Source organism: Chryseobacterium sp. T16E-39 (genome assembly GCF_002216065.1).
In the GTDB taxonomy this organism is placed as follows: domain Bacteria; phylum Bacteroidota; class Bacteroidia; order Flavobacteriales; family Weeksellaceae; genus Chryseobacterium.
On sequence record NZ_CP022282.1, the window covers coordinates 4,670,574 to 4,728,244 of the forward strand.

A 57,671-nucleotide genomic window follows, 5' to 3' on the forward strand; every position below is an offset into this window, starting at 1 on the left:
AATTTAGCAGGAACTGGTAATGGTTATGTTACGGCTGGTTCTTTTATAACTTTAGCCAATTGTACAAGTACAGTTACAGGTCTTACTTCCTCTGCATTAACACCGGATACAGGAACTATTAACTGGACGGCTTCCACAACTCCTCCGACTAATGGATATGAATACTATTATAGTACATCGTCTACAGCTCCTACAAATGCTACAACGCCATCAGGTGTAACTGCTGCAGCTGTTGTAACAGCAAACTTATCGGGATTACTTCCTGGTACACAGTATTACTATTGGGTAAGAGCAAATTGTAATGGAACAGATAAAGGGGTGTGGTCCAGCTCTGCAAACTTTACAACATTAAGCCTTTGTCCTACAGTTACATCTCCGGGAACAGCTGAAGGTGGTGTAAGTACTACTCCTACAATAACCTGGACTGCTGTAAACGGTGCAACGGGTTATACGTTAAAAGTGGGAACTACTTCAGGTGCCAGCGATGTTGCTAATGTGACGCTGGGAGGTGCAGTAACTAGCTATACGCTTACTACAACATTAGCAAATTCTACGACATATTATTATTCTTTATCTGCAAATACTTCTACAACTGCTGGTCCGGTTACACCTTGTTCAGAAAGAACATTCACAACGGCATGTCCGGCAACCAATGTACCTTATGTTTTAGATTTTGAAAATGTGCCGGCTTCTTCATTGCCTGGTTGTTCCAGCGCAATTAATGTGGGAACAGGAAATATCTGGACAACAGAGGCAGGATATGCTCCTTTTAATAGTTCCGGAAAAGTATTGAGATATAAATGGAATTCTTCTTCTGCTGCGAATACCTGGTTTTTCACTCAGGGGATTAATTTAACAGCTGGTTCTTCTTATACAATCAGTTATAAATATGCCAATAGCGGTACCACTTACGCTGAGAAATTAAAAGTTGCTTACGGAACTTCTTCCAATGTAGCTGGAATGACCAACGTACTTGCGGATTATCCTAATATTAATGATGGAGTAATACATTCAGAATCTCTTACTTTTACACCTACTACTACCGGAGTTTATTATTTTGGATTCCAGGCGTATTCAATAGCTGACAGATTCTATTTAATGGTTGATGATATTAATATTGATCTTACATCAAATTTAGCAACAAGTGAGGTGAAGGATATTAAAAACAATATTAAAGTATATCCAAATCCTTTCAGTAGCGATCTTAATATTTCTGATATTTCTAAAGTGAAATCTGTTTCCGTTTCTGATGTGGCAGGAAGATTGGTGAAAACAATCACTAATCCTACTTCAGTTCTTCAGTTAGGAGAATTAAAATCAGGAATGTATATGGTTACACTTGAGATGAAAGATGGTTCTAAACAAACGATAAAAACGATCAAAAAATAGATCTTGATTTAATTTATAAATAATGATGGCAGCTAAGTTTTTAGCTGTCATTTTTTTACTTTATATGTGATATTATTAGTAAATTAGTATTCTAAACACTATACACTTTAATTTATGACAAAATTTTTACTATCGTGCTTATTGATAATAAGCGTGGCTTTGCATGCCCAGATTAACTTGGGTACAGGAAGCACCGACGTAGGAGTTGCTCCTATCAGTACCTATTATGGATATTCCTATGTGCAGCAGATTTATCCAAAGCAGGAAATCAACGCCAATGCTGCAGGAAACATTACCGGCATGAAATTTTATTTAGACCCGGCAATGTCTTTAGCTAATTCATCTGATTGGGTGGTTTATCTGGGACATACGACAAAATCTAATTTTACCTCTGATACAGACTGGATACCATCTACCCAACTGACACAGGTATATGCAGGAACCGTTACCAACGCAAATGGTGTCGTGGAAATCACTTTTGCAACACCGTTTCCTTATAACAATACAGATAATTTAGTGGTAGCAGCTGAAGAAAATTCTGCAGGTTATGATAACAATGATGAGGTCATGTATGTATATCCCGGAGGTTCAAATTCAACTCTTTATTTTAGAAGTGATGGAACGAATCCTGATCCTGCTTCTCCACCAGGAGGGGATTTGGCGGATTATAAATCAGTGGTTACCTTTCTGGGGCTTACAGAAAATCCAATTCCTGCCTGCCCGTTTGTAACGAGTCCGATGAATAATGCAACTTTTGTTTCCTTGTCTCCAACCATTAGCTGGAATGCCATTTCCGGAGCAACGAGTTATAAAGTATCTATAGGAACTACTTCTGGAGGGACTGATATTGCCAATCAATTGTCTGTAACAACTAACAGCTTTACACCTTCTGCGGCATTGACTGCAAATACCACATATTATTTGAAGGTAATTTCTGTATCAGGTACCGGCGAGTCGACAGGATGTTCAGAAACCATATTTAAAACAGTTCCACCATTGCCTCCAAATGATGACTGTGCAGGAGCGATCAGCTTAACTGTAAACCCTGATCTTAACTGTGGTGTAGTAACTGCAGGTTATACCTTAGGGGCAACAGATTCGGGATTGATTCCAGATCCTTGTGATGGTGATCCTGATGATGATGTATGGTTTAAGTTTGTTGCTACAAATACCACACACAAAGTATCTCTCTTAAATGTAGCTTCTGTAGGTACAGTTAATGATGATGACACTTATTTCCAGGTATTTAGCGGTGCATGTGGGACATTGTCAAGTATCCTGTGCTCAGATGCTACTTCTTCAGTAGTTTCAGGGCTTACTGTTGGGGAAACTTATTATGTAAGGGTATATAGTTATTCTGATACAGGTTCTAATCAAAGTTTTGACATTTGCGTGGGAAGCATTCCACCACCACCTGCAAATGATGAATGTTCAGGAGCCCTTGTAGCATCGGCTTTCCCTTATACTTATTTTCAGGCTGACGGAGGTGGAGCTACCAATAATGGTGGATTTGTTACAGCTTGTTCTAACAGTATGAATGATGGCACCTGGTTTACATTTGTAGGAGATGGAGGAGTATTTGATATTACGGTTACAATGCCTGCTGGCAGTGATTTTGATTCACAGATAGGTGTTTACAGTGGTACCTGCGGAAGTTTGCAGTGTGAAGATACTGTAGATGATACCGGTTCTGGGGAATCAGAAACAATTTCTATCCCTACATTATCAGGAAATACTTACTATGTAAATATTGGAGATTTTAGTGGATTTACAGATAATATGGAAGGAGCCTTTACAATTACGATCAGTAAAAATAACCTGGGAACTTCTGAAGTGGCAGGAAATAAAAAAGAAATCACGATCTATCCTAATCCATTTACCGATTCGATCAATATTTCAGATATTGATAAAGTTAAATCTATTTCTGTTTCTGATATGTCAGGAAGACTGGTTAAGACGATAGATAATCCTGGTTCAGTGATTTATTTAACTGGTATTCAGGGAGGTCTGTATTTGGTAACTTTACATATGAAAGATGGTTCCAAACAAACCATTAAAGCAATCAAAAAGTAAAATCAATTTTTATTTATAAATAATGATGACAGCTAAGTTTTTTAGCTGTCATTTTTTTAAGATATACGTTTTTTATTGGTAAATTAGTGACTCGATACCAAACTTATAATTATGAAAAAAATTCTACTTTCATGCTTGTTGACTCTAAGCATGGCTTTAAATGCTCAGATTAATCTGGGAACAGGAAGTACTGATGTTGGAGCAGCTCCGATAAGTACGTACTATGGATACTCATATGTACAGCAGATTTTCTCAAAACAGGAAATTAACACGAATGCAGCAGGAGACATAACAGGGCTCACGTTTTACAGTAATCCTACATTGTCTATGACTCATTCTTCGGACTGGGTAGTGTATTTGGGACTTACAACAAAATCGAATTTTTCTTCTGAGTCAGATTGGATACCTGTTGCTGACTTAACACAGGTATATGCCGGAACAGTGGCTAATGTCGGTGGGGTAGTGAACGTTACTTTTGCGACACCGTTTCCTTATAATAACATAGATAATTTGGTAGTAGCTGTTGACGAAAACTCTCCGGACTACGATGATAATGGTGATGAAATAATGTATGTGTATCCTTCAACGTCTAATTCAACACTTTATTTTAGAAATGATGGGACCAATCCGAATCCTTCTTTTCCTCCGGTTGGGCATTTGGAGTCATATAAATCGGTGATAACTATAAACGGACTTATTAAAAAGCCGATTCCGGTTTGTCCATTGATAACATATCCAACAAATAATGCAGCTTATATTCCATTATTGCCTACGATTCTCTGGAATCCGGTAACCGGAGCTACAAGCTATAAAATATCCATAGGCACAACACCGGGTGGAACTGATATTGTTAATCAGCAGTCAGTAACTGTAGGTAATTTTGTTTTGCCTTCTTTGTTAAGTGCGAATACCACGTATTATGCCCGCGTAGTTTCTGTATCAGCCGCCGGTGAATCATCAGGTTGCTCTGAAACTGCGTTTAAAACAGCGCCGCCTTTACCTTTAAATGATCAATGTCTTGGAGCTGTTGCTTTAACAGTAAATCCTGATCTGAATTGTGGTACTGTAACTTCCGGGTACACATTGGGGGCTACAGGTTCCGGATTGGCTGCGGCTCCATGTCATGGTGATCCTGATGATGATGTATGGTTTAAATTCGTTGCTACGAAAACAACTCAGAAAATTTCCCTTTTAAATGTTACCTCTATTGGAACAGTTGATGATGATGATATCTATTTTCAGGTATTTAGTGGGTCTTGTGGTATCTTATCAAGTATCCTGTGTTCTGATGCCACTTCGTCTTTAGTTTCAGGACTTACAGTGGGACAAACTTATTATATCAGAGTATACAGTTATTATGGAGCCGGAAGCAACCAAAGTTTTGATATTTGTGTGGGTAGTATTCCGCCTCCACCGGTAAATGATGAATGCTCCGGAGCTTTGTTGGCATCTTCTTTCCCTTACACGTATGTACAGGCCGATGGAGGGGGTGCAACGAATAACGGAGGATTTATTACAGCTTGTGATAATGGAATGAATGATGGAACATGGTTTACATTTGTCGGAGATGGTGAAACGGTTAATATTACAGTTAGCATGCCGGCAGGAAGTGATTTTGATCCTCAGATTGGTGTCTATAGTGGTACTTGCAATAGTTTATCATGTGAAAATACGGTAGATGCTATGGGGGATGGAGAGACAGAAACAATAGCCGTCCCAACAGTATTGGGAACGGTTTATTATGTGAATGTCGGACATTACAGTCAGTATACGGATGAAATGGAAGGACCTTTTACGATCAATATGTTCAAAGAAAGTTCTGACAGAAATGCTTTAGGGGTTTCTAATGCTATAGCAGGTAAAAAGAGCACTGGGGTGTATCCAAATCCGTTTACAGATGTTTTAAATATTTCAGATAGTGCAAATGTGAGATCTGTCTCAGTTTCTGATCTTTCCGGAAGATCCGTGAAAGTGATCACTCATCCTGATTCTACGATTCATTTAGGTGGTCTGAATTCAGGCATATATCTGATTACTCTTGAAATGAAGGATGGTTCTAAAAAGACCTCAAAAATAATTAAAAAGTAAAATAACTTAAATACAAAGAAAAAGGTGGCTGATTGCCACCTTTTTTATTTATTGGGAACAGGTTGTATATCTCCAGTACTCATATGTTCAAAAACAGTAGGGAAAAACATGACGAGTATAAAATAAACAATGATCATTAACGCAATTAAGGCGAAAAGAATAATTATAAAACTGCTGGGTTTGTTTTTCTTTTGTGGTTCCATGATTTTGTGGTATTGGGTTAATAGATTAATTTGATATACAATATTAAGCTAATTTCTTGCCACACTGTTTACAGTACCGTGCATCGTCGTCAATATCTTCATTTCCGCACCTTTCACAGACCATCTCCAGGTTTTGTCTTTTGTTTCGCATTTCTGCGGTTACAATTCCGGTTGGGACTGCGATAATAGAATATCCGGCAAGCATCAGGATCACTGCAAAAAACTTTCCCATCGGGGTAATAGGGGAAACATCCCCATAACCAACTGTAGTTACCGTAACTACAGCCCAGTAAATGGATTGCGGAATGGTCTCGAATCCTGTTCTTCCCCCTTCTACCATAAACATCAATGAGCCGACAATCACTGAAAAGATAATGAGAAACAGAAGGAATATATAGATTTTTCTAGAGCTGTTTTTTAGTGCACGTACAATAAGATACCCGTCATTCATAAAATCCAATAGGTTGAAGATCCTGAAAACCCTCAACATTCTAAGCATTCTGAATATCAAAAAATACTTTGTGACCGGAAAGAAAAAGCTTAAGTAAAATGGAACAAGAGCGAGGAAATCTATAATTCCAAAGAAACTGAAAATATAGTTTTTTTTATTCTTTACCACGATTATACGTGTCACATATTCAACAGAGAAAAACAAAGAGATGATCCATTCAAGAATGATAAATGTTAAATGGAACCTTCTGTCTAACTGAGGTACACTTTCCATCATGATGATCAATGTACTGACAAGGATTAAAGCGAGTAATATAATATCAAAAAGCTTGCCCAGCTTTGTGTCAGCGCGATATATAACACGATAAAGAAATTTTTTCCATAATGTATCCTCTGGGACAAGATTGTGTTCTTTTTCCATAATTTGAGTTTTTCTAATTTAAGAAATTATCCCTATTTTCGTAGCAAACATACATAATAAATGACAATAAGTGAAGTAATCTCGGAAATAGAGAAGCGTATTCCGCTACAGCAGGCAGAGGATTTTGATAATGTAGGTTTGTTGTGTGGGGTTTCTGATCGTGAGGTGAGTGGAATCCTGGTGTGCCACGATGCTTTGGAAAATGTTGTTGAAGAAGCTATTCAGAAAGGACTAAATTTTATTGTGTGTTTTCATCCTATTATTTTTTCGGGGCTAAAATCTTTAACCGGAAAGAACTATGTGGAAAGAGCGGTTCTAAAAGCGGTTGAAAATAAAATTGCCATCTATGCAATCCATACAGCCTTTGATAATGATTTCTTTGGAGTAAATGCAGGAATATGTGATCATTTGGGCTTAAAGAATGTGAAAATCCTTCAACCTAAGAAAAATAATTTGAAGCAGCTTACCGTATATGTTCCGAAAGACTATTCAGAGCAGGTGAAGGAATCTCTTTTTTCTGCGGGAGCAGGAAATATAGGTTTTTATGATGAATGTAGCTTCAGTATCAATGGCGCTGGAACGTTCAGACCTGTTGAAGGTTCTAATCCATTTTCAGGACAGAAAGACATCAGAGAAAACACGGATGAAAATATGATCTCTGTGATTTTTGAAGGCTATAAACAATCGCAGATTATTTCTGCTATGAAATCTTCACATCCCTATGAAGAAGTTGCTTATCAGATTTACAGTTTGGATAATGAAAATCAATATTCAGGATTGGGAATGTATGGTGAGTTGGAAGAGGAAGTGAGTGAAGAGTATTTTTTACGATTTGTTAAAGAAAAGTTCAATCTTGAAGTGATCAGGCATTCAGGATTGAATCATAAGAAAATCAAGAGAGTAGGTGTTTTAGGAGGTTCCGGAGCTAGTGGAATAAAATCAGCATTATCCAAAAAATGTGATGCCTACCTGACAGGAGACATTAAATATCACGACTTTTTTTTAGCGGAATCTAAAATGTTAATTTGTGATATAGGGCATTATGAATCAGAACAATGGGTTGTAAAACAATTATTTGAAATTTTGTCACAAAAATTTAGTACATTTGCAATCTCAAAATCCAACGAAAAAACAAACCCAGTAAATTATTTCCTTTAGATATGGCAAAAACCAACGATATTTCAGTTGAAGAGAAATTAAGAGCTTTATACGATTTACAAATCATAGATTCAAGATTGGATGAAATCCGAAATACAAGAGGAGAATTGCCAATTGAGGTTGAAGATCTGGAAATCGAAATTGAAGGGCTTGAAAAAAGAGCTGAAAAATTTCATGCAGAGATCAAAGATCAGGACGATCAGATCAAAACAAAGCATGAAGTAATTAACCATGCAAAAACTCTAATTGAGAAATACAAATCTCAACAAGATAACGTAAGAAACAATAAAGAGTTTGAAGCTTTAGGTAAGGAGATTGAATTCCAAGATCTTGAAATCCAACTTGCGGAAAAAAGAATTAAAGAATTTGGTATCAAAATCACACATAAAAATGAAACCGTAGAAGAGTTGAATGCGAAAATCAACGATCTTAAAAATCACTTAAAATTCAAAAAAGAAGAATTGGAAGGATTGGTTTCTGAAACACAGAAAGAAGAAGATTATTTGCTAGAGCAATCAAAAGAATTTGCAGGTAAAATTGACGAAAGATTACTTGCTTCTTACAACAGAATCAGAACCAACTCAATCAATGGTTTAGCGGTTGTAGGATTAGAAAGAGGAGCTCCAAAAGGATCATTCTTTACCATCCCACCACAAAAGCAGATGGAAATTGCTCAAAGAAAGAAAATTATTATCGATGAGCATTCTGGAAAAATCTTAGTGGATGACGAATTGGTAATGGAAGAAAATGAAAGAATGAAATCTGTGATTAAATTTTAATTACCGTTTTTTTTAAATATAAAAGCTGTTTCAGAAATGAAACAGCTTTTTTGTTTTATATATCTACATCTTGTTTTGCTCAGGGGAATCTCTATAAGCTATATAAAGGCAGGAATTTGGATTTCTACGGAATGACGGGTGCCATGATTATCATTGAAATCAGATCTGCAAAATCTGCGAGAAGATATTTTTAGCCAAAAAAAAGCCGCTCCATAAAGCGGCTTATATTTTTTATTCATGATGCTCATACATTTTATTGTATAAGTCAATGAACTTTTCCTTAATAGCTTTTCTCTTTAGTTTTAGAGTAGGAGTCAGAAGACCTGCATCTATGCTCCAAACTTCCGGAGTAAGTTCAATTCTTTTAATTTTTTCCCAATTTCCTAGGTGTTCATTAATCCCATCAAATTCTTTTTCTATTCTTTCCTTTAATTCTTGGCTTTTAGCTATCTCCTGTGGAGTAGAACCAATATTTAAATTATTTCGCATCGCCCAGCTCTTAGCAAATTCAAAATCAGGCTGTACAAGAGCACATGGCATTTTTTCGCCATCACCCACAACCATCACCTGCTCAATGAACTTAGAAGCTTTAGCAAGGTTCTCTATAATCTGTGGCGCAATATATTTTCCACCAGAGGTTTTAAACATTTCCTTCTTACGGTCAGTGATCTGCAAGAATCCATCTGCATCTATATTTCCAATATCTCCTGTCTTGAAGTATCCATCATCTGTGAAGACCTCTTTTGTCATTTCTTCATTCTTAAAATAACCGATAAAGATAGAGGGACCTTTTACTGTTATTTCGCCATCCTCCTGTATTTTTACATGCAAATTATCTAACGGTAAACCTACTGTTCCGATTTTCATTTTGTCAAAACTGTTTACAGAGATCACGGGAGAAGTTTCTGTCAGTCCATATCCCTCCAGGATAGGAATTCCTGCATTTTGGAACATCAGATTCAATCTTGTAGAAAGAGCGGCAGAGCCGGAAACTAATGTGATGATCTCACCTCCTAAACCTTCTCTCCACTTAGAAAATACAAGCTTATCAGCAATAAGTTCTAAAAGACCCGATGGTTTTGAAACCTCTTTCTTTTTTGAGATTAAATTCAATGCCCAAAAGAATATTTTTGATTTTAATCCACCTGCAGAAGATCCTGTATTGTAGATCTTGTCATATACTTTCTCTACTAATCGGGGAACAACACTCATATAATGAGGTTTAACTTCTTTTACGTTTTCTCCCATTTTATCAATGCTTTCTGCAAAATAAACGGAGAAACCATTGTACTGAAACAGATAGAAAAGCATTCGCTCAAAAATATGACAGATAGGTAAGAAGCTTAAAACCCGTGTATCTTTATAGTCGAGGCTTTTTTTCTTAGGAATTCTGGGAATGGATCCCAAAACATTAGAAACAATATTATGATGCGTCAGCATAACCCCTTTAGGCTTTCCTGTAGTTCCTGACGTGTAAATAATGGTAGCCAGATCCTCAGAATTGATTGCATTGGATAGATCTTCCACTTCAATTTGGGTAGAATCATCCTCCCCCAGATCCAATATTTCACGCCAATTGGGAGCACCACTTATTACATCAAATGTGAAAACACCCTGTAAAGAAGGAATGTTATGTTTTACTTTCATTACTTTGTCAAGTAATTCCTTATCAGAAACAAAGCAATATTGTATTTCAGCATTACTGAAAATGAATTCATAGTCTTCATGAGATATACTGGGATAAACAGGCACTGAAACCACACCTATTTGTGAGAGTCCCAGATCCATTATAGCCCATTCTGTACGGGTATTCGTTGTAATAAGGGCAATTTTATCACCCGGTTTTATTCCCAGTTTTAAAAGTCCTCTGGATATTTTATTCCCCTGATTGATAAATTCTTGTGTGGAAGTTTTTTTCCATTCACCCTGATGCTTTGTAACGAACATATCCGTTTTAGGATATTTCTCCAAAGCATAGTGAGGTATATCGAATAATCTTTTGATCGTCATAATTTTTTATGTAATTTTTAAGGAATTTTAAATATAAGCATTTTTGTGAAAATAGCGTTAATCAACCTGTAATTTTCAAATGCCAAATATTTTTTCAGGTTTGCTTAAAAAGTGTAAATTTACGACCATCTAATTATTAATTTTTATGGACTTTAATTTATCCGAAGAACAGCTGATGATTCAGCAGGCAGCAAGAGATTTTGCACAAAACGAACTATTACCAGAAGTTATTGAAAGAGATCGCGATCAGAAATTCCCAACAGAACAAGTAAAGAAGATGGGGGAAATGGGGCTTTTAGGAATGATGGTAGATCCTCAGTATGGTGGAGCAGGTATGGATAGTGTTTCTTATGTTTTGGCAATGGAGGAGATTGCAAAGGTAGATGCTTCTGCAGCGGTTGTAATGTCTGTAAACAATTCATTAGTTTGTGCTGGTCTTGAAAAATTTGCTTCAGAGGAGCAAAAACACAAATATCTTACACCTTTAGCAAGTGGCCAGGTAATTGGAGCATTTGCATTATCTGAACCTGAAGCAGGATCAGATGCTACATCGCAAAAAACCACTGCTGAAGATAAAGGAGATTACTACCTTTTAAACGGAATCAAGAACTGGATTACCAACGGAGGTACAGCTTCTTATTATATTGTAATTGCACAGACTGATCCAGAGAAAAAACACAAAGGAATCAATGCATTTATTGTAGAGAGAGGTTGGGAAGGTTTTGAAATCGGACCAAAAGAAGACAAATTAGGAATCAGAGGAAGTGATACCCACTCTTTGATCTTTAATAATGTGAAAGTACCGAAAGAAAACAGAATCGGAGAAGATGGTTTTGGATTCAATTTTGCAATGGCAGTATTAAATGGGGGAAGAATTGGAATTGCTTCCCAGGCTTTAGGTATTGCTTCAGGAGCTTATGAATTGGCACTTAAATACGCTAAAACAAGAAAAGCTTTTAAAACTGAAATTATCAACCACCAGGCTATAGCTTTCAAATTGGCAGATATGGCGACTCAGATTACGGCAGCAAGAATGCTTTGCTTTAAGGCAGCAACTGAAAAAGATGCTGGAAAAGATATTTCTGAAAGTGGAGCGATGGCTAAATTGTATGCATCTCAGGTGGCAATGGATACTTCTATTGAAGCTGTTCAGATTCATGGTGGATATGGATATGTAAAAGAATACCATGTAGAAAGATTTATGCGTGATGCTAAAATCACTCAGATCTATGAAGGAACTTCTGAAATCCAGAAAATTGTGATTTCCAGAAGTATTTCAAAATAAAAAATAAAACAAACACAACTACTTATGAAAAAAGGCTGGTGGATCTCTCTAGGTATAGTTTTACTTCTTTTAGGAGTATTCGTATGGTATAAATACTTCTTTGTATTTGGTGAAGGGGTAAAATCAGGTTATCTGAATTATGCGATCAAAAAAGGGTATGTTTTCAAAACGTATGAAGGTAAACTGATTCAGGAAGGCTTCGGCCGTGGAAAAGCCGGAGGTATTACCAGCTATGAATTTGAGTTTTCAGTCAGTGATCCGGATGTATTCAAACAACTGGAGGCGAATAGTGGTAAAAGCTTTGATCTCCATTATAAAGAATATAAAGGAACATTGCCATGGAGGGGAAACACAAGATATGTAGTAGATAAAGTAGTAAATATGAAATAGTAAAAGGCTCTCAGTTTGAGAGCCTTTCACATACACGCACCACAAAATATTAAGATATAATATTATTTTATTGTTTATAATTTTCTTTTTTAAGCAAGCCGTTTAAAAAAGATTGACCGCTTATTTAATGATCAGCTGGCCCGATTTTGGAAACTTATCGATGATATCATCACCCACCCCAAAATTACCTTTTAAGATATCTCTCGGATTTCCACCAATCCAACTGCTTAGATCAATGGCTTCATAGAGACCATTATTAAAACCAAGCAGCACAATAAGTTTCTCAGTACCTGTATTTTTGATGTAATGTCCGGCCCCCATTGGAACATACCCTACATCACCTTTCTCAAAATCATCTTTCACAAACTGCCCTTCTGCCAGAAAGACACCCATCTCCGCTTTTCCCTGAATGTAGTACTGCCATTCATCTGCATTAGGATGCCAATGCATTTCTCTTAATCCACCTGGTTCAATTTCAAATATGCTTCCGGTAATGGTTTTAGCAATGTTAAACTCCTTCTGAGTCACCACTCTCTGGATGCCTCCACCAGGAACAACAATAGGTTGCTGTGCGCCAAGAGGATAGCGGTGCTTTGAAACAAGACTTATTTCACTTCTTGCAGAAGCGAGACCCGAATAGATATCAGGAAGCTCACATTGTGCGAAATAAGCCTCTCCCTGATGCAGTTGCTTTACTTCTTCGGGGGTAATTCCCAAGTTTTGTGCAGCAATTTCTACGGGAACACTCGATACAAAGTCGGTAATACTAAAGGTGTGATCCTCAGAAAAATCCCCATTATCAAATATGAGTATGAAATGACAGCTTTCAGTGCTGATACACTGTAATACATGACCAAAACCTCTTGGGAAATACCAAACGTCTCCCGGATTGAAAATATCTGTTGAAACAGTACCTTCCGGATCAATTACAGTAGTTCTCATCTGGCCTTCCAGAACATATCCCCATTCTGCAGCATTTGCATGCCAATGAAGTTCACGGATGGCTCCGGGATCTAAATGCATGCTTACCCCAGCCAGATTCTGTGATGCTTCAAATTCTTTTACTGAAACACCTCTTGTAATACCACCAGGACCCAGTCGTGGTTCTTTTTTTTCCAGCTCATATTTAAAATTGGGAAGATTATTCACGGATGTCAGTTTTTGAGATTTTATTTTAATAGCATAAAGTTAGTGAAGATTATTTTTCTCAAAAGGTAACTTCTGATTAAAATAATATTAAAATAAAATCCATCAGAAATGATGGATTTAAATCTTAATTAATCTGGTCGCCAGTAGCATTTTTGTTTTTCTTTTTATAGAAATAGTACCCGACTGCTCCAATCAGGAATAAAGGCCAGAAGGGAAGGATGAATAAAAATATACCTGTTATAACATCCCAGCCAGAAGAGATTGCGGCAAAAGACCGGTCTGCAAAAGTTTTAGGTTCATCATTCTTAGCATATCCTTCCGCTGCTCCATACAGAGTGATTTCCAGGTCACACATGGTGTTTTCCAGATAATTCTGTCCGGACAATTCAATTCCTTTATTTTCAACAGTGCCAATACTGCTTAGGTCATCCATCAGATATTCAAATTTTTGAATAGGAACTTTTGCTTTTAAGTAAGCTATTTTTTTATGATCATTATTTGATGAAATACTCTCACTTCTGATAAAACCATCATATTTTCTAACCTCCTGTTGGACTATTTCTTTGGCAGTTTCCACATTTTCAACATTTTCAACATTTAGCTCTAAGGTCCCTGTCTTTACCATTTTGTTTTTGGAAAGACTGATGTCATTATTTTCCTTATTGGTTTTGTTTCTGTAAATCACCTTGGTTTCCTTGATCACCTTGGGCGAAGGAACATTGATCACTATTTTTTCAGATTTTTTTTCTGTTGAATCTTTCTTTTCTTTTTTTGATTCTAATTTGGTAGCAGCAATTTTTTGTGATAAAGAATCTACACTTTTTGAAGTGGCTTCAATTTTTTCTTTGATATCATTTTTAGTCGCATCAAATTCTTTGATCTTTACATTTGCAGAATCAAAAACAGCTTCCGCCGTATTATTAATTTCATTAATATTTTCAGAGGCGGCTGTCAGGGTGCTGTCTGCTGATCGTACAGCGTCTTTAAGCGGAGAATTGGTTGCTTCGCTTTTTTTAGTGCACATAATGAATGTACTGGATAGGGTTATAAGTAAGATTAGCTTTTTCATAGGATTTATTTTTTTGATGAAGTAAAATTAGGAGGGTGAAGAAAGCTGTACTTGTAAAAAGCATGTATTCTTTTGGTAAATTCGTAAGTGTAATATAATGAGGTTTTTGTAAGTTTTGTAAAAGGATTTTACAAAGAACTGATAGTTTGTTTTACTGATTTTTAAAAAAGGTTTTGTCTGGTTTGATCATAAAAAAACCGTTCAGTAGTATACTGAACGGTTTCCATATTTTTAAGATAAATACTCCTATTGATTAAATTCACTGATGAAATGTAACTTTACATTCGGGAATTTTTCCTGTGTCATATGAATGGTGAAAGAAGAATCTGCTAAAAATACCAATTGATTGTATTTATCTCTGGCTAAGAACCTCTGTTTTAGCCTTGCAAACTCCTTAAATTCCTCAGATTTTTCATCGGCTTCTACCCAGCATGCTTTATGCATGGATAATGGCTCGTAAGTACATTTAGCGCCATATTCGTGTTCAAGACGGTATTGAATAACCTCATACTGAAGTGCACCTACCGTTCCAATGATCTTTCTGTTATTCATTTCAAGGGTAAATAGCTGGGCTACCCCTTCATCCATAAGCTGATCAATACCTTTAGCCAATTGTTTAGCTTTAAGTGGGTCATTATTATTAATATAACGGAAATGTTCAGGAGAAAAGCTAGGAACTCCTTTAAAGCTTAATTTTTCTCCACCGGTAAGAGTATCACCGATTCTGAAACTTCCTGTATCGTGCAATCCAACAATATCACCTGGGAAACTTTCGTCTACAACTTCTTTTTTATCCGCAAAGAAAGCATTTGGAGATGAAAATTTCATCTTTTTACCTTCTCTTACCAATAAATAATTTTCATTTCTTTTAAAGGTCCCGGAAACAATCTTTACAAATGCCAATCGGTCTCTGTGTTTTGGATCCATATTGGCATGGATCTTAAATACGAATCCTGTAAAAGTATTTTCTTCAGGTTTTACAATACGCGTATCACTTTCTTTAGGTTGTGGCATTGGGGCAATCTCAATAAAAGCGTCTAATAGCTCACGTACTCCAAAGTTATTTAAAGCTGAACCAAAGAAAACAGGTTGAAGATCACCTTTCATATAATCTTCACGGCTGAATTCAGGGTAAACAGATTGTACCAGTTCAAGTTCCTCACGTAAAGACTTCGCTGCCTTTTCTCCGATTAACTCATCGATTGCTGGATCATTGATATTGTCAAACTTTACGGTCTCTCCGACTTTTTGTTTTTTCTCTTCCAGGAATAACTGAATATTATTTTCCCAGATATTATAAATACCCTGGAAATCACTTCCCATTCCTATAGGTAAAGAAAGAGGAACTACACTTAATCCTAACTTTTGCTCAACTTCATCAAGGAGGTCAAAAGCATCCTTACCTTCACGATCCAGCTTGTTGATGAAAACCAACATTGGAATGTTTCTCATTCTGCAAACCTGAACTAATTTTTCAGTTTGCTCTTCGACCCCTTTTGCAACGTCAATAACAACGATCACAGAATCTACTGCGGTTAATGTTCTATAGGTGTCCTCTGCGAAATCTTTGTGACCCGGAGTATCGAGAATATTTATTTTGTGTCCTTTATATTCAAAAGCTAATACGGAAGTAGCTACCGAGATTCCTCTTTGTCTCTCGATTTCCATAAAGTCGGAAGTTGCTCCTTTTTTTATTTTATTGGATTTTACAGCACCCGCTTCCTGGATAGCTCCTCCGAAAAGGAGTAACTTTTCTGTAAGAGTGGTTTTTCCGGCATCGGGGTGAGAAATGATCCCAAATGTTTTTCTTTTTTGTATTTCTTTGATTAAGTCTGACATAGTGTATTTTGAAGTTGCAAAAATCGTGATTTTTTATGAGGTTGTCAAATTAATTACAAAACAAAAATCAAAGTCCCTATTTTTTGCAGGGGAATTGATCTTATACTGTCTGTTTTTATATCAGCAAAAAAGCTGGATTTTTTGAAATACTTTACTTTTCATGAACGGAGAAAAGCTTTTTAGGACAAGAATTTTCTTTTTTTGTTGCCTAAGGCTGTTAAAAAAATTACCTTTGTTTATTCAATTATTACAAAGAAAAAACATGGAAAACAGCAAATATCCAAACTATACTTTCACATGGATCGGAGGTGTTGTTTTGCTAGGTGGGTTATTTGTAGGAACGTTATTCGTTACTTTTTTAAATTTCTTTTGGATGATTATCTTTAAAGAAAACCTGCAATTAAAAGATTGGTTTTTTATGTTTTCAAATGCCGCAGGCTTTTTAACTGCCATTGCTTTTTTTGATTTTTTCATTGTAAGGCCAACCACAAAACAGAAACTGAACTTTAATTTTTCACCAACTAATTTTTATACTTATCTCCTCATATTTCCTTTAATGATCGGAATGATGCTTATTGCTGAATTTATAACTTCCCAAATTCCAATAACGGGTCCTTTTTTTGGTAAGTATTATGAATTTTTCAGCGACCTGATGAATCAGTTGACAGATGACCCCGTTGTAATGATTATTACGGCTGTAATTATGGCTCCTATTTTTGAGGAAATTATTTTTAGAGGAATTATTCAGAGGGGGCTAATCAATAAGGGAGTAAAACCATGGAAAGCGATTTTATATGCTTCCATTATCTTCGGATTGGTACATGGGAATCCATGGCAGTTTGTAGGTGCCGTTCTATTAGGTTGTGTTTTAGGACTTGTGTATTATAAAACCAAATCCCTTTTATTGCCAATGCTTTTGCATGGCTTTAATAACCTTTGTTCCTCGTTATTGATTACTTATACAAAAAATGAAAGTTTTTCAGGAGCATTCAAAGTTTCTGAATGGATATTATTAGCAGTTGGAATTGTACTTTTTTCTTTATTCTATTATCTTTTTATGAAAAAGTATAAAGTACATTACTCAGAAATTTAATTAAAAAAATGAAAAAGGATATGGAATTATTAGTGGCTACACACAATCAGCATAAAAAAGAAGAAATTCAACAAATACTGGGAACAGATTATGTTGTTAAAAGTCTCACGGATTATGATATCCATGAGGAAATTGTAGAAGATGGGGACTCCTTTAACGCAAACGCGCTTATCAAAGCAAAATATTGTTTCGAGAAAACTGGAATTCCAAGTTTGGGAGATGACAGCGGACTTGTTGTGGATGCTTTGGACGGAAGGCCGGGTATTTTTTCTGCACGGTATGCAGGGGATCATGATTTTGGTAAAAACATTGAAAAAGTGTTGTCTGAAATGGAGGGGGTCGAAAACAGGAAAGCTTATTTTATCACTGTTTTATGCTATTATGATGAAAATGGAGCCCAGTATTTTGAGGGAAGAGCAAATGGAAATCTTTTAACCGAAAATAAAGGGCATAAAGGATTTGGATATGATCCGATTTTTGTTCCTGAAGGATATGAAAAGACATTTGCTGAAATGAATCCTGAAGATAAAAACAAGATCAGCCACCGTAAGCAGGCACTGGATCTATTTTTAGATCATTTGAAAATTGCTTATGAGCAGCAATAATGATTCTGGAAGTGGCTATATCCAGAATTTCTGTCGTACATTTGTTATAAACTATTGATTTGAGTACTTATTTAACGATATTAGGCTTTAATTCAGCAATTCCGACCATTAACACTTCTCCTACGGCGCAGTTGTTAGAAATGGAAGAAAGACATTTTCTCATCGACTGTGGGGAAGGTACACAGGTACAGTTGAGAAAGGCAAAGGCAAGGTTTTCGAAAATTAATCATATTTTTATTTCACACCTTCATGGTGATCATTGTTTTGGACTGCCGGGTCTTATTGCATCTTTTAGATTGTTGGGAAGGGAAACTCCCCTTCACGTGTACGGACCAAAGGGAATCAAAAAAATGCTTGAAACTATCTTTACCATTACAGAAACTCATCGTGGCTTTGAAGTTGTTTATCATGAGTTGGATAAAGATTATTCTGAAAAGATTTATGAGGATCATAGAGTAGAAGTATATACGATACCTTTGGATCACAGAATTTACTGCAATGGTTATCTTTTTAAAGAAAAGCCAAAAGACAGGCATATTAACATGAAAGAGATTTCGAAATACAACGAAATTGAAGTTTGTGATTATCATAATATAAAAGCAGGAAAGGATTTTGTTCTCAGCGATGGATATGTTTTGAAAAATGAAGTATTAACTGTTGATCCTATGCCGTCCGTTTCTTATGCTTTCTGCAGCGATACAAGATATCTTGAAACAGTGATTCCGATTATTAAGAATGTAACTGTTTTATATCATGAATCTACCTTTTTACATGATTTAAAGGAAATGGCAGATTATACAGGACATGCTACAGCTTTAGAAGCTGCCACTATAGCACAGAAAGCTGAAGTAGGCAAATTAATTTTAGGACATTTTTCAAACAGATATGGGGATTTGACTGTATTTACAGATGAAGCCAGAACTATTTTCCCCAACACATTTCTGCCAAAAGCACTGGAAAGTGTGAAAATTTGAGAGAAACTATGAATTTTGAAGAGTTAAAAGATTTTTTGAATGAAAAATCTGATCAGTATAATAGTGTTGATTTTATTGAAAATGATCCGGTTCAGATTCCGCATCGTTTTTCTATAAAACAGGACATTGAAATAGCCGGCTTTCTGGCTGCAACGATATCCTGGGGGAACAGAAAGGCTATTATTAAATCGGCTGAAAAAATGCTGGATATTATGGGGAACTCTCCCTATGATTTTGTGATGAATTTTTCAGAAAAAGATTTGGAATCCATTCGGGAGAAAAATATTCATAGAACTTTTAATGGTGAAGATTTTATTTATTTCATTAAACAGTTCAATAAAATTTATAAAGAAAATGACAGTTTGGAAAACTTATTTGAAGTGAAGGATTCTGAAATTAATTTTCTGCATGCCATAGAGCGTTTTAGGAGCTCTTTTTTAGAAACAGAAAAGCATAGAAGCCATAAACATATAAGTTCTCCCTATAAAAACTCTTCCTCAAAAAGAATTGTGATGTTTCTGCGTTGGATGGTAAGGAAAGACAAACGGAGTGTAGATTTCGGGATCTGGGAAAATATTGACCAAAAATATTTATCTATTCCATTGGATGTACATACGGGAAATATTTCAAGAAAACTGAATTTAATAACCAGAACACAGAACGATTGGAAGACCGTAGAAGAGCTGGACAGGGTCATCAGACAATTTGATGATAAAGATCCTGCAAAATATGATTTTGCATTGTTTGGATTAGGAGTAAGTAAAGAATTTTTATAAAGTTGAAGTAATGAAATCGCATATTGAGAAAACAGAAACTCTGGAAAAGATTGCTAATGGGATTACCTGGTGGATTGGTTCTATTCCTTCTCTTATTGCCCATACATTGTTTTTTATTATTTCATTTCTTCTTCCGATACTGCATATTGTAGAGTTTGATAAGATGCTTCTTATTCTTACAACAGTAGTGTCATTGGAGGCAATTTATCTTGCTATTTTTATCCAGATGTCTGTCAATCGAAGCCACGAAAAAATTGAAGATATTCAGGAAGATATTGAAGATATTCAGGAAGATATCGAAGAGATCAGTGAAGATATTGAGGAGATCAGTGAGGATATCGAGGAGATTAGCGAAGATATTGAGGAGATCAATGAGGACATTGAAGATATTCAGGAAGACATTGAAGAGATCAACGAAGATGAAGATGATGAAGATCACAATGAAAGAGCAAAGAAAGTAATATTAAAAAGCAGTGTAAATTCCAATAAGAACGAAATTAAAGCATTGAAAGATATAATTTTGCAGCTTAAAAATGAAATTAATGAGCTAAAGAAAGATTAATTTTAAGTTAAATCTATCATTTAAATTAAAAAAATAAATTCTGGAGTGTGATGATTTATCAGTCTTTTTTATTTGTATGATTGTTGATTTTTAAATAAATAGTTTATATAGTTGTTGAAAATTAGAGTTTTATTGTGAATTTATAAATTTGACTCAACTTATTTATATTGGGTTAATTGATAAAATAATAGTCTTATGAAAGTATTTTTTGCTATTTTTGAACAAACAACAACAAAATGTTAAATTATAGACCGAAAAACTACTTTTTCTTATTGGTATTGTTATTAGTTTCTGTTTCTGTATTTTCTCAGAGAAAACCTCTCAAAAGTATAGTGACGTCAGCAAACAACAAAGCCGGGGTTTTTATAGATGTAAATGCTGCCGGTTATGCACCGTCCAGTTATTCTCCGGATCAACTTGTGAAAGATATTCTTATTAATGGTGGATCAACATGTTCAGTACCTAATGTAACAAATGTGTCAGTGACTCCTAATCATCCGGCAACTAATAATGATCGGTTTTGGGGGTATTTCAACAAAGGGACGACAAATTTTCCTTTTACAGATGGTATTGTTTTAACTACAGGTCATGCCGTGCAGGCGGGAAATGTAGCATCCTCTGTAAGTGTAGATGTTGTTGGTGCCGGGATTAATGATCCTGATTTGGTAGCAGCAGTTCCTATCACCAACCCTAGTGATCAATATAAAGATAATGTAATGTTGGAGTTTGATTTTGTACCCAACTCTAATCAGGTGAAGTTTAATTATCTTTTTGCTTCCGAAGAATATACAGGAAGTTATCCATGTCAATATTCTGATGCATTTGCTTTATTGATTAAACCTGTTAGTGGAGGTCCTTATGTGAATGTTGCTGTTTTACCAGGAACGGCAGGACCCGTGAGTATGACGAATATTCACCCTGTTATTACGGGACCTGGAGGATGTGCTGCTATCAACGAAAATTATTTCGCAGGATATAATTCTGTAGCTAATGTTGTAACAAATTATGAAGGGAGAACAGTTCCTTTAACTGCAATTGCAGATGTTACACCAGGAGTTGCTTATCATTTTAAAATGGTTTTATCTGACTACAGAGATACGGGTTATGATTCTGCTGTATTTATTGAAGGAGGATCTTTTGATATTGGAATTAAAATTACTGACGGAGCCGGAACTATATTGCCTGACACAATTCATATGTGTGACAATACCCCTCAAATTTTAAAAGCTCAGGTTAGTGCGATACCAGGAATGACTTTCCAATGGTTTAAAAATGGGGTTGCTATTCCAGGTGCTACCAATATTCAATATGTAGCAACCCAACCAGGGGTATATGAGGTGAAAGTTTCTGTACCTGGAAATCAATGTCCTGGATCAGCGACTATTACTATCATAGGAGGGACTACGCCTACAGCACACGATGCTACATTGAAGATTTGTACTACTCCAAACGCTCTCAATTTTGATTTAAATACAGCAATACCATTAATAAGTACAACTTCGGGCGCTGTATTCCATTTTTACGTGAATCAGGCTGATGCTGTTGCACAAAATAATAGCTTTATCACTAATTTGTCAAGTTTTGATGGTACGGATGGCCAAATCTTGTATGTGGTCGTTTCTAATGGAGCATTTTGTAGCAAAATGGTAAAGCTGACTTTAGTAAAAGAAGCCACACCGGTTACTCAGCTCATTTCATCAAAAATGAAAATATGTTCAGGTGAATCTGTTTTATTAACAGCTTCGGGTGGTGTTACTTATCTGTGGAGCGATGTTTCTACAAGTGGACCGACAAGAACCGTAAGCCCTACTCAGACTACTACTTATACCGTATATGCTATTGGAGCAAAAGGATGTAAATCATTATTACCTGCTTCTGTAACAGTAGAAGTAGTACCAGCAATCACGTCTAATCTTAGTGGTGGAATGATATGTACTGGGGACCAGATTACCTTAGATGCCGGAGCAGGACCGAATTATAGCTATACATGGAATACTGGTTCAACCACTCAAACGATTACAGCAGCCACTCCAGGTACCTATACTGTAACTATTGATAATGGTGTTTGTTCCAAAGTGTTTACTACTCAGGTAATCCAGGCTATCATTCCAGTAGTTATCAAAGCTGATTATAATGCTGATGGAACAATGATTATTACAGCAAGTAATCCAAGTAATGGAATTCTGGAATATTCAATTGATAATGGGTTAACATGGCAACCATCAAACGTGTTCCATAATGTTCCAAATAATAAATTAATAACAATCAGAGTTCGGGTGAAAAATACTAGTTGTGTTGGCTTCCTGGAGTATTTTACATTCATAATGAAAAATGTAATTACACCAAATGGAGATAATGTGAATGATATTATTGATTTTAGAGGAATCAACGAGTATAAAGATTTCACAGCGAGCATATTTGACCGCTATGGACGTGAGGTGTATAAAGCTGAAAAGGTGAGACCTTACTGGGATGGATATTTCCAGGGTAAACGATTACCTTCTTCATCTTACTGGTATCAGGTGACTTTTGAAGATCCTGCGAGTAAAGAAAAAGCCGTAAAAACAGGCTGGATTTTATTGAAAAATTTCGAATAATGTATTAATCATATTTGTAAAAAGACTAACTATTTGTTAGTCTTTTTTTGTTTTTCACTTATATTAAAAGAAATATTTTAGTATAAATATGTTTATATTATTAATAATACAATTTGAATTGATTTGAATTTCAATCAAAAAAAATAGTATTTTTGTTGAAAACAATATAAAATGTTAAATAGGAGGACGAGAAGTTTATTTCTGGCTTTATTTTTAGTTCTTGTAGGTAATTTTATTTTCTCTCAAAATAGGGGGCAAAATACTACATTGAAAAAACCTTCAGCTGAAAGTATGAAAGCCGGAGCTTTTATTGATGTAAATGCAGCCGGATACCCAGAATCAAACTACAATATTACTCAGTTGGTAAAAGATGTTCTTATTACAGGAGGATCTACTTGTACAACAGCTAATGTAAGTAATGTTACGGTATCTCCTAATTTAGCAGCAAGTGATGCAGACAGAAGTTGGGGTTATTTTAATAAAGCAACCACCAATTTTCCCTTTGCTAAAGGTATTGTTCTTGTAACCGGATTTGCTAGAAAAGCGGGAAATGATTTTCAGAACACCTTAAGTGATCCTCTTCCTTCGGGCGGTGATATTGATTTGGCAACTGCTTTAAATGTTAATAATGGATCCTTAAGAGATGCAACATCAATAGAATTTGATTTTGTTCCAAGTTCTACTGAGGTTTCATTCCGGTATTTATTTGCTTCAAAAGAGTATTCTACGGGAAATATTTTTACCTGTAGTATCGCAGACGGATTTGCTTTATTATTGAAAAAAGTAGGAGATCCCAACTATACCAATTTAGCTGTGTTGCCTAATGGCGCCGGCCCTGTAAGTGTAACCAATATTATACCTTCAAGTTTACCTTGTGGACCTAAAAATGCACAATATTTTGATGCGATCAATAATCCTCAGGTGGTAACTAATTTTGATGGACGTACGGTTCCATTAACGGCTAAAGCAACAGTAATTCCTGGTCAAACCTATCATTTCAAAATAGTTTTGGCGGATTATCAGGATAAGAACTTTGATTCAGCTGTCTTCTTGGAAGCCGGATCTTTCGACATAGGAGTTCAGATTTTAGGTCCAGCAGGTGTTGCATTACCTCCATCCATCAATGTTTGTGATAATGCTCCACAAGTGCTTACTGCTTCAGTTCAGAATTCAACAGCTACTTATCAATGGTTTTTAAATAATGTTGCTATTCCAGGGGCTACTAGCTCTACTTATACCGCAACACAGCCTGGTGTTTATACTCTTCAGGTCCTGCTTGCAGGAAATACCTGTCCGGGAACGGCTACTGTTACTATCGTTGGAGGAACATCACCGACGGTGCAAAATTCAACACTAACTGCCTGCTATGCTCCAGGGAATGCAATTTTTAATTTACCATCTGCACAAGCATCAATTAGTGGAACGCCAGGGGCAACATTTAGTTATTATGCAAATTTAGCAGATGCTAATGCAGGAAATGCAAACACTATTGCTACGCCAACGGCTTATTCAAGCCCTGGTGGACAAACTGTTTATGTGCTTGTAAAAAATGGATTTTGTTCAAAGGTTGCTCAGCTGCAGCTTATAAAAGCACCACAAATGACAGCTACAATAGCTCCTCCGACGGCTTTAACCTGTGCAAATTCACAAATAACTCTTAACGCTTCAACATCCGCATATCCTCCAGGATCTACATTCAACTGGACAACAACCGGAGGTAATATTGTGTCAGGAGGTAATACTTTAACTCCTATCGTAAATACGGCAGGAACATACACTCTGACCATTTCTAATACCTATCAACCTGGAAGTGTAGTCTGTACTGCTACTGCAACTGTTACCGTAATAGGAGATAGTGCACCTCCAACTACAACTCTTACTGCAACTAAAGTGTTGATCTGTGCCGGAGATACAGTAACCTTAACCGCTTCAGGTGGGACGACTTACAACTGGACGGGGTTACCGGGTACTGGAAATACACAAACTGTAACACCAGCTACTACAACTACTTATACTGTTACTGCTGTCGGAGCTAATGGGTGCGTTTCTCAGAATCCTGCAACCATAACAATTGTAGTTTCACAGCCCATTACAGTACAGAATGCAACATTGCTTAAATGCTACCAGCCAGGTAATCTAACATACGATCTTACTTCTGCTCAACCGCAAATAACCACTGTTGGAACTGCTACATTTGCATATTATGTAAATCTTGCAGATGCTAATGCGGGAAATGCAAATACGATTGCCACACCCACAGCTTATTCAACTCCGGGTAACGTAACCATTTATGTGTTAGTTAAAAATGGAGGATGTTCTTATGTTGTGAATTTACAATTATTAAAAACGGCAGAAACAACACTTACTATCGCCACTCCTCAAAGTATTACATGTACAACAACACAGCTGACCTTAAATGCTTCAGCTTCGATAGTTCCTGCAGGTTCTACCATAGTATGGACAACAGTCGGAGGTAATATTGTTTCAGGAGCGAATACATTAACGCCTGTAGTTAATGCAGGTGGAACCTATACTTTAACAGTACAGAATACTACACAGCCTGGAAACTTAAGTTGTACTTATACGGCGACAGTTACGGTAATAGAAAATAAAACGCCTCCGGTAGCCACTGTAATATCATCTCATCCACAGATTTGTGTGGGAGAATCTGTTACCTTAACGGCTAGTGGTGGAGTAACCTATAACTGGACAGGATTACCAGGTAATGGGAGTACACAAACTGTATCTCCGACAGTAACCACTACGTATACGGTATATGCAGTTGGGGCCAATGGATGTATTTCGGTGAATCCTGCAACAATTACCGTTATCGTTGGACCTCCTGTAGCTACTGTTAGTGCTTCAAAATCTAAAATCTGTGCAGGGGAATCTGTTACTTTGTTAGCTTCCGGCGGGATTACCTACAATTGGGTTGGATTGCCGGGTAATGGCAATACACAGGTCGTTTCTCCAACCGCTACCACTACGTATTCCGTATATGCATTGGGAGGAAATGGATGTAGCTCAATTAACCCTGCAACGATTACCATTGAAGTGGTACCAGCCATTACTTCTACCCTGGAAGATGTATATGTTTGTAAGGGAGATACTGGGACTTTAGATGCGGGAAGTGGACCTAACTATACGTATATTTGGAGTAATGGGGCAACAACTCAAACCATTTCAACAAATGTTACAGGGACCTATACCGTAACGATCAGTAACGGGACGTGTTCCAAAGCTTTTACAGCTCAATTATTGAATCCTAATTTACCACAATTTACCAATATTGTTTTTGAAAATCACGTTCTTACGTTAACGGCAACCAATCCTACTGGTGGTGTTTTAGAATATTCTATAGATGGAGGACTTACGTGGCAGAATTCAAATATATTTTATAATGTTCTAAACAATACAAATTATAATTTAATGGTAAGGGTGAAGGAAGCTAAATGTAGTACATCAATGAGTTACTTCACATTTGTAATTAGTAACGCTATTACACCTAATTCTGATGGACTCAATGATACAATTGATTTCTCGGGAATAAGTGATTATAATAATTTTGCAGCGTCAATCTTCAACAGATACGGTCAGGAACTCTTTAAAGCGACAAAACTGGAACCGATATGGAGAGGAAATGTAAAAGGACTTAATCTGCCTACAGCTACTTATTGGTATAGAGTGCAATGGGAAAATCCGGCAAGTAAAAAGCTGGAATTACGAACTGGCTGGATATTATTGAAAAATAGGAATTAATATTCAAAAATATACATTCATAATAAAGTCTTCCATAAAAGGGAGACTTTGTTTTTTAACATAATATTATTAAATATGTGTGTGGGATGTTTAAAAAAAAATTAAATTTGTTGAAACAAAAATATTATGAAGAGATATCTACTATTGTTTTCTTTTTTTTTAGTCTCGTTGAATTTTTATCATTCACAAAATATTTATCCTAGAAAAGTCCCGAAACCAAAACCTAATTTAGCTGCCAAAGCAGGAGCTTTTATTGATGTAAATGCTCCGGGATATAATGAATCGGCTTTTAATATTACGCAGCTTGTAAAGGATGTATTAATTTCTTCGGGAACAAATTCCTGTGTAACTCCCAATGTATCCAATGTTGTTGTAAATCCTAATTTGCCAGCCAGTGATGCCAACAGAGCTTGGGGATATTTTCATAAAGGGACCACGAACTTTCCATTTAAAGACGGAATTGTGTTAGTGACCGGAAAGGCAAATAGAACCGGAAATACCTACGTAGATGTTGATAGCCCTCTAAGTGATCTTGTTGGAACAGGAAGTGATCCTGACCTGGTTGCGGCTACTAATCCCTCAGTAAATTTAAATGATGCAGTAGTACTGGAATTTGATTTCGTTCCTACTTCTTCACAGGTGAAATTTAATTATTTATTTGCCTCTGAAGAATATACAACTTCGTTTCCTTGTAGCTATTCAGATGCATTTGCCTTATTGCTTAAACCTGTTGCGGGTGCAGCTCCTTATGTAAATATGGCTGTATTGCCAAGTGGGGCAGGACCCGTAAGTGTAACAAACATCCACCCGGATACCCAGTTTAGTGGAAGTCCGCTAAGTTGTGGTGCTGTTAACCCGACTTTTTTTGGAGGATATAATACCACGAATATTGAAACTAACTTTAACGGAAGAACCGTTCCTTTAACTGCTACAGCTACCGTTATTCCCGGACAGGCGTACCACTTTAAAATGGTTCTGGCAGATGCAATTGATACGAGTTATGACTCCGCAGTGTTTTTAGAAGGTGGATCTTTCAATATAGGTGTGGAACTATTAGATCCGGATGGAGGTACACTACCATCCGATATCAATGTGTGTGATAATGTTCCTCAGGTACTGACGGCATCAGTAAGTGATCCGAATATGGCTTATCAATGGTATTATAATGGAGCTATTGTACAGGGAGCTACAACTAACTCTATCGTTGCAACACAACCGGGAACTTATACTATTGAAGTAAGTTTCCCTGGAAACCCATGTCCGGGGAAAGCGTCTATTCAGATTCACGGGGGTACTACACCTACTGCGAATGATGCGACCTTGTTACTTTGTACAACACCGGATGTTACAACATTCGATCTTATTGCAGCAATTCCTTCAATTACTACGACCCCGAATGTTGTTGTTCATTTCTATGAAAATCAAGCTGACGCTTTAGCTCAAAACAACAATTATATTACAACTCCACTTAATTATAATGGTAATGATGGCCAGATCTTATATACAGTAGTATCTAATGGAGGATTCTGTAGTAGATTGGTTAAATTAACTTTGGCAAAAGAAGTGACCCCTACGGCTCATGTTGTTTCTACAAAACTTAAGATATGCCCAGGAGATTCGGTAAGCCTTACAGCAACAGGAGGGGTGACTTATTTATGGAGTAACTTTACAGGTACTGGTAACTCTCAGACGGTAACTTTATTCAATACAACAACATTTACAGTATATGCAATTGGGGCAAAAGGATGTAAATCACTTCAACCTGCTACGGTTACTGTAGAAGTGGTACCAGAAATTACCTCTCCATTGAAAGATGTTGAAATGTGTGTTGGGGATAGAATTACTTTAGATGCTGGTGCCGGTCCTAATTATAAGTACTTATGGAGTACAGGGGAAACGACTCAGACGATTTTTGTGGATCAATTGGGAATATATTCTGTTACCATTGATAACGGGTACTGTACAAGAGTTTTCACCTCCAAAGTAATGGCAGCAACATTGCCTTTTATTAACGGTTTAGATTATAACAACAGCAATACATTAACAATTACTGCCGTAAACCCGTCGATTAATAATAACCCGGGAGTACTGGAATATTCGATTGATAATGGAGTTTCCTGGCAAACTTCTAATGTATTTCCTGGACTACTGGATAACACTACCTACCATCTGCAGGTAAGAATAGTGGGAACTCATTGTGTAGGAACACTTGACTTCTTTACCTTAAAAATTGCTAATATTATCACTCCAAATCAGGATGGGGTTAATGATGTTCTTGATCTTACCTCGTTAGGGGACTTCAATAACTTTACCGGTTCTATTTATGATAGATATGGTGTTGAAATGTTCAGATTTTCTAAACAGACTCCGATCTGGGATGGAACAGTAGGAGGCAAGCGATTGTCAACGGCAACCTATTGGTATAAGTTTAATTTTGAGTATCCGAAATCAAAAGCTCAGATGAACTGGTCTGGCTGGATTATGCTTAAAAACAGAGAATAAAAATTCGACGAATATATTTAAATAAAAAGCCTTTCAGTATCTGAAAGGCTTTTTTGTGTTTGTTTATGATTGTATTTTTAAAGATTCTCCTTCCATTGTTTTGTAAAGGATATGAAATCTGATACACTAAGTTCTTCAGCTCTTTTATCCAGAAATTCGTGAGTTTTTAGAACCTCCGGAATATTCAATACTTTAAGGGAATTAGAAAGCTTCTTTCTTCTTTGGTTAAATCCTGCTTTTACGATCTGCTTAAATAGAACTTCATTGCCTGCTAGTCCTTCCTTAGGATTTCTGGACAATTTAATAACTCCTGATTTTACTTTTGGAGGAGGGTTGAAGACATTTTCATGAACCGTGAACATGTAAGAAACATCGTAATAGGCCTGGATCAGGACAGATAAAATTCCGTAGTCTTTTGTTCTTGGAACAGCTGCTGTTCTTTCGGCAACTTCCTTTTGAAACATTCCTACCATTTCAGGAATGAGTTCATAATGATCTATAATTTTAAATAGGATCTGCGAAGAAATATTATAAGGGAAATTACCAATAATAGCAAGTTGCTCATTGTTTATAAATGCAAAGTCCTGCTTAAGGAAATCTCCCACAAAATTTTTCTCTGTGATCTTAGAATAGTGCTTTTTTAAATATTCTATAGATTCGTTATCTATTTCCGCAAGGTAGATGTACTGCTCTTTTTCCAAAAGATATTTTGTAAGAACACCCATACCAGGTCCAACTTCCATAATGTTATTGTAGTTTTCAAAGCTTAAGCCCTCTACAATTTTTCTCGCTATATTCTCATCTGTCAGGAAGTGTTGACCGAGATGTTTTTTTGCTTTTACACTCAAAGTTTTTTATGATTTCGTTAACAATGATTTTCTCTTTTTCGTCCCAAATTTCGGAAGATTTTTTCTATTTTAGCCAAAAATTTTAATATTAATGGCGAAATCTGTAGATGAATTTAATAAGAAAAGACTTAGGTCCAGCAATATTACAGTGGTAATTAGTATTGCCTTAGTGCTATTTTTGTTAGGATTAATGGGATTGATTTTAATTAATGCCCAGAAATATTCTGACTATATCAAAGAGCAATTAGTTGTAAATGCGTATTTCGATGAAAACTATGATGCTAAGGACTCTGTGAAAATTGCGAAACTCGAAGAAGAAACTTTTAAAAAAGTACAGACTTTAGCTCCTGTGAAAAGAGCAACCTATATTTCAAGGGAAATGGCTGCTAAAGAAGCCAAAGCAAGTATGGGGATTGACAGTGATGCACTTTTTGAAGATAACATCTTTCCTTCATCTATAGAAGTGGCTTTAAAACCTGAATATGTAGATCCTGCTAAAATTGATGCAGCTATAAAAACATTAAAATCTGTTCCGGGTATAATAGATGTGAAGAACAACAGTACCCTGATGGTAGATGTTTATAATAACCTGAATAGGATATTAAAATGGATCTTAGGATTTTCTATACTCTTCCTTGTTTTAGCGGTAGTTTTAATCAACAATTCAATACGTTTGAAGATATTCTCTAAGAGATTTATTATTAAAACCATGCAGCTGGTAGGTGCAAAGAGAAGGTTTATTTTGAAACCATTTATTGTGGAAGCCCTAATTTTAGGATGTATAGGTTCTGTTATTGGACTTCTTGCATTATTTGGGGTATGGTACTATTTCACGAGTCAGATTGGATCTACATTCGTTCAAGATAATCAACAGTATTTCTGGCTGGTTGTATTAGTATTTGGAGTTGGAATTTTTATTACGGTACTAAGTACGATTGTTGCAACATGGAGATTCTTAAGAACAAACGTTGACGACTTATATTATTCTTAAAAAAATGAGCAAAAAAACAAATAAATTTTCTGCAGCAGAGTTTGGTACTGATACTAAAGCTCCACAGGAAAACGCATTTTATTTCGGACAGCAAAATTTTAAATGGATGCTGATCGGATTAGCATTTATAGTGGTTGGTTTTCTACTTATGATGGGGGCGGATGCAAATACTGTAGATGGTAAATACGATCCGAATTCCTGGAACGATGGTATTTTCTCTATTCGTAGAATCAGAATAGCTCCGTTGTTTGTGGTGATCGGTTTCGCGATCGAAGTATATGCGATTTTAAAAAGAAAATAATTTTTTATTTAAGATTAAGAAATCTGGAATTTGGAACAGTCTGAATTTCAGGTTTCTTAATTTTTTAATTTTATAGATATGGATTTATTCAAAGCAATAATTATTGCCATCATAGAAGGTCTTACTGAGTATCTTCCAATTTCTTCTACTGCTCATATGGGTTTTACAGCCAGCTTAATGGGATTACCGGAGGATGAGTTTTTAAAGATGTTTCAGGTTTCTATTCAGTTTGGTGCTATTTTATCGGTAGTAGTTGCTTACTGGAAGAAATTCTTTGACTTTAATAATATTAAATTTTATTATAAACTGGCCTTTGCAGTAGTACCTGCTTTAGCTTTAGGGTATCTTTTTGATGATAAGATTGAAGCAATTCTTGGTAATCAGATTGCGATCTCATCTGTTTTGGTTTTAGGTGGGATTGTTCTTTTGTTTGCAGATAAGTGGTTTAAAAACCCGGTAATTGATGATGAAAAAGGGATTACCATTAAAAAAGCAGTTACAATAGGATTTTGGCAATGTCTTGCCATGATGCCGGGAACCAGTAGAAGTGCTGCCTCTATCATTGGAGGGATGACTCAGGGGCTGACCAGAAAGGCGGCTGCAGAATTCTCATTCTTTTTAGCTGTTCCTACTATGCTCGCTGTTACCGTATATTCCGTTTTTGTGAAAACATGGGGGAAAGAAACGGCTACCCCTCAAAAAGGATACGAGATGATTCTGTCATCACATGATCATCTTACTATTTTTATAGTGGGAAATGTAGTGGCATTTATTGTTGCATTAATTGCTATTAAAGCTTTTATTGGAGTACTTAATAAATATGGTTTCAAACCTTGGGGCTGGTACCGTATTTTCGTTGGAATAGCCTTGCTTATTTATTTTTATTTTTTCAAGTAAGTGTTTGGTAAGGAACTTAATGAAAGGATTGCTGAGAAAATACTTACTGATACAAGATATTTTGTAATAGTTGTGGTGATCGGTGCTGTTATGGTAGGTTTTGTTATCCAAAAATGTAACCGTGATTCTGATTATAGCCGTAATATGCTGTTGGATTTACAAAAAAATTTAGAATATAGTAAGGAAGGGCGGATAGTTGAGAAAAGGCTGGATACTGAAAATAGATATATGCCCTATTATATCATCTTTTATGACCAAGAAAAATTGGATATTGATTCTAATTTTTATGAAAGAATCAAAGAAGGTGATTCTATTTCAAAAAAAAGAAGTTCTACCCTTTATTATATATACAGAAATGATAGTATTCTTATCTATGATTATCTGCAAACATCTAAAAATCAGCTTTAAATAATTTAATAGAGACTAAGTGACTAGCGAAGAATTACAATCAGGATATATTTTTTTATTAGATAAACCATTGGATTGGACTTCATTTCAAGCGGTAAATAAAATGAAATATAAACTCAAAAGTGAGTTTAACCTTCCTAAAAAATTTAAAATAGGACATGCAGGGACTTTAGATCCTAGAGCAACGGGATTGCTTATCGTATGTACCGGGAAATTTACAAAGAAGATCCCTGAAATACAGGATGCTCCCAAAGAATACTGGACGGAAATTAAAATAGGGGTACAAACTGAATCTTACGATACTGAAAAACCTGAGATTCTTCATCAAGATATTTCAAATATTTCTGAAGAGCAGATCAAAGAGGCGTTACACAAATTCATAGGTGAGATAGATCAGAAACCACCCGTATTTTCGGCAATAAAAATCGATGGTAAAAGAGCTTACAATCTTGCAAGGGCAGGAGAGGAAGTAGAGATGAAATCCCGGAAGACCACTATTCTTTATCTTAACAATATTAAGATCGACCTTCCATTAGTAAGTTTCACTGTAGGATGTTCCAAAGGAACCTATATCAGAAGTCTTGCTCATGATATTGGACAGGAATTAGGTGTAGGAGCCTATCTGACTCAATTAAGAAGAACAAAAATTGGGGAATATATGATAGAGAATGGGACGGATCAATTTTTAGAAAACGATTTTAAGTTTGAAAGTATATATACCGATATCTAGAAGAATAAAGTCAGAAATGAAGACTTATTTTAAAAATCATAATTTTACAGAATCTTAATAATAAAAACGACATAGGTTACGGAGGCGATTAATGGAAAAAACACGAATTAATAAATACTTATCAGAAGTTGGTTTCTGCTCACGAAGAGCAGCTGATAAACTATTGGAGGAAGGAAGAATAAAGATCAACGGGAAAATTCCTGAATTGGGAACAAAAATTTCCGATGAAGATATTGTAGAAGTAGATGGTAAGCCAATTCGTGAGTCAGAAGAGAAACCAGTTTATATTGCTTTCAATAAACCTGTCGGGATCGTTTGTACAACAGATACTAAAAGGGAAAAAAATAATATTGTCGATTATATCAACCATTCTAAAAGGATCTTTCCTATTGGAAGATTAGATAAACCCAGTGAAGGACTTATTCTTCTTACCAATGACGGAGATATCGTAAATAAGATCTTAAGAGCCAGAAATAATCATGAAAAAGAATATCTGGTAAGAGTTGATAAACCCATTAATCCAAGATTTTTGGATAAAATGAGAAATGGGGTTCCGATTTTGGACACTGTGACAAAAAAATGTGAAGTTGAGAAAGTAGATGATATGACCTTCAGGATCATTCTTACACAAGGGCTTAACAGGCAGATCCGTCGCATGTGTGAATATCTTGGTTATGAGGTGAAAAAGCTTAAAAGAATCCGTATTATGAACATCAAATTAGATTTACCTCCGGGAAAATGGAGGGATCTAACGGATGAAGAATTGGGTGCTTTAAATGAACTTCTTGAGGATTCCAGTAAAACGGTAGAGTAAGCTCATAAGGCAATAAAACACGAATAACGGTTAAATGCAAAGAGATTTTTTTAGAAAAAAAATTATCGAATATCAACTTATTTAACAAGTATCAGCTTCTTTGCTCTTATTGCAGAATTGATCATTAATACATGAATACTTTTTACATATTACAAATAATCATTTCAAATACAATTTCATCCTTTCCTCGTATTCAGGTTTAAGTTTAAGTAATTTCCATATCTTCTTATCATCAGCATTGCTCACGCGATAGAAGATGATCTTATCTGCGGAATATTTGAAATACGGATGATTCTTTAACCATTCTTCAGGGGCATCAGCTAATGTGTATCTTATGATATCAGATGAATCTAATTTGCAGATGGAAATTAATTTTTGAACCAGATCAATATCGATATTGTAAGTGTCTAAAATTTGTTTCTTATTGATAAATCCACCCAGTTTTTTTCTGAAACCAATGATAGAGCCTGCACTTTTTTCGTCTAATCCGAATTCTAAAAGTTGCTTAAAAGTAATCCGGTTCAGATCAATATTAGCAAAATCTGTTGTCTGGAGGGGAATTTCTTTCTTCTTCTCATCGGATTGTAATGATGCAATTTTAATATAAGGCTTTAAAGCTTCAAACTTTTCCTGAGAAATTACAAAACACTTTTTAATCTCATCAAGGCTCTTAAACTGACCTCTTAAATTCCTGTCACGGTAATTGATGATCGTCCTTGCCTGGTTTTCCGAAAAACCTAGAGCTTGCCAGCCCCGCGAATCTAAAACATTAGGATCAAAAGGACTAAGTTTTAGTGTCGATTTTAGATTGTTGCTTTTGCTTGCAAAGCTTTTGTCATGTGCAGGAGTTTTTTCCGGCAGAATTAGATAAGGTGCTATTCGATGATAGTTTTCATTACTAATGATGAAGCAATCTTTAAATTTTTCTTTACTTATAAAACTGCCCCCTAAATAGCTTTTGTACTTTAAAATTGCCTCGGCCTGCCTTTCACTGAATCCCAGATCTATCCATTCTTTTACTGAAAGAAGATCCGGGTCGAATTTTCTCACTACTGAAATTGTTTTTTTATCTGTATTTTTTACAGTATAAATTCCAGCTTCAGTATTATTTTCAGGAAGTAAAATATGGGCACTGATTTCAGAAAATTTCTCTTCAGAAATAGCATAGCATTTTTTTAATTGCTCCTTGGAAGTGAATTTCCCGCCCACTATTTTTTTATAATGAAGGATGGTAGATACCTGTTTTTCAGAGAACCCCAGATCTTCCCATTGTTTTTCATCGAAATTATTAGGATTAAAATCAACAATCAGAGCTGCTTCCGCTCCTTCCGAAACAAAATGTATGTCTGGAAAATTTTCTTTTTCTTTACTGGTGTATTCCTGAAAGATAAACAATATGAGTAACAGGAAACCTAAAAGTCCAATCCTTTGGTAATAGTTTCTTTTCATCATAAAGTAAACTTATCAATAAAATTACCTTTTTAAAAGAATGAGATGGGAAATTTGATTTAGTGATTGTAATAGAAGATTTTTGCCGGGTATTGATTATAAAAATAAGTCCAAATTTAATTTTGACTACATTATTTCAACGAGAGTACTGGATTTTGAAGACAGATTCTTATTGTTTACAACAAAAAAATCCCCAAAAAATATTTTGAGGATTGTATTTAACTAATATGAGGATTATTATTGACGAACTAAATTGTACTCAGATCCTTTTGTTTCTTTTGTCCATGCACTACCTGCATGCATTTGAATTGTTTTATCATTAACAATTGTAAATGTGGTTACCCTGTCAGCAATATTTGAATAGATTAAAATGACTTTATTCGAGTTTTTGTCATATTTCCATGTTCCAGTACTTGACATAGGGTCTGTGCTTCCCGGAAGAGTTTCCGCCAATGTGAAAGTATTATCACTTTTAAAAGTGATTTCAGTACTCATTTTTGCATTCCCGGAAGGGATCATTCCGCTATATGTTCCAACCATAAAAGTGGAAACTTTAGTCGTTGAGGTTTCGGAAGTTTGTTTATTCATTGTACTGCAAGAAGTAAATCCGATGAACGATGCGCAAAGAGCTGCTACAAATAAATTTTTCATAAAAAGGTTTTTAATATGCCTTCTTACTAACTAAAATAGTGCCAAAGAAAAATAATTATAAAGAGGAAAATAATTGAAATTCTTTTAATAATAAGCCTTTTTGAGCATATTATAAATCAAAAAAGGGTGATCATTAGATATTTCGGATTGATCAAACACTATTGTTCAATTTGAAATAAAAGAGATAGAAAGTACTGCGTGTTTCCCTTATGTTATTCGGAATCGGTCTCTACTAAAGAATCTTTTAACTTTAGCAATTCTGCTTTTACAAATTCTAACCGGTCAATAAGAGTAATCGTTTCAGAAATTTTACTATTGGTTGTTAAAGCAATTTTTGCTCCGTCCAGTGTATAGCCTTTTTCTTTAACTAAATGATAGATGATCTGAAGGTTCTTGATATCTTCAGGAGTGAAGTATCTGTTTCCCTTTTTGTTCTTTTTAGGTTTGATAATAGGGAATTCCTGTTCCCAATAACGTATTAATGAGGCGTTTACATCGAATGCTTTTGCAACTTCTCCAATTGAATAATACAGCTTATCAGGTAAATTTATTTTCATTTTACAAATCCTAAACCTCAAAGATAATTTTTTTAAAAATTTATTACAAGTAAAGTGATAAAATATGTCTTTTCTGATTTCTTTTTTGTGATAGCTTTTCTCTTTAAAAGACTTTATTTTCCATGAGCATACGTTATATTTTAATGCTTATAAGGATCAAGTGAAACTCTTTTTTTATTTTTGAATAAAATAAAAAATTGAGCTCTATATCAGTCCTTCATATCGATCTTTTTCATTCCGGAAAGAATAATCCTTCGGATTTTTATTTCAATACAATGAAAGATCATCTGGTTACCAGCCATAAACATATTGAAAAACCACATCGCCATGATTTTTACGTTACTGTACTTTTTACAAAGGGAGAAGGAGTACATGAAATCGATTTTCAGAAATACGATGTTTCAGCTGGAAGTATTTTCTTTTTGTCTCCCGGACAGGTGCACAGCTGGGAGCTTTCAGATGATACAGATGGTTATATCTTTTTTTTCTCACAGGAATTTTATGATATGCACTATGTAAACCAACATCTCAGAAATTTTCCTTTTTTTAATTCAACTGCTTTTTCAAGGAAGCTTCAGCTTGAAGATACGGATATGCAAAATATGATCGCAGTCTGTGAGGAAATACAAGATGAATATCTTTCCCAGAACTTAATGAAAGAGCAACTTATTCTTTCTCTTCTTACTAAAATATATATCCATTCTTCACGACAGTTTTCCAGAGATTATACAGCTCTGCATTCTGAAACCAGTATCTCTTATTTTAAACATTATCAGGATTTCGAAAATATGCTTGAAACTCATTTTGCTACTGAAAAATCAATTTCTTATTATGCTTCCTCCCTGAATATTTCTTCAAAGCACTTAAACAGGATCACACAGACTGTTGTTCAAAAAACAGCTACAGAAGTAATTACGGAAAGAGTCATGCTTGAAGCTAAGCGTATGTTGATGTATCTTAATGAGAGTCTCGTAGATATTGCGTTCAGGTTAGGCTATGAAGAGTATTCCTATTTTGCAAGAGTGTTCCGGAAAAGTTCCGGAATAACACCCACGCAATTTATTCACGACTATAAATCTTAGATGTAGAGCTTATAAAAGGAGTTTAAAAGGCCCTTCAAAAGTGGTTTCAAAAGTATCTACTATTTTCCCTTTTTCATCGAATACAGAAATCACCATATTTTGTTTTGAAAACCTGATCTCTTCTTCAGGGAAAGTAATATTAATGTTCCCTTTCAGAATCTGGTCCCCTTTTAAAATAATATGATCCGAACCAAAGAATGTAATTTCACCATTTTTCGGGCTTGTTACTTTAATTGTTAACACCTTAGTTTCATTAGTTTTATTGAGGAATGTGTAAATAAATGTATTGGTTATTTTTCCGTTTTTAATAAAGAAAGTTGACCCGGCTGGTTTGATAAATTTAGCTTCCATAGATCCACGATCATACATTAAAAATCCTAAAAACCCTATCAGTATAGCAAGAAAGATCGTTGTTATCGTCATCCTTGAAGTGAAGTGGAATTTTGATTGATTTTCAATTTCGGATTCTGTGGCATAACGAACCAACCCCTTTGGTAGGCCTACTTTCTCCATAACTTCATCACAGGCATCAATGCATGCGGTACAATTAATACATTCCAGCTGTTGCCCGTTTCTGATATCAATTCCGGTAGGGCAAACGACTACACATTGCTGACAATCGATGCAGTCACCTTTTCCTGCCAGTTTTCTGTCTTCCCCATTTCTCCATTTGGAACGGTTTTCTCCTCTTTTGAAATCATAATATACATTAATGGTCTGCTTGTCGATCAAAACTCCCTGTAAGCGTCCATAAGGACATACCAGTGTGCATACCTGCTCACGAAGCCAGGCAAATGTAAAATAGAAAATTGCCGTAAAAGACAACATCACAATGAATTTCAGTGAATGTTCGGCAGGTCCCTCCTTCATAATTTTAAAAACCTCTCTATAACCAACGATGTACATGAACATAAAATGGCTGATAACCAAAGAAATCAAAATAAACACCGACCACTTCAATCCTTTCTTTCTGATTTTTTCAGCATCCCATTCCTGGCGATCCAATTTCATCTGCTTATTCCGGTCACCCTCAATCCAGTATTCAATTTTTCGGAAAACCATTTCCATGAAAAGGGTCTGAGGGCAGAGCCATCCACAGAATATCCGTCCGAAAACTACAGTGAATAACATGACAAAGATGACAGAAGTAACAGCTCCTAAAGCAAGAATGAAAAAATCCTGCAGATAAAATGGCTGACCGACAATAAAAAACTTTCTGTCAATAACGTTGATGAGAAGAAAAGGATTGTTGTTAATGGTAATAAATGGAAGTCCAAAAAATAGGGCAAGTAAGATATAGCTGGTATAATTTCTGTAGTTGGTGTATTTTCCCTTAGGTTTTCGGGGGAATACCCATTTTCTTTTTCCGGTATCATCCATTGTTCCTACAGAGTTTCTGAAAGATTCATTCTCTATGGCTATTGTTTTTTCGGCGTTGGTCCCTGTGCTCATTTTGTCAATTTAAATATCATGTAAATAATCTCTTATTTTGTCGTTTTTCTCTATAAGAAATATCTATTGATTATCGTACTGCAAAGCTCTTTATTAAATAGATTGAATACTAATAGTATATACTTATTAAATAGGACTATTAGGACATTTTATTGTCTTTTGGATTTATTGTATCAAAATGAGAGAATAAAACTTGAATTTTATTTTTTCATGTTGTACATTGTGCGTATTAAATGAAAAAGAAATGAAGAGTCTCTTTAAAATGAGTTGGATTGGTTTGGTTTTAGTACTACTAAATTGTCAATCAGTAAATTATGCCAATATGTTTTATCATGATGTTAAACCAGAGAAGATTTCAGATCAATTCAGTTTTACTGAAGGACCATCTTCGGATAAAATAGGAAATGTTTATTTTACTGACCAGCCCAATGACAAAATTTATTATTGGGATTGGAAAACAAATGAAATCAAAGAATTTTTGAATAAAACAGGAAGAGCGAATGGGACCCATTTTGATGAAGATGATAATCTGATCACCTGTTCTGATGATCAGGGTGAAATCTGGAAAATTTCTAAAGACAAAAAAGTCCAGGTCCTACTAAAAGGTTTTGAAGGTAAGAGACTTAATGGACCCAATGATGTTTGGGGAGATTCTTTTGGCGGAATTTATTTCACCGACCCTTTGTATAAAAGAGACTATTGGGTGAATTTTAAGCAGGAAATCACTCATAAAAGTCTTTACTACAGAAATAAGGCAGGGAAGGTTAGCAAGATAGATACCTTTACACAGCCTAATGGAATTGCAGGAAGTGAAAAATATAAAAAATTATACATTTCGGATATTGATGCAGGAAAAACTTATGTGTATGATATTCTGGAGGAAGGAAAACTTTCAGAGAAGAGACTGTTTTGTGAAATGGGCTCAGATGGAATGACATTGGATAAACATGGGAATCTTTATCTGACCGGAAAAGGGGTGACCGTTTTTAATCGTGATGGGAAAAAAATATATCATATTCCGATAGATGAAGAATGGACTTCTAATGTAACATTTGGAGGAAAGCATAATGATGTTTTATTTATTACAGCTTCGAAATCCGTATATACTTTACCAACGAGAGTAAAAGGAACAAAATAATTGATTATATACTGTATCCTAACAAAGCGAGGTCACTGATTAGTGACCTCGCTTTGTTTTTTTTATGGGTAAACATCTGTTAAATAATGATATATGATCAGTTGTTTTATTTATTTTTCATTTTATGCATGAGGTAGGTGTGAATTTTTTACTTTTTATTATGTTTTTTATTTAAAATCATTCGTCTGTTTTTATTTATTGTAAAATTATTTAAGTTAATTGTGAAAATGTTAATAACGAGTGCTGTTTATTATTGATTTTGTGATTTTTGTATTTATTTTTTTGCTTTTTTTGTAAAGTATTTAAAAGCTTAACGAGATAGATAGGTAATGTTTATTTTTTTACTTGTAATTACAATTTTGAATAAAAAATCACATTGATCGTTCGACACAACCCGTTTAAATTATAGATATGAAATTTTACGTATTAATTGCACTGTCAATGATCCCGTTTTTAGGATCTGCACAGTGGAAAAGAACAGAGTTACGCTCCCAAAGCGTGAAAAAAACTCAGGAAAAATTGCAGTTTTCTGGTTTATATACACTGGATGTCAATCTTTTAAAACAGACTTTGAAAAACGCATCATCCCGCACTGCTAAGGAAAAAGGAATTGTTATTTCGATTCCTGGCGTAAATGGGAAAATGGAAAGATTTCAGGTATGGGAATATTCCAATTTGGCTCCTGAACTACAGGAAAAGTATCCAGATATTAAATCTTATATAGGAACGAGCACGGAAGATCATTCTGCATATCTGAGGTTCAGTATTTCTCCTGTGGGCTTTTCATCAATGATTACAAGATCCGGAATTTCTGAATTTATCGAACCCTACTCTCAAGACAGATCGGTGTATGCAGTCTTCGATTCAAAAGCAAGAAAAAACCAGGAAATAGAGCCTTTTAAATGTTCTACAGCTGAAGATGTAGGGATGCATTCAGTTGGAAATAAAAACCATTCAGGAAATAAAAAGGCAGCAGGTTTTAACACCTTCAGATTGGCCATGTCTTGTACCGGAGAGTATGCACAATATCACTTAACAGCTGCCGGAACTCCGGCGAATGCGACGGATGCACAGAAAAAAGCAGTGATATTAGCCGCCATGAATACAACATTAACCCGCCTGAACGGAGTGTTTGAGAAAGATTTGTCTGTACATTTTAATTTAATTGCGAACAATGACACTCTTATCTTTTTAGATGCTGCTACCGATCCATATACTAATGGAGGTCCTACTGAGGCACAGGCTCAGATCTCCGCACGTATTCCTGCTCAGAATTATGATATGGGACATTTGCTGGATAAAAAGAATGGTAATGGGCAAGCTGGTGACATTGGAGTAATTTGTAATGATAATGCTAAAGCGGGTGGATGGACTGCACATAATTTTCCAGAAGGAGATAAATTTGATATAGACTATGTTGCTCATGAAATGGGTCACCAGCTTGGAGCTAATCATACATTTACACTGTATAATGGGAGTTACACGGATGATTCTTTATTAGAACCCGGAAGTGGCTCTACAATTATGGCCTATACAGGTATTATGGGAGGAAATAGTGATGTACAGTTTAACTCCTTTGATTATTTTCATGCTTTCAATGTTAAGGAAATTAAGGATGTAATCGGGGGGATTGCATGTGGTACCAATGTACCATTTGCTGATCCTGCACCAGTAGTGAATGCAGGAGCAGATTACACCATTCCAAAATCTACTCCATTTGTATTAAAAGCGACGACGACAGATGCAAATAATGCCTCTTATACCTATACCTGGGAACAGATGGATTCTGGTGCAACACAAACAGGAGATGTTAATTCTCTAGCGTATGCAGCGAAACCAGCGGGACCAACTTTCAGATCTCTACCACCGGTAAGTACACCAGTAAGATACTTTCCTGATTTTAATAAAGTATTGGCAGGAGTATTTTCTACGCGTTGGGAATCAGTATCCAGCGTTGCAAGGAATCTGAACTTTACATGTACAGTACGAAATAACCATCCTACTGCACCACAGACTAACAAAGATGAAACCCTAATAACTATAAATGCTGCTTCCGGCCCCTTTAAAATTACTGCCCCTGTGTTCGGACAGTCAACCAGTTCGGGAAATGCAGTTACTGTAACATGGGATGTTGCTGGTACAACGCAGGCTCCTGTAAGCACAGCCAATGTTAATATCAAATTATCTACTGACGGAGGTCAGACATTTACAACGATTGCAGCAAATACACCTAATGACGGGAGTGAACAGATTACAATTCCTGCAGGATCTACATCAGCAAATGCTTATATTCTAATTGAAGCAGTTGGCAATATTTATTATGCTGTTAGTCCGAGCTTCGTGATAGATTATAATGTTACAGGCGAAACTTGTAATACATATACTTATAATGGAGCGGCTGTTGCTATAACAGATGGTCCGGGAGGTAGTGATATTTCTTCTCCAAAGGTAGTTATCCCATTAACTGTAAATAATACAGGTACTATCACTAAAATTAAAGTAACACCTTCTCTTGCACATACTAATGTCAGAGATTTAGCTATTGGAATTGAGAGTCCTGCTGGTTCATCAGCTTTGATCTGGAACAGACAATGTAATAACAGATCTGGTATTACGGCTACATTTAGTGATGCTGGGAATGCAGTTGCATGTACTTCGCCAATACAGGGAGAAACATTATCTAATGAATCATTAGCTATTTTTAAGGGGCATAAAGCACAAGGAGAATGGAAACTTTTTGCTTCAGATAATAATAAAGGTAATACAGGTACAATTAACTCCTGGTCACTTGAGGTTTGTACAAGAGAAACACAAACTTTAGGGTTAAAAGACGCCTCTTTGGCTAAATTAGGAGATGATATTAAAGTATATCCTAACCCTAGTAACGGAAATTTCTTTGTTAAATCCAGAAATTTATCTGGAGAAGTTAAAGTAAATCTATTGGATGCAAGTGGCAGACTGATCTCTTCTGATGCTTATCAAAGTAATGGAGACTTCACTAAAGAATTTAATCTGAATATTCCTAAAGGAGTTTATATTATCAATATCAACTCTTCAAAAGGGGTGTATAGCCAAAAACTGATCATTAAATAAGTTTTTAATATTATTGTAAGAAGATAGCGGCCAATGTGCATTGGCCGCTATCTTTATTTTTAAACGATTGATTCCGATTAATACCTAATAGGCGATTTCCATTTTTACTTTTTTTCCTTTAAGCTTTTCGTTAGCTAGCTTTTTTAATAGAATTTTTACTTTTTTTCTGGAAACAGCAACGTAAGACGTGGTATCTTTTACTTCAATTAAACCAATGTCTTCTTTTTGTAATTCACCTTTCTTAATAAGATAACCGACAATATCCACTTTATTTACCTTGTCTTTCTTTCCTGCGCTGATGTAGATCGTTTCGAAAGGCGTCTTTTGAGGGATGTCATGAAATCCTGAAAGACTTTCTTCGGGAGTATTACTTTTAATAAATGGGAAATTTTCTTCCGCGGTCATAATTAAATACGCAAAGCCTTTTGCGTTCATCCTTGCTGTACGTCCGTTTCTGTGGATAAATGCATCTTCCTTAGGGGGTAATTGATAATGGACGATAGATTCTACTTCAGGAACATCCAATCCCCTTGAAGCAAGGTCTGTTGTAATTAAAATTCTTGCAGAATCATTTCTGAATTTAAGTAATGCGCGTTCCCTTTCGTCCTGTTCCATTCCGCCGTGGAAGGTTTCCCTATCGATTCCTTTTTCACGCAAAAGTTCCGAAATACGGTCGACTGCTTCACGGTGGTTGCAGAATATCAGTGTTCTTTTGTTTCCTATTTTGCAAATTAAATTGAAAAGGGTATCCAGCTTTTCTTCAGAAATGGTCATTACTTTTCGCAGCTGAATGTCTGGTTTTGCTTCACCTAATTTTAAAAAGTCAATGACTTTTTCATCTTTCAGGCCTGTAAATTCAGGAATTTTATCCATCGCTGTTGCGGAAGTTAAAATACGTTGCGAAAGACCTTTTAAAGATTGAATGATAAATTCCATATCGTCATGAAAACCTAATTCCAATGCTTTGTCAAATTCATCAAGAACCAATGTTTGAATCGTTTTAGGGTCAAAGTTGTTGTTTCGCAAATGATAGGCAACTCTTCCAGGAGTACCAATTAATACAGCGGGAGCTTCAATTAAGTTATTAACTTCAATTTTCTTATCATGACCTCCATAACATACGGAAATTTTAAAATCAGTTCCCATAGCTTTGAACACCTGTTCTATCTGAAGAGCTAATTCTCTTGCCGGAACTAAAATCAATGCCTGGATTCCTGAAGTATCTTTTTTAAGATTCCGAAGGACAGGAAATAAAAAGCCAAGTGTTTTTCCAGACCCTGTAGGGGAGAGTAAAACGATATCGGTTTTATTTTCTGAGGCTTTATATATAGATTTCTGCATCTGATTCATATCCTGAATCTGCAGCTTTTGATAAATTGATTCTAATTCCATTTTGCAAAGATAGTGAATTAGGAGGCAGGTTGGATGGGAGTGGAAAATTGAAAGTTGAAAGTGGAAAGTTGAAAGTTGAAAGTGGAGAATGGAGAGTGGAAAATTGGGTGGTTGATAAGAGCTTTTGTCATTTGACGATGTCTGCCTTTGATTTCTGAACCGAGTGAGGGGTATCTTATTGCGAGGAGCGAAGCGACGAAGCAATCTCATTCAATTCTGTACAATACACAGGGGCATGAAAACGACACCCAAACCTAGCCCCGATAGAAACGGGTACCCCACAGCAAGTGTAGGAAAAGCAGCTGCGCGAGGAGTATGAGTGGATAGCGGGAAATAGCTTCTGAAAAAGAAAGGAAGTTGCAGGATGGAATGTTGGAAGTTGAAGGGGCTTTCAATCTTTAAATTCTTTAAATCATTTAATTTTTTAATAATAAATTTGATATTCAGTGATTTACGTCTTATTTTGTGAAGATAAAAACTATTGTTTATTCAAATAAAATTCGTACATTTGCACCCACTTTTGTGGGAAAGGTTTGAAGAGTAAATTATTAAAAATTAATTACTTCCGTATTTTTTAAATCCACATTTATTCAGACCATTAAAAAAGAAGGAATACAAATTTTATTAGAAAATGTCAAAAGAGACAAATTCAGCAGAGGTTTTATTAAACCAAAACGTAGCACCAGAACAATTTGATTGGGATTCTTTCGAATCAGGTCTTGATGCAGATGCGAGAAAAGAAAAAAGTGATTTAGAAGAAATCTACAACGGATCTTTAAACAGCCTAAACGATAACGACGTTTTGATTGGTAGAGTTGTAAGATTAACTGATAAAGAAGCTATCGTAGACATCAACTTCAAATCTGAAGGTGTTATTTCTCTTAACGAATTCCGTTACAACCAAGGCCTAAGTGTAGGTGATGAGGTAGAAGTAATGGTTGACAGAAGAGAAGACAAAACTGGACAATTACAATTATCTCACAGAAAAGCTAGAACGCTTAAAGCTTGGGATAGAGTAAACGAACTTCACGAAACTGGAGAAATCGTTAACGGTTTTGTGAAATCAAGAACTAAAGGAGGTATGATCGTTGACGTACACGGAATCGAAGCATTCTTACCAGGTTCTCAAATTGATGTTAAGCCAATTAAAGATTACGATCAGTTCGTAGGTAAAACTATGGAGTTCAAAGTTGTGAAAATCAACCCTGAGTTCAAAAACGTAGTTGTATCTCACAAAGCATTGATCGAAGCAGATATCGAAGGTCAGAAAAAAGAAATCATCGCTCAGCTTGAAAAAGGACAAGTTCTTGAAGGAACTGTTAAGAACATTACTTCTTACGGTGTATTCATTGACTTAGGAGGTGTAGATGGATTGATCCACATTACAGACCTTTCTTGGTCTAGAGTGAACCACCCATCTGAAATCTTAGAAGATGGACAAACTGTAAAAGTTGTTATCCTTGATTTTGATGATGAGAAAACAAGAATCCAGTTAGGTATGAAGCAATTAGAAGCTCATCCTTGGGATGCTCTTTCTGCTGACATGAAAGTTGGAGACAAAGTAAAAGGAAAAGTAGTAGTTCTTGCTGACTATGGTGCATTCGTAGAAATTGCTCCAGGTGTAGAAGGATTGATCCACGTTTCTGAAATGTCTTGGTCTACTCACTTAAGATCTGCTGGTGATTTTGTAAAAGTAGGTGACGAAGTGGAAGCTGAAGTACTTACTTTAGATAGAGAAGACAGAAAAATCTCTCTAGGTATGAAACAATTATCTAAAGATCCTTGGGAAAATATCGAAGCTAAGTATCCGGTAGGATCTCAGCACGTAGGAACTGTAAGAAACTTCACTAACTTTGGTGTATTCGTAGAGTTAGAAGAAGGTATCGACGGTTTGATCTACATTTCTGATCTTTCTTGGACTAAGAAAATCAAGCATCCATCTGAATTCTGCGCTGTAGGAGACAAATTAGATGTTATTGTATTGGAATTAGATATCCAGGCTAGAAGATTATCTTTAGGTCACAAGCAATTGACTGAAAACCCTTGGGATAAATTCGAAACTAAATATGCTGAAGGAACTGTACACGCTGGTAAAGCTGTAGAAGTACACGATAAAGGTGCTTCTGTACAATTCGAAGATGCTGAAGTTGAAGCATTCTGCCCTTCAAGATTATTAGAGAAAGAAGATGGATCTAAAATCAAAAAAGGTGAAGATGCTGAGTTCAAAGTAATCGAATTCAACAAGGAGTTCAAGAGAGTAGTAGTATCTCACACAGGTATCTTCAGAGACGAAGAAAAGAAAAATGTAAAAGAATCTAACAACAGATCTAATACTACTTCTTCATCTTCTTCTAACGAAGAAAGATCTACATTAGGAGATATTGATGCTTTAGCAGAATTAAAAAGAAAAATGGAAGAAGGTAAATAATCCTTAACCCATTTATGATAATGAAGCCACTCGTAAGAGTGGCTTTTTTATTTTGTAATCTTGTGTCCAATGGAAATAGATGGTCTGTTTTGTTATTTTTTTAATGCAAATCTGTTACGATTTAATATAATTTAAGTATTGGAAATGAATGGTATAAATCATTGAAATCGCATTGAATAGTATAAAAGTATGCATATAGTGCTTTTTTTATAATAAAATTAATCAAAATGATTTTTGGTTGTTAAATATTTGTAAATTAGCGGCTTTATTACTGTATATGAAAAAGATAACTCTACCTATTTTATTTGCTGCATTCGCAGTATTTCAATCTTCCAATTTATTTTCTCAGGATAACGAAAGACTTATCAAAGATTATATTTCACAAAATAAGATCAGAGATTATAAAAGGTCAGATTTAACGAATTTCACGATTGATTTAAAAGATCATTCTGAAAGTATGAAGGCGGATATTATTAAAATCCAGCAGGTATATAATAATATTCCGGTGTATGGATCTCTTGGATCTGTATTGGTAAAGAATGGGCAAATTGTTCTTTTTAATGATAATTTTGAAAAAGATTATCAAAAAGCAGATGCTTCTGTACCAAAGATTGCCAAAGAAAAAGCTTTTGAATCTGCAGCTAAAGGGACGAGTATTACAGATCCGGGTAAAATCCAGATCTTGAACTTTTTTGATGCAGATACCAGTGATATGTTATTTGCAAAATCAAGATTAGTATATGCAAAGAAAAATCAGGATCTGGTACTTTGCTACGAATTTACATTTCCTGAGCAGAAAACCTCAAATTATTGGAATGTACTGGTAGACGCATCTACCGGAGAAGTTGTAGAGAAAAACAATCTCAACATTAGCTGCGACTTTGCAGATCATCCTTACGAACACTCACATGAAAATAGCCTGGTTTCATTTCCAGTAGCTAATAATAATTATAAAAAAGCAGACACCAGTCTGTTCCTCGTTCCGGACAACGCTTCTTATAATATATTCCCTTTTCCTATAGAAGCCCCAACGTTTGGTGCAAGATCAGTTGTTTCAAACCCTTGGATTCTGGCATCTTCCCCGGAAGGATGGCACTCGGATGGTACCACTCATTATACAACAACCCGTGGGAATAATGTTTTTGCCTATCAGGATATTAATGACAATGATGTATTTATGGGAATAACCGTAGATGGCGGGGCAAGCAGAAACTTTAATTTTCCTTACGATCCAAGTGTACACGCATTAAATAATAAAGACGCTGCTATTACCAATTTGTTTTATGCCAATAATATGGTTCACGATGTCTTTTATAAATTTGGTTTTAGAGAAACTTCAAGGAATTTCCAGAAAAATAACTTTGGATTAGGAGGGGTAGGAAATGATTTTGTAAATGCAGAAGCTCAGGACGGTGCAGGTACACCTGTAACTCCTACTGTTTCTAACTATAATAATGCAAATTTTGCTACACCAGCAGATGGTGGAAGTGGAAGAATGCAGATGTATCTGTGGATTAATACAGCACAGAAACTATTTTATACAAGTCCTGCTGCGGCTGTTGCGAGGACACCCGCTTCCTTTATTGCTCAATTCGGAAAGCAGATAACCGGAGTGCCAGTGACAGGTCAGGTGAAATTATCACCCGTTTTAGATGCTTGTACTGCACTTCCTGCGGGTTCACTAACCGGATTTATTGGCTTGGCTGAAAGAGGTTTTTGTGACTTTAACGTTAAGGTGGAGAATATGCAGAATGCAGGGGCAACCGCTGCTATCATATATAATGCCCCAACTTCTGCGCCGCCAGGAAATATGGCGGGAACAAATGCAAATGTTACAATACTTGCTGAACTAATTGATAATGCAGAGGGTGAATTTATTAAGTCTCAATTGACAGCTAATACACCTGTAAATGTTTCTATGAGCTATGATGTGAAGCAGGACGGAAGTTTTGATAACGGGGTTATGATCCATGAATATGGACATGGTATTTCTAATCGTTTGACTGGAGATGGATACAGCTGCCTTAATGCATTGCCATTTACAGGAAACCTTACTTATTCTAAAGAGCAAATGGGCGAAGGATGGTCTGATTTCTTTGCATTGATGCTTACCAATAAACCAGGAGATAACGCTTCTGTTGCAAGAGGTATAGGAACCTATGTATCAGCTCAGCCTACTACAGGAGCCGGAATAAGACCTGCAAAATATTCTCCGGACTTTGCTATTAATGGCTTTACTTATGGGGATACAAATGGAATGGAGTTCAATAATGGTTCAGGTATTGTTCCGGATGTACATTCAATAGGATTTGTATGGGCAACCATGCTGTGGGATCTTAATTGGCAATATGTTGCTAAATATGGGTATTCTTCAGATGTAACGACCAGCACCACCAGTGGAAGTTCAAGAGTTTTACAGTTGATTACAGATGCATTAAAACTTCAGGCATGTGACCCGACATTTATTGACGGTAGAAATGCAATACTTGCAGCAGAGCAGGCAACAACCTTGGGAGCTGATAAGTGTATGATCTGGAAAGTTTTTGCAAAAAGAGGTTTGGGAGTGAATGCAAGCGCCGGAGTTAAAACAGACATCAATGATCAGGTGGAAGACTTCACTGTTCCGGCAGAATGTCCTGTATTAGCAGTTGATGATGTGAAATCTGTAAAGAATAACACAATTTCTATTTACCCTAATCCTGCTAAAAATGAATTTTATATCAATTTCCCAAGCAATACAATAGGGAAAGTAAGTGTTGAAATTTATGATATGTCTGGAAAATTGATTTCTTCTGAAGATAAAATTTCGCCAGATGCAAAAAAAGCAATTTCTACTGACAGAATGATCAACGGAGCCTATATGGTAAAAGTAAAAGGTCTTGGCTTTGATGCTGTTTCAAAAGTGATCGTTAAAAAATAATTCCTAATAAAGAAAGAAAAATAATTGTTTGAAAAAATGATTATTTTTCTTTTTAACCATCAATAAATAAGAATAAAAATTTTAGTAAGTATAAATGAAAAGAATAAAACTACCTCTTATGGTTGCTGCTTTTGCAGTAATTCCATCCCTACAATTATTCTCACAGGAGAATACCCAGATAATCAAAGATTATATTTCTCAAAATAAAATCAGGGAATATAAGAAATCGGATCTCAATAATTTTATTATTGACAATACAGACCCATCAAAATCATTAAATGGTGATGTCGTTAAGTTTCAACAGACGTACAATGGAATTCCTGTATACAGTTCTGTAGGAACCGTGCTTATTAAAGATCATAAGATTGTTTATTATACAGATAATTTTGTGAAAAATTATACTGAATCTACTTCGAGCTCGGCCCAGATCAATAAAACTGCCGCGCTTCAAAAAATAGCCAATGAATTAGGTAATTCTGAGATTTCTGATTTCACAATTCTTGGATTTTTTGAAAAAAGTGCAAACAATACAAAAGCAGCCAAGCAAAGACTGGTATATACAAGTACCACTAACGGAGATCTTCGTTTAGCGTATGAGTATATTTTGAGAGAGCCAAAGTCTTCGAATTACTGGAATATTTTGGTAGATGCGCACAATGGAAATGTTATTGAGAAGAATAATCTTACATTATCTTGTAATTTTAAACCAGATTCATACGCTTCTGATCAGATCGCTCTTCAAAACAATGTATTGGAAGGTCCGCAAAATAACTTCTCACAACAAAATTTAGTGCTTGTGGCTGATCCGGCGAGCTATAATATCTTTGCAACACCGGTAGAAGCACCTACGTTCGCCCCGAGATCGATTGTTTCCAATCCTTGGATGTTAGCTTCTTCACCAGAAGGATGGCATTCGGATGGAACTACACATTACACAACTACAAGAGGGAATAATGTGTATGCTTATGAAGATACGGCCCATGCGAATGTACCAGGATTTTCGCCTGATGGTGGAGCTTCGAGAAATTTTAACTTTCCATTTAATATCAATGGTACTCCTGCAGCAAATCAAAGTGCTGCGATTACTAATTTATTTTATATCAGTAATAGAGTGCATGATGTATTCTATAAGTTTGGATTCACGGAATCAGCTAAAAACTTCCAACAGAATAATTTTGGATTAGGAGGATTGGATGATGACTCTGTTTTTGCAGAGGCTCAAGATGGCGGAGGTACCAATAATGCAAATTTTTCAAGTCCACCGGATAATTATAATCCTGTAATGCAGATGTATTTATGGTCTGCGACTAACAGACTGTTCTTTTACAATACTCCTGCTGCTGCAGTTCCTCGTCAGCCTGCGGCTGGTGTTGCCTTGTATGGTCCGGTGTTAAATCCTACCGGAGTTACAGGAAATGTACAGTTGTCTTCTGTATTAGACGGATGTACGGCTTTACCTGCAAATTCACTTACTGGGAAAATTGGTTTGGTAGAGCGGGGAACATGTTCTTTTGTGGTTAAAACAAAGATGTTACAGGATGCTGGAGCTACTGCTGCTATTATTTATAATAATGCAGTTAATGGATCTACTATAGGTAATATGTCAGGAACTGATGCGACTGTCACTATTCCGTCAGTTTTAATTACAAATGATGAAGGAGAATATATTAAATCACAGCTTTCAGCGGCTACAACAGTAAATGTAACATTGAAGAATGATCCGGCAACAAGTGTAACTCCGGATGGTAGTTTCGATAACGGAATTGTAACACATGAATATGGTCACGGAATTTCTAACCGATTAACGGGGACTGGTTACAATTGTCTGAACTCTGGAGCTGATAAAGAACAAATGGGAGAAGGATGGTCTGATTTCTTTGCTTTAATGCTTACGAATAAGCCTGGAGATAATGCTTCTGTGCCAAGAGGAATGGCAACTTATGCAGCTGGTGAGCTTCCAAGTGGAGAGGGAATTCGTCCGGCAAAATATTCTCCGAATTTTGCAATAAATGGCTTTACATATGGAGATACAAATGGAATGGAGTACACCAATCAAAGTGGAGCAATTGTTCCGGATGTACACTCAATAGGATTTGTATGGGCAACAATGTTGTGGGATCTACATTGGCAGTATGTAGCTAAATACGGCTATTCTTCTGATGTAACTGCGAATACAACGAATGGTAGCTCAAGAGTATTACAACTTGTTACCAGTGCGTTAAAACTTCAGGCATGTAACCCTACATTTATAGATGGTAGAAATGCTATACTTGCTGCTGAACAGGCAACAACACTGGGTGAAGATAAATGTATGATCTGGAGAGTTTTTGCAAAAAGAGGTCTTGGAGTGAATGCAACTGCTGGAGTTAAAACGAATATCAATGATCAGGTAGAAGACTTTAGCGTTCCTGCAGAATGTCCTCTATTGGCTACCGATGAAGTGAAATCTGTAAAAAATAATACAATTTCTATTTATCCGAACCCTGCTAAAAATGAATTTTATATCAACTTCCCAAGCAATACGATGGGTAAAGTGAGTGTTGAAATTTATGATATGTCTGGAAAATTGATTTCTTCTGAAGATAAAATTTCTCCGGATGCTAAGAAAGCAATTTCTACTGACAGAATGATCAACGGGACTTATATGGTAAAAGTAAAAGGCCTAGGTTTTGATGCTGTATCTAAAGTAATTGTAAAGAAATAGATTATTTAAATATCAACTTTTATATCACCTTGGGGTATCCTGAGGTGATTTTATTTATCTATAGGATTGATAACTCTTAAGTGAATTAAATTATTATATTGTACCTTTGCAGGCTGTAAAAAAGATTATGAAGAAGAAAAATTTACTGAAAGGAGTATTGTTTGTGGGAATTGGTGCCAGTGTTTATGGTATGTTAGCAACCTTTGTTAAGATGTCTTATCACGAGGGGTATACCACTTCCGAAGTTACTACATCCCAATTTATATTAGGATTAATAGGGCTTTTAATCCTTAATTTTATCCAGACCCTAACATCAAAATCAAAATTATCATCACCGAGCAAAAAAGAAATTAAAATGCTGATGCTTGCGGGGACCTCACTAGGATGTACGAGTTTGTTTTATTATATAGCGGTTCAGTATATCAATGTTTCTATAGCAATTGTACTTTTAATGCAGTCTGTATGGTTCAGTGTTGTGGTGGAAAGCTTTTTAACGAAGAAGTTTCCCAATGCGAGAAAGATCGTTGCTACAGTGATCGTTTTACTGGGAACAGTTTTGGCAACCAATCTTATTAATGTTGATATAGAACTAGACTGGCATGGTGTTTTTTGGGGATTAATGGCGGCCTCATCATATACCTTAACAATGTTTACCTCCAATACCCTCGCTACTCACTTACCCGTTCTTAGGAAAAGTATGGTAATGCTTGCGGGAGGTTCAATAGTTGTCCTGGTATTTTTATTTTTTGCTCAAATTGGTCCGTTGTACTTTGACGGCTTAAAATCAATCTATCTTAATTTTACAGAAAATACCCAGCATATCCATGCTTTTGATTATTCAATATTCTGGACTTATGGTTTTGTACTTGCTGTATTCGGAACTATTATTCCACCGATTTTATTCAATATGGGATTCCCTAATACAGGGCTCGGATTAGGAAGTATTATTTCATCACTGGAGCTTCCGGTATCTGTAACGATGGCATTTGTTTTATTAGGTGAAAAGGTAATTTTAGTTCAGTGGGCAGGAATTGCTTTAATCCTTTTTGCTATTGTATTAATGAATTTGCCGACAAAAAAAGAATTAAAACTTGCAGAAGTATCTTAAAATATATCTGGTTAGATCATAACTGATAACCGTTCCATTGGGAGCGGTTTTTGTTTTTATACCGACTCTGGATCTCTATTTTTTTAGGGGGAATTTTCGTCCGTAACTTAAGCAACGCCATAGCCATTCCAGTGGGCCGTAATTGTATTTTTTGAGCCACCACTTACTGAAGAATATCTGCAATACAAAGATAATGCACCCCGTTAGCACATAAGATGATAATGACCAATCTATTTTTGTATAAATAAGCAAAAAGAATGCAATTACATTTTGTGTGATATAGTTCGTCAATGTCATTTTACCGGTTACCTGCAACGCAGAAAAAAGGGTTTTTAGCTGACCTGCCATAAATAGCCAAATAATACCGGTGGAAGAAAAAATCATGATACTTATAATTTGTGGATAATAAAGATCATAATAAGTATTAAATGTCCATTCATTTGTTTCAATTACCCGCTGTGCTGTAAATAAAATTATTGATAAAGCTAAACTGATCCAGAATATTCTTTTTAAGATTTTTCGGTTAAGGTTTATTCGTAGAAAAAAATTACTGCGGTGCAGAGCGGCTCCTAATAGAAAACATCCTAATTGTATGAGATGGAGTATGATGGCATAACTTAAACGAAGCATCCATTTATACCTCATGAAAAGATTGGCCTTTATATGGTCTGTAAAAGTGTTATTATTGTAGAGTTCATAAAAGAAATCCCGATCTTTTGGAGCAAAAAGCAAATGTTGTCTGCCTAAGTAGGATTGAAGTACCGGTGTTAATAACAGGATAACAGTTCCAATAATAAAAAGTGATTTTGTTCGTAGGTTATAAAAGGCTAATAAAACAAGTCCCATAAAAGCATAATCACTTAAAATGTCACCGCCGAAAAATAATGTATTCGCAAACCCGAAGACAAACAACCACAACATACGTTTTATAAAGAATATATACTTATCCTGGCTGTTATCATTGAATTTTTTAAGCACGATAGAGAATCCAAAGCCAAATAAAACGGCTAATAACGTCCAGCCTTTGGAACCTAAAATAATTTCAGAAGTGGTTTCAATAAAGGAGGTTAAATAGTCGGCTTCAATTTTTGAAGAATGGGTATTCCATGTATAGATTGTTGAGTAATTCATGATCGCCACGCTGAATAATGCCCAGCCTCTTAAAATATCTATAATGGGCAGTCGTTGATTTTGTGAAATGGGACTGTTGGAGATCATAATTTTTTTTAATTAAATTTTGTTAAATATATCATTAACTTGAAAAATAGTAATATATAAGCCGTTTCTTTTAGAACAATTTTTTAATTTTAATAGATAATAAAATAAGATGATACATTTTAAAAATGCAGTTACGATTTTAATGCTTATGTTGATGCCCTCTTTACTACTTTCCCAACTAAAGCCTTTGGATGCTGAACTTACCAATTATAAATACCCTTATGAGGTTCATTTTATTGATTTGAATTCTCAGAATCAGCACATAAAAATGGCTTATATGGATGTACAGCCTAAAGCGCCTAACGGGAAAATAATTATGCTTCTTCATGGAAAAAATTTCAATGGAGCGTATTGGGAGCAAACAGCAAAAGATCTCTCAGATAAAGGCTTCAGGGTAATTATTCCTGATCAGATCGGATTTGGAAAATCTTCTAAACCTCGGAATTATCAGTTTTCATTTGCACAGCTGGCAACCAATACCAAAGCGATTCTGGATGAACTTAAAATCGATAAGCTAATCGTTTTAGGGCATTCTATGGGGGGTATGGTGGCAACCAGATTTACATTAATGTATCCTGAAGCAGTGGAGAAATTAATTCTTGAAAATCCTATTGGGCTGGAAGATTATAAAGTTCTGGCAAAGTATCAGACAATTGATGCAGCTTATCAGGCTGAATTAAAAAATACATACCAAAGCTACAAGGACTATCAATTAAAGTTTTATTATGATAATAAATGGAAACCTGAATATGATAAGTGGTTAAATTTGCTAGCAGGCTGGACGTTAAGTAAAGATTATCCTTCGGTTGCATGGAATGCAGCTTTAACTACAGATATTGTTTTCAATCAGCCTGTGGTATATGAATTTAAGAATATTAAAGTTCCTACTTTATTAATTATAGGAACAAGAGACCGGACCGCAATAGGGAAGGATAGGGCTCCAAAGGACGTTCAGGCAAAAATGGGTCAGTATCAGGAATTGGGAAAGAAAACCCAACAGGAAATTGAAGGATCAAAACTGGTTGAGCTGGAGAATGTGGGGCATCTTCCGCACATTGAAGTATACCCAAAGTTTTTTGATGCTTTATACGATTTTATTAAATAAAGACTTTATACAAATAAAAAGAGGCTTTCTAAATTTAGAAAGCCTCTTTTCGTATGTATTGTTGTCTGAATTATTTCTTTTTGTAAGCAGCGTCTTTGATTCTTGCTTTCTTACCTCTAAGATCTCTGAAATAGTAAATTCTAGATCTTCTAACTCTACCTCTTCTGTCAACTTCAATTTTTTGAAGAGCTGGCATGTTGATAGGAAATACTCTTTCTACACCTACATCACCACTCATTTTTCTGATAGTGAAAGTTTTTGTAGAACCTGTACCTCTTAATTGGATAACTGTTCCTTTGAAGAACTGAGTTCTTGTTTTTTGTCCTTCTTTAATTTCGTAATACACAGTAATTGTATCACCTGCTTTGAATTCAGGGAATTCTTTTTTCGCAATGTACTTGTCTTGTACGTACTTTAATAAATCCATTATTAATGATAATATAATGTTAAGGCTAAGCAACTTACACGTTTTTCGTCAGAGGTTGAATAACAGGTTGCAAATGTACAAAATTAGTTTTGAATAATCCAAATAAATTTATGTTATTAATTATAAGTTTCTCTGTTGATTTCTGATCCAAAACTTAACATATCCTTTACTTTCCCGTGAAACTGTGTTTATAGGGGAATTTTACTTTTGCACGAAGTAAAAATTATAAATTATTCTCTTATTTTATTGAAAAACAATAAATTATTAGGGAGTACAAATCTAAAAAAATTTATTCTATGAAACATTACTTATTCTTTTTTTGTTTTGTCGTCGCCCAAATGACATTCGGACAAGCTTTATTTCCCTATCTGCAAAATCCGACACCCAGTTCTATGATTGTCAATTGGAAAACAGGATCCAATAATGAAACCACTGTACTTTATGGAAGTTCTCCTACCAATTTGAATGTTACCGTAACAGGAACAACAAATATTTTTTCCGATACAGGCTACAATAACAATTATTTCTATCATACAGCCAAGATTACCAATCTTCAGCCCAATACAAAATATTATTATAAAATAAAAACAGGTACGAACGAATCTGCGGTATACAACTTTCGTACGCTTCCATTACCCGGACAGCCCAGTACCGTGGATGGCAAAATTCGCTTCTTTATCATGGGTGACAATCAGATTAAGGCAGAACCAAGATATGATACCCTTACTTTGAATGCGTTTAAAAAATTAAAAGAAAAATTTGGCCCCAATTCAGATCCTTCGGATAA

44 protein-coding genes (2 of these 44 cut by a window edge) are annotated in these 57,671 nt (G+C 35.6%); 30 read left to right on the forward strand and 14 right to left on the reverse strand.

Annotated features, from left to right (window positions below; all coding sequences use genetic code 11):
- From CEY12_RS21280 to CEY12_RS21290, 3 genes are all read left to right on the forward strand, one after another.
- Nucleotides 1–1,389, forward strand: the 3' portion of a protein-coding gene (locus CEY12_RS21280; protein ID WP_089029565.1) for a fibronectin type III domain-containing protein. It extends 1,035 nt beyond the left edge of the window; 1,389 of the gene's 2,424 nt are visible here — the last part of the coding sequence; the start codon falls outside the window, past its left edge; it ends in the stop codon at nucleotides 1,387–1,389.
- A gap of 114 nt (nucleotides 1,390–1,503) precedes the next feature.
- Nucleotides 1,504–3,462, forward strand: coding sequence for a T9SS type A sorting domain-containing protein (locus CEY12_RS21285; protein WP_089029566.1), 1,959 nt, complete (start codon nucleotides 1,504–1,506; stop codon nucleotides 3,460–3,462).
- Between the two features lie 111 nt (nucleotides 3,463–3,573).
- Nucleotides 3,574–5,550, forward strand: a complete 1,977-nt coding sequence (locus tag CEY12_RS21290) for a T9SS type A sorting domain-containing protein (RefSeq protein ID WP_089029567.1) — start codon at nucleotides 3,574–3,576, stop codon at nucleotides 5,548–5,550.
- Between the two features lie 44 nt (nucleotides 5,551–5,594).
- On the opposite strand, the gene CEY12_RS22410 is transcribed toward CEY12_RS21290, so the two are convergent.
- Complete coding sequence (locus CEY12_RS22410; RefSeq protein WP_157676876.1) at nucleotides 5,595–5,753, reverse strand: hypothetical protein; 159 nt, start codon at nucleotides 5,751–5,753, stop codon at nucleotides 5,595–5,597.
- A gap of 43 nt (nucleotides 5,754–5,796) precedes the next feature.
- On the reverse strand, nucleotides 5,797–6,624 hold the full coding sequence (locus tag CEY12_RS21295) for an ion transporter (protein WP_089029568.1): 828 nt from the start codon (nucleotides 6,622–6,624) through the stop codon (nucleotides 5,797–5,799).
- A 60-nt stretch (nucleotides 6,625–6,684) separates the two neighbouring features.
- On the opposite strand from CEY12_RS21295, the gene CEY12_RS21300 reads away from it, so the two are divergent.
- Nucleotides 6,685–7,782, forward strand: coding sequence for a Nif3-like dinuclear metal center hexameric protein (locus CEY12_RS21300; RefSeq protein ID WP_089029569.1), 1,098 nt, complete (start codon nucleotides 6,685–6,687; stop codon nucleotides 7,780–7,782).
- A gap of 2 nt (nucleotides 7,783–7,784) precedes the next feature.
- Complete coding sequence (locus CEY12_RS21305; protein ID WP_089029570.1) at nucleotides 7,785–8,561, forward strand: zinc ribbon domain-containing protein; 777 nt, start codon at nucleotides 7,785–7,787, stop codon at nucleotides 8,559–8,561.
- Between the two features lie 231 nt (nucleotides 8,562–8,792).
- On the opposite strand, the gene CEY12_RS21310 is transcribed toward CEY12_RS21305, so the two are convergent.
- Nucleotides 8,793–10,571, reverse strand: a complete 1,779-nt coding sequence (locus CEY12_RS21310; RefSeq protein ID WP_089029571.1) for an AMP-dependent synthetase/ligase — start codon at nucleotides 10,569–10,571, stop codon at nucleotides 8,793–8,795.
- A 145-nt stretch (nucleotides 10,572–10,716) separates the two neighbouring features.
- Here CEY12_RS21310 and CEY12_RS21315 point away from each other — a divergent pair, with 145 nt between their 5' ends.
- Together CEY12_RS21315 and CEY12_RS21320 are read left to right on the forward strand one after the other, a co-directional pair.
- The gene (locus CEY12_RS21315; RefSeq protein ID WP_089029572.1) at nucleotides 10,717–11,856 is read left to right on the forward strand and encodes an acyl-CoA dehydrogenase; all 1,140 of its coding nucleotides are present in this window, start codon (nucleotides 10,717–10,719) and stop codon (nucleotides 11,854–11,856) included.
- 24 nt (nucleotides 11,857–11,880) lie between these two features.
- The gene (locus CEY12_RS21320) at nucleotides 11,881–12,246 is read left to right on the forward strand and encodes a hypothetical protein (RefSeq protein WP_089029573.1); all 366 of its coding nucleotides are present in this window, start codon (nucleotides 11,881–11,883) and stop codon (nucleotides 12,244–12,246) included.
- A 120-nt stretch (nucleotides 12,247–12,366) separates the two neighbouring features.
- Here CEY12_RS21320 and CEY12_RS21325 read toward each other — a convergent pair whose 3' ends face one another.
- The 3 genes from CEY12_RS21325 to CEY12_RS21335 all read right to left on the reverse strand — a co-directional run bounded on the left by CEY12_RS21325 (nucleotide 12,367) and on the right by CEY12_RS21335 (nucleotide 16,303).
- Nucleotides 12,367–13,395, reverse strand: coding sequence for a cupin domain-containing protein (locus CEY12_RS21325; RefSeq protein WP_228409750.1), 1,029 nt, complete (start codon nucleotides 13,393–13,395; stop codon nucleotides 12,367–12,369).
- A 124-nt stretch (nucleotides 13,396–13,519) separates the two neighbouring features.
- A complete protein-coding gene (locus CEY12_RS21330; RefSeq protein WP_089029575.1) occupies nucleotides 13,520–14,464 on the reverse strand; it encodes a DUF4349 domain-containing protein in 945 nt (314 codons plus the stop codon).
- Between the two features lie 246 nt (nucleotides 14,465–14,710).
- Nucleotides 14,711–16,303: a peptide chain release factor 3 gene (locus tag CEY12_RS21335; RefSeq protein ID WP_089029576.1), complete on the reverse strand. Its 1,593-nt coding sequence runs from the start codon at nucleotides 16,301–16,303 to the stop codon at nucleotides 14,711–14,713.
- Nucleotides 16,304–16,565: 262 nt separating this feature from the next.
- Between CEY12_RS21335 and CEY12_RS21340 the strand changes: the two genes are divergently transcribed.
- The 8 genes from CEY12_RS21340 to CEY12_RS21375 all read left to right on the forward strand — a co-directional run bounded on the left by CEY12_RS21340 (nucleotide 16,566) and on the right by CEY12_RS21375 (nucleotide 29,171).
- Nucleotides 16,566–17,396 carry a CPBP family intramembrane glutamic endopeptidase gene (locus CEY12_RS21340; RefSeq protein ID WP_089029965.1) on the forward strand — a complete coding sequence of 277 codons (831 nt, stop codon included), beginning with the start codon at nucleotides 16,566–16,568 and terminating at the stop codon, nucleotides 17,394–17,396.
- An 8-nt stretch (nucleotides 17,397–17,404) separates the two neighbouring features.
- Nucleotides 17,405–18,001: an RdgB/HAM1 family non-canonical purine NTP pyrophosphatase gene (gene rdgB, locus CEY12_RS21345; RefSeq protein WP_089029577.1), complete on the forward strand. Its 597-nt coding sequence runs from the start codon at nucleotides 17,405–17,407 to the stop codon at nucleotides 17,999–18,001.
- 59 nt (nucleotides 18,002–18,060) lie between these two features.
- The gene (locus tag CEY12_RS21350) at nucleotides 18,061–18,975 is read left to right on the forward strand and encodes a ribonuclease Z (protein ID WP_089029578.1); all 915 of its coding nucleotides are present in this window, start codon (nucleotides 18,061–18,063) and stop codon (nucleotides 18,973–18,975) included.
- Between the two features lie 8 nt (nucleotides 18,976–18,983).
- Complete coding sequence (locus CEY12_RS21355; RefSeq protein WP_089029579.1) at nucleotides 18,984–19,751, forward strand: TIGR02757 family protein; 768 nt, start codon at nucleotides 18,984–18,986, stop codon at nucleotides 19,749–19,751.
- Nucleotides 19,752–19,761: 10 nt separating this feature from the next.
- Nucleotides 19,762–20,313, forward strand: a complete 552-nt coding sequence (locus CEY12_RS21360) for a DUF1003 domain-containing protein (protein WP_089029580.1) — start codon at nucleotides 19,762–19,764, stop codon at nucleotides 20,311–20,313.
- 236 nt (nucleotides 20,314–20,549) lie between these two features.
- A complete protein-coding gene (locus CEY12_RS21365) occupies nucleotides 20,550–22,910 on the forward strand; it encodes a choice-of-anchor L domain-containing protein (protein WP_089029581.1) in 2,361 nt (786 codons plus the stop codon).
- Nucleotides 22,911–23,081: 171 nt separating this feature from the next.
- Nucleotides 23,082–26,669, forward strand: coding sequence for a choice-of-anchor L domain-containing protein (locus CEY12_RS21370; protein ID WP_089029582.1), 3,588 nt, complete (start codon nucleotides 23,082–23,084; stop codon nucleotides 26,667–26,669).
- A gap of 126 nt (nucleotides 26,670–26,795) precedes the next feature.
- Entirely contained in the window at nucleotides 26,796–29,171 is a 2,376-nt protein-coding gene (locus CEY12_RS21375) for a choice-of-anchor L domain-containing protein (RefSeq protein WP_089029583.1), read from the forward strand.
- A gap of 77 nt (nucleotides 29,172–29,248) precedes the next feature.
- Here CEY12_RS21375 and rsmA read toward each other — a convergent pair whose 3' ends face one another.
- Nucleotides 29,249–30,019, reverse strand: a complete 771-nt coding sequence (gene rsmA / locus CEY12_RS21380; RefSeq protein ID WP_089029584.1) for a 16S rRNA (adenine(1518)-N(6)/adenine(1519)-N(6))-dimethyltransferase RsmA — start codon at nucleotides 30,017–30,019, stop codon at nucleotides 29,249–29,251.
- A 91-nt stretch (nucleotides 30,020–30,110) separates the two neighbouring features.
- Between rsmA and CEY12_RS21385 the strand changes: the two genes are divergently transcribed.
- From CEY12_RS21385 to rluF, 6 genes are all read left to right on the forward strand, one after another.
- Nucleotides 30,111–31,010, forward strand: a complete 900-nt coding sequence (locus tag CEY12_RS21385) for a cell division protein FtsX (RefSeq protein ID WP_089029585.1) — start codon at nucleotides 30,111–30,113, stop codon at nucleotides 31,008–31,010.
- Nucleotides 31,011–31,014: 4 nt separating this feature from the next.
- Nucleotides 31,015–31,311: a DUF3098 domain-containing protein gene (locus CEY12_RS21390; protein ID WP_089029966.1), complete on the forward strand. Its 297-nt coding sequence runs from the start codon at nucleotides 31,015–31,017 to the stop codon at nucleotides 31,309–31,311.
- A 78-nt stretch (nucleotides 31,312–31,389) separates the two neighbouring features.
- Nucleotides 31,390–32,208, forward strand: a complete 819-nt coding sequence (locus tag CEY12_RS21395; protein WP_089029586.1) for an undecaprenyl-diphosphate phosphatase — start codon at nucleotides 31,390–31,392, stop codon at nucleotides 32,206–32,208.
- Nucleotides 32,209–32,616 carry a hypothetical protein gene (locus CEY12_RS21400; RefSeq protein ID WP_089029587.1) on the forward strand — a complete coding sequence of 136 codons (408 nt, stop codon included), beginning with the start codon at nucleotides 32,209–32,211 and terminating at the stop codon, nucleotides 32,614–32,616.
- 19 nt (nucleotides 32,617–32,635) lie between these two features.
- Nucleotides 32,636–33,346: a tRNA pseudouridine(55) synthase TruB gene (gene truB, locus CEY12_RS21405; protein ID WP_089029588.1), complete on the forward strand. Its 711-nt coding sequence runs from the start codon at nucleotides 32,636–32,638 to the stop codon at nucleotides 33,344–33,346.
- Nucleotides 33,347–33,437: 91 nt separating this feature from the next.
- Nucleotides 33,438–34,160, forward strand: coding sequence for a 23S rRNA pseudouridine(2604) synthase RluF (gene rluF, locus CEY12_RS21410; protein WP_089029589.1), 723 nt, complete (start codon nucleotides 33,438–33,440; stop codon nucleotides 34,158–34,160).
- A gap of 159 nt (nucleotides 34,161–34,319) precedes the next feature.
- On the opposite strand, the gene CEY12_RS21415 is transcribed toward rluF, so the two are convergent.
- From CEY12_RS21415 to CEY12_RS21425, 3 genes are all read right to left on the reverse strand, one after another.
- Entirely contained in the window at nucleotides 34,320–35,612 is a 1,293-nt protein-coding gene (locus CEY12_RS21415) for a helix-hairpin-helix domain-containing protein (RefSeq protein WP_228409751.1), read from the reverse strand.
- Between the two features lie 234 nt (nucleotides 35,613–35,846).
- Complete coding sequence (locus CEY12_RS21420) at nucleotides 35,847–36,260, reverse strand: copper resistance protein NlpE N-terminal domain-containing protein (protein WP_089029590.1); 414 nt, start codon at nucleotides 36,258–36,260, stop codon at nucleotides 35,847–35,849.
- A gap of 212 nt (nucleotides 36,261–36,472) precedes the next feature.
- On the reverse strand, nucleotides 36,473–36,817 hold the full coding sequence (locus CEY12_RS21425; RefSeq protein WP_089029591.1) for a MerR family transcriptional regulator: 345 nt from the start codon (nucleotides 36,815–36,817) through the stop codon (nucleotides 36,473–36,475).
- A 197-nt stretch (nucleotides 36,818–37,014) separates the two neighbouring features.
- Here CEY12_RS21425 and CEY12_RS21430 point away from each other — a divergent pair, with 197 nt between their 5' ends.
- The gene (locus CEY12_RS21430; protein WP_089029592.1) at nucleotides 37,015–37,899 is read left to right on the forward strand and encodes an AraC family transcriptional regulator; all 885 of its coding nucleotides are present in this window, start codon (nucleotides 37,015–37,017) and stop codon (nucleotides 37,897–37,899) included.
- A gap of 9 nt (nucleotides 37,900–37,908) precedes the next feature.
- Here the strand turns inward: CEY12_RS21430 and ccoG are convergent, their stop codons facing one another.
- Nucleotides 37,909–39,351, reverse strand: a complete 1,443-nt coding sequence (gene ccoG, locus CEY12_RS21435) for a cytochrome c oxidase accessory protein CcoG (protein ID WP_089029593.1) — start codon at nucleotides 39,349–39,351, stop codon at nucleotides 37,909–37,911.
- 244 nt (nucleotides 39,352–39,595) lie between these two features.
- Between ccoG and CEY12_RS21440 the strand changes: the two genes are divergently transcribed.
- Entirely contained in the window at nucleotides 39,596–40,489 is an 894-nt protein-coding gene (locus CEY12_RS21440) for an SMP-30/gluconolactonase/LRE family protein (RefSeq protein ID WP_089029594.1), read from the forward strand.
- Between the two features lie 411 nt (nucleotides 40,490–40,900).
- Nucleotides 40,901–43,582, forward strand: a complete 2,682-nt coding sequence (locus tag CEY12_RS21445; RefSeq protein ID WP_089029595.1) for a reprolysin-like metallopeptidase — start codon at nucleotides 40,901–40,903, stop codon at nucleotides 43,580–43,582.
- Nucleotides 43,583–43,666: 84 nt separating this feature from the next.
- On the opposite strand, the gene CEY12_RS21450 is transcribed toward CEY12_RS21445, so the two are convergent.
- The gene (locus CEY12_RS21450) at nucleotides 43,667–44,974 is read right to left on the reverse strand and encodes a DEAD/DEAH box helicase (protein WP_089029596.1); all 1,308 of its coding nucleotides are present in this window, start codon (nucleotides 44,972–44,974) and stop codon (nucleotides 43,667–43,669) included.
- Between the two features lie 631 nt (nucleotides 44,975–45,605).
- Between CEY12_RS21450 and rpsA the strand changes: the two genes are divergently transcribed.
- From rpsA to CEY12_RS21470, 4 genes are all read left to right on the forward strand, one after another.
- Nucleotides 45,606–47,402, forward strand: a complete 1,797-nt coding sequence (rpsA, locus tag CEY12_RS21455) for a 30S ribosomal protein S1 (protein WP_089029597.1) — start codon at nucleotides 45,606–45,608, stop codon at nucleotides 47,400–47,402.
- A gap of 277 nt (nucleotides 47,403–47,679) precedes the next feature.
- A complete protein-coding gene (locus tag CEY12_RS21460) occupies nucleotides 47,680–50,322 on the forward strand; it encodes a T9SS-dependent M36 family metallopeptidase (RefSeq protein WP_185117048.1) in 2,643 nt (880 codons plus the stop codon).
- A gap of 94 nt (nucleotides 50,323–50,416) precedes the next feature.
- Nucleotides 50,417–53,026 (forward strand): T9SS-dependent M36 family metallopeptidase, encoded by a 2,610-nt coding sequence (locus tag CEY12_RS21465; RefSeq protein WP_089029599.1) that lies wholly within the window; start codon nucleotides 50,417–50,419, stop codon nucleotides 53,024–53,026.
- A 127-nt stretch (nucleotides 53,027–53,153) separates the two neighbouring features.
- Nucleotides 53,154–54,134 carry an EamA family transporter gene (locus tag CEY12_RS21470; RefSeq protein WP_089029600.1) on the forward strand — a complete coding sequence of 327 codons (981 nt, stop codon included), beginning with the start codon at nucleotides 53,154–53,156 and terminating at the stop codon, nucleotides 54,132–54,134.
- Nucleotides 54,135–54,209: 75 nt separating this feature from the next.
- Here CEY12_RS21470 and CEY12_RS21475 read toward each other — a convergent pair whose 3' ends face one another.
- Nucleotides 54,210–55,352, reverse strand: a complete 1,143-nt coding sequence (locus tag CEY12_RS21475) for a DUF418 domain-containing protein (protein WP_089029601.1) — start codon at nucleotides 55,350–55,352, stop codon at nucleotides 54,210–54,212.
- Nucleotides 55,353–55,461: 109 nt separating this feature from the next.
- Between CEY12_RS21475 and CEY12_RS21480 the strand changes: the two genes are divergently transcribed.
- The gene (locus CEY12_RS21480; protein WP_089029602.1) at nucleotides 55,462–56,457 is read left to right on the forward strand and encodes an alpha/beta fold hydrolase; all 996 of its coding nucleotides are present in this window, start codon (nucleotides 55,462–55,464) and stop codon (nucleotides 56,455–56,457) included.
- Between the two features lie 70 nt (nucleotides 56,458–56,527).
- Here CEY12_RS21480 and rplS read toward each other — a convergent pair whose 3' ends face one another.
- The gene (gene rplS / locus CEY12_RS21485; protein ID WP_089029603.1) at nucleotides 56,528–56,884 is read right to left on the reverse strand and encodes a 50S ribosomal protein L19; all 357 of its coding nucleotides are present in this window, start codon (nucleotides 56,882–56,884) and stop codon (nucleotides 56,528–56,530) included.
- 296 nt (nucleotides 56,885–57,180) lie between these two features.
- Between rplS and CEY12_RS21490 the strand changes: the two genes are divergently transcribed.
- Nucleotides 57,181–57,671, forward strand: partial view of a fibronectin type III domain-containing protein gene (locus CEY12_RS21490; protein ID WP_089029604.1) — the start only. It continues 2,251 nt past the right edge of the window; 491 of the gene's 2,742 nt are visible here — the first part of the coding sequence; its start codon is at nucleotides 57,181–57,183; its stop codon lies beyond the right edge, outside the window.

Excerpts from the sequence above, each read along its gene's own strand:
- CEY12_RS21315 (WP_089029572.1), top strand. The coding sequence starts at position 10,717 with ATGGACTTTAATTTATCCGAAGAACAGCTGATGATTCAGCAGGCAGCA.
- CEY12_RS21375 (WP_089029583.1), top strand. The coding sequence starts at position 26,796 with ATGAAGAGATATCTACTATTGTTTTCTTTTTTTTTAGTCTCGTTGAAT.
- CEY12_RS21300 (WP_089029569.1), top strand. The coding sequence starts at position 6,685 with ATGACAATAAGTGAAGTAATCTCGGAAATAGAGAAGCGTATTCCGCTA.
- CEY12_RS21370 (WP_089029582.1), top strand. The coding sequence starts at position 23,082 with ATGTTAAATAGGAGGACGAGAAGTTTATTTCTGGCTTTATTTTTAGTT.
- CEY12_RS21420 (WP_089029590.1), bottom strand. The coding sequence starts at position 36,260 with ATGAAAAATTTATTTGTAGCAGCTCTTTGCGCATCGTTCATCGGATTT.
- CEY12_RS21335 (WP_089029576.1), bottom strand. The coding sequence starts at position 16,303 with ATGTCAGACTTAATCAAAGAAATACAAAAAAGAAAAACATTTGGGATC.
- CEY12_RS21355 (WP_089029579.1), top strand. The coding sequence starts at position 18,984 with ATGAATTTTGAAGAGTTAAAAGATTTTTTGAATGAAAAATCTGATCAG.
- CEY12_RS21450 (WP_089029596.1), bottom strand. The coding sequence starts at position 44,974 with ATGGAATTAGAATCAATTTATCAAAAGCTGCAGATTCAGGATATGAAT.
- CEY12_RS21340 (WP_089029965.1), top strand. The coding sequence starts at position 16,566 with ATGGAAAACAGCAAATATCCAAACTATACTTTCACATGGATCGGAGGT.
- CEY12_RS22410 (WP_157676876.1), bottom strand. The coding sequence starts at position 5,753 with ATGGAACCACAAAAGAAAAACAAACCCAGCAGTTTTATAATTATTCTT.
- CEY12_RS21470 (WP_089029600.1), top strand. The coding sequence starts at position 53,154 with ATGAAGAAGAAAAATTTACTGAAAGGAGTATTGTTTGTGGGAATTGGT.
- CEY12_RS21460 (WP_185117048.1), top strand. The coding sequence starts at position 47,680 with ATGAAAAAGATAACTCTACCTATTTTATTTGCTGCATTCGCAGTATTT.
- CEY12_RS21360 (WP_089029580.1), top strand. The coding sequence starts at position 19,762 with ATGAAATCGCATATTGAGAAAACAGAAACTCTGGAAAAGATTGCTAAT.
- CEY12_RS21480 (WP_089029602.1), top strand. The coding sequence starts at position 55,462 with ATGATACATTTTAAAAATGCAGTTACGATTTTAATGCTTATGTTGATG.
- CEY12_RS21440 (WP_089029594.1), top strand. The coding sequence starts at position 39,596 with ATGAAGAGTCTCTTTAAAATGAGTTGGATTGGTTTGGTTTTAGTACTA.
- rluF (WP_089029589.1), top strand. The coding sequence starts at position 33,438 with ATGGAAAAAACACGAATTAATAAATACTTATCAGAAGTTGGTTTCTGC.
- CEY12_RS21365 (WP_089029581.1), top strand. The coding sequence starts at position 20,550 with ATGTTAAATTATAGACCGAAAAACTACTTTTTCTTATTGGTATTGTTA.
- CEY12_RS21305 (WP_089029570.1), top strand. The coding sequence starts at position 7,785 with ATGGCAAAAACCAACGATATTTCAGTTGAAGAGAAATTAAGAGCTTTA.
- CEY12_RS21445 (WP_089029595.1), top strand. The coding sequence starts at position 40,901 with ATGAAATTTTACGTATTAATTGCACTGTCAATGATCCCGTTTTTAGGA.
- CEY12_RS21290 (WP_089029567.1), top strand. The coding sequence starts at position 3,574 with ATGAAAAAAATTCTACTTTCATGCTTGTTGACTCTAAGCATGGCTTTA.
- rplS (WP_089029603.1), bottom strand. The coding sequence starts at position 56,884 with ATGGATTTATTAAAGTACGTACAAGACAAGTACATTGCGAAAAAAGAA.
- rdgB (WP_089029577.1), top strand. The coding sequence starts at position 17,405 with ATGAAAAAGGATATGGAATTATTAGTGGCTACACACAATCAGCATAAA.
- CEY12_RS21285 (WP_089029566.1), top strand. The coding sequence starts at position 1,504 with ATGACAAAATTTTTACTATCGTGCTTATTGATAATAAGCGTGGCTTTG.
- CEY12_RS21475 (WP_089029601.1), bottom strand. The coding sequence starts at position 55,352 with ATGATCTCCAACAGTCCCATTTCACAAAATCAACGACTGCCCATTATA.
- CEY12_RS21415 (WP_228409751.1), bottom strand. The coding sequence starts at position 35,612 with ATGATGAAAAGAAACTATTACCAAAGGATTGGACTTTTAGGTTTCCTG.
- CEY12_RS21390 (WP_089029966.1), top strand. The coding sequence starts at position 31,015 with ATGAGCAAAAAAACAAATAAATTTTCTGCAGCAGAGTTTGGTACTGAT.
- ccoG (WP_089029593.1), bottom strand. The coding sequence starts at position 39,351 with ATGAGCACAGGGACCAACGCCGAAAAAACAATAGCCATAGAGAATGAA.
- CEY12_RS21395 (WP_089029586.1), top strand. The coding sequence starts at position 31,390 with ATGGATTTATTCAAAGCAATAATTATTGCCATCATAGAAGGTCTTACT.
- CEY12_RS21465 (WP_089029599.1), top strand. The coding sequence starts at position 50,417 with ATGAAAAGAATAAAACTACCTCTTATGGTTGCTGCTTTTGCAGTAATT.
- CEY12_RS21295 (WP_089029568.1), bottom strand. The coding sequence starts at position 6,624 with ATGGAAAAAGAACACAATCTTGTCCCAGAGGATACATTATGGAAAAAA.
- CEY12_RS21320 (WP_089029573.1), top strand. The coding sequence starts at position 11,881 with ATGAAAAAAGGCTGGTGGATCTCTCTAGGTATAGTTTTACTTCTTTTA.
- CEY12_RS21310 (WP_089029571.1), bottom strand. The coding sequence starts at position 10,571 with ATGACGATCAAAAGATTATTCGATATACCTCACTATGCTTTGGAGAAA.
- CEY12_RS21330 (WP_089029575.1), bottom strand. The coding sequence starts at position 14,464 with ATGAAAAAGCTAATCTTACTTATAACCCTATCCAGTACATTCATTATG.
- rpsA (WP_089029597.1), top strand. The coding sequence starts at position 45,606 with ATGTCAAAAGAGACAAATTCAGCAGAGGTTTTATTAAACCAAAACGTA.
- CEY12_RS21425 (WP_089029591.1), bottom strand. The coding sequence starts at position 36,817 with ATGAAAATAAATTTACCTGATAAGCTGTATTATTCAATTGGAGAAGTT.
- CEY12_RS21385 (WP_089029585.1), top strand. The coding sequence starts at position 30,111 with ATGGCGAAATCTGTAGATGAATTTAATAAGAAAAGACTTAGGTCCAGC.